Source organism: Eoetvoesiella sp. (genome assembly GCF_035555955.1).
In the GTDB taxonomy this organism is placed as follows: domain Bacteria; phylum Pseudomonadota; class Gammaproteobacteria; order Burkholderiales; family Burkholderiaceae_B; genus Eoetvoesia.
The window spans coordinates 1-57,186 of record NZ_DATMGA010000045.1 but is presented as its reverse complement, the minus strand read 5'-3'; the positions used below and the strand labels follow the sequence as shown (position 1 = coordinate 57,186).

50 protein-coding genes and 1 tRNA gene (1 of these 51 only partly in view) are annotated in these 57,186 nt (G+C 61.2%); 38 read left to right on the top strand and 13 right to left on the bottom strand.

The features are described from left to right. Window positions 1-485, top strand: partial view of a sensor histidine kinase gene (locus VNT00_RS11940; RefSeq protein WP_325587730.1) — the final stretch only. The gene continues 838 nt to the left of window position 1, outside the view; 485 of the gene's 1,323 nt are visible here — the last part of the coding sequence; the start codon falls outside the window, past its left edge; its stop codon occupies window positions 483-485. Window positions 486-683: 198 nt separating this feature from the next. Next, complete coding sequence (locus VNT00_RS11935; protein ID WP_325587728.1) at window positions 684-1,355, top strand: methyltransferase family protein; 672 nt, start codon at window positions 684-686, stop codon at window positions 1,353-1,355. Window positions 1,356-1,438: 83 nt separating this feature from the next. Here the strand turns inward: VNT00_RS11935 and mutM are convergent, their stop codons facing one another. Beyond that, a complete protein-coding gene (gene mutM / locus VNT00_RS11930) occupies window positions 1,439-2,266 on the bottom strand; it encodes a bifunctional DNA-formamidopyrimidine glycosylase/DNA-(apurinic or apyrimidinic site) lyase (protein WP_325587726.1) in 828 nt (275 codons plus the stop codon). Between the two features lie 89 nt (window positions 2,267-2,355). On the opposite strand from mutM, the gene VNT00_RS11925 reads away from it, so the two are divergent. From VNT00_RS11925 to VNT00_RS11845, 17 genes are all read left to right on the top strand, one after another. After that, on the top strand, window positions 2,356-4,134 hold the full coding sequence (locus VNT00_RS11925; RefSeq protein WP_325587724.1) for a tetratricopeptide repeat protein: 1,779 nt from the start codon (window positions 2,356-2,358) through the stop codon (window positions 4,132-4,134). Further along, entirely contained in the window at window positions 4,131-4,715 is a 585-nt protein-coding gene (locus VNT00_RS11920; protein ID WP_325587722.1) for an outer membrane lipoprotein LolB, read from the top strand. The genes VNT00_RS11925 and VNT00_RS11920 overlap by 4 nt, the downstream gene beginning before the upstream one ends. 7 nt (window positions 4,716-4,722) lie before the next feature. Then, window positions 4,723-5,712, top strand: a complete 990-nt coding sequence (ispE, locus tag VNT00_RS11915; protein WP_325587720.1) for a 4-(cytidine 5'-diphospho)-2-C-methyl-D-erythritol kinase — start codon at window positions 4,723-4,725, stop codon at window positions 5,710-5,712. A gap of 1 nt (window position 5,713) precedes the next feature. Continuing rightward, a tRNA-Gln gene (locus VNT00_RS11910) sits at window positions 5,714-5,790 on the top strand. A gap of 114 nt (window positions 5,791-5,904) precedes the next feature. Then, window positions 5,905-6,855 (top strand): ribose-phosphate pyrophosphokinase, encoded by a 951-nt coding sequence (locus VNT00_RS11905; RefSeq protein ID WP_325587719.1) that lies wholly within the window; start codon window positions 5,905-5,907, stop codon window positions 6,853-6,855. A gap of 109 nt (window positions 6,856-6,964) precedes the next feature. Next, window positions 6,965-7,585, top strand: coding sequence for a 50S ribosomal protein L25/general stress protein Ctc (locus tag VNT00_RS11900; RefSeq protein ID WP_325587717.1), 621 nt, complete (start codon window positions 6,965-6,967; stop codon window positions 7,583-7,585). A gap of 164 nt (window positions 7,586-7,749) precedes the next feature. Beyond that, complete coding sequence (pth, locus tag VNT00_RS11895) at window positions 7,750-8,346, top strand: aminoacyl-tRNA hydrolase (RefSeq protein WP_325587715.1); 597 nt, start codon at window positions 7,750-7,752, stop codon at window positions 8,344-8,346. After that, window positions 8,339-9,118: a CPBP family intramembrane glutamic endopeptidase gene (locus VNT00_RS11890; protein WP_325587713.1), complete on the top strand. Its 780-nt coding sequence runs from the start codon at window positions 8,339-8,341 to the stop codon at window positions 9,116-9,118. Before pth ends, VNT00_RS11890 begins: the two co-directional genes overlap by 8 nt. 67 nt (window positions 9,119-9,185) lie before the next feature. Then, window positions 9,186-10,277 carry a redox-regulated ATPase YchF gene (gene ychF, locus VNT00_RS11885; protein ID WP_325587711.1) on the top strand — a complete coding sequence of 364 codons (1,092 nt, stop codon included), beginning with the start codon at window positions 9,186-9,188 and terminating at the stop codon, window positions 10,275-10,277. 170 nt (window positions 10,278-10,447) lie between these two features. Beyond that, window positions 10,448-11,494, top strand: a complete 1,047-nt coding sequence (locus VNT00_RS11880) for a Fic family protein (RefSeq protein WP_325587709.1) — start codon at window positions 10,448-10,450, stop codon at window positions 11,492-11,494. A gap of 10 nt (window positions 11,495-11,504) precedes the next feature. After that, window positions 11,505-14,792 carry a helicase-related protein gene (locus VNT00_RS11875; RefSeq protein WP_325587707.1) on the top strand — a complete coding sequence of 1,096 codons (3,288 nt, stop codon included), beginning with the start codon at window positions 11,505-11,507 and terminating at the stop codon, window positions 14,790-14,792. Next, a complete protein-coding gene (locus VNT00_RS11870; protein ID WP_325587705.1) occupies window positions 14,789-15,478 on the top strand; it encodes a DUF4391 domain-containing protein in 690 nt (229 codons plus the stop codon). The genes VNT00_RS11875 and VNT00_RS11870 overlap by 4 nt, the downstream gene beginning before the upstream one ends. Window positions 15,479-15,519: 41 nt before the next feature. Further along, window positions 15,520-17,721, top strand: coding sequence for an AAA family ATPase (locus VNT00_RS11865; protein WP_325587703.1), 2,202 nt, complete (start codon window positions 15,520-15,522; stop codon window positions 17,719-17,721). 32 nt (window positions 17,722-17,753) lie between these two features. Continuing rightward, window positions 17,754-19,631: a site-specific DNA-methyltransferase gene (locus tag VNT00_RS11860; protein ID WP_325587701.1), complete on the top strand. Its 1,878-nt coding sequence runs from the start codon at window positions 17,754-17,756 to the stop codon at window positions 19,629-19,631. A 10-nt stretch (window positions 19,632-19,641) separates the two neighbouring features. Continuing rightward, a complete protein-coding gene (locus tag VNT00_RS11855; protein WP_325587699.1) occupies window positions 19,642-20,697 on the top strand; it encodes a PDDEXK nuclease domain-containing protein in 1,056 nt (351 codons plus the stop codon). Beyond that, window positions 20,694-24,317: a type III restriction-modification system endonuclease gene (locus VNT00_RS11850; protein WP_325587697.1), complete on the top strand. Its 3,624-nt coding sequence runs from the start codon at window positions 20,694-20,696 to the stop codon at window positions 24,315-24,317. The genes VNT00_RS11855 and VNT00_RS11850 overlap by 4 nt, the downstream gene beginning before the upstream one ends. A gap of 10 nt (window positions 24,318-24,327) precedes the next feature. Further along, window positions 24,328-26,259 carry a hypothetical protein gene (locus VNT00_RS11845; protein ID WP_325587695.1) on the top strand — a complete coding sequence of 644 codons (1,932 nt, stop codon included), beginning with the start codon at window positions 24,328-24,330 and terminating at the stop codon, window positions 26,257-26,259. Window positions 26,260-26,569: 310 nt separating this feature from the next. Here VNT00_RS11845 and VNT00_RS11840 read toward each other — a convergent pair whose 3' ends face one another. Continuing rightward, complete coding sequence (locus tag VNT00_RS11840) at window positions 26,570-27,205, bottom strand: DUF2239 family protein (protein WP_325587693.1); 636 nt, start codon at window positions 27,203-27,205, stop codon at window positions 26,570-26,572. 425 nt (window positions 27,206-27,630) lie between these two features. Here VNT00_RS11840 and VNT00_RS11835 point away from each other — a divergent pair, with 425 nt between their 5' ends. Together VNT00_RS11835 and VNT00_RS11830 are read left to right on the top strand one after the other, a co-directional pair. Then, a complete protein-coding gene (locus tag VNT00_RS11835; RefSeq protein WP_325587691.1) occupies window positions 27,631-28,947 on the top strand; it encodes an aromatic ring-hydroxylating dioxygenase subunit alpha in 1,317 nt (438 codons plus the stop codon). Between the two features lie 172 nt (window positions 28,948-29,119). Then, complete coding sequence (locus VNT00_RS11830) at window positions 29,120-30,058, top strand: complex I NDUFA9 subunit family protein (RefSeq protein ID WP_325587689.1); 939 nt, start codon at window positions 29,120-29,122, stop codon at window positions 30,056-30,058. A gap of 35 nt (window positions 30,059-30,093) precedes the next feature. On the opposite strand, the gene VNT00_RS11825 is transcribed toward VNT00_RS11830, so the two are convergent. Beyond that, a complete protein-coding gene (locus VNT00_RS11825) occupies window positions 30,094-31,071 on the bottom strand; it encodes a LysR family transcriptional regulator (protein WP_325587687.1) in 978 nt (325 codons plus the stop codon). 109 nt (window positions 31,072-31,180) lie between these two features. On the opposite strand from VNT00_RS11825, the gene VNT00_RS11820 reads away from it, so the two are divergent. From VNT00_RS11820 to VNT00_RS11790, 7 genes are all read left to right on the top strand, one after another. Next, a complete protein-coding gene (locus VNT00_RS11820) occupies window positions 31,181-32,773 on the top strand; it encodes a bifunctional 3-(3-hydroxy-phenyl)propionate/3-hydroxycinnamic acid hydroxylase (RefSeq protein ID WP_325587685.1) in 1,593 nt (530 codons plus the stop codon). 15 nt (window positions 32,774-32,788) lie between these two features. Next, window positions 32,789-33,955, top strand: coding sequence for a VOC family protein (locus tag VNT00_RS11815; protein ID WP_325587683.1), 1,167 nt, complete (start codon window positions 32,789-32,791; stop codon window positions 33,953-33,955). 12 nt (window positions 33,956-33,967) lie between these two features. Further along, a complete protein-coding gene (locus VNT00_RS11810) occupies window positions 33,968-34,756 on the top strand; it encodes an alpha/beta fold hydrolase (RefSeq protein WP_325587681.1) in 789 nt (262 codons plus the stop codon). Next, window positions 34,749-35,168, top strand: a complete 420-nt coding sequence (locus VNT00_RS11805; RefSeq protein ID WP_325587679.1) for a GlcG/HbpS family heme-binding protein — start codon at window positions 34,749-34,751, stop codon at window positions 35,166-35,168. The genes VNT00_RS11810 and VNT00_RS11805 overlap by 8 nt, the downstream gene beginning before the upstream one ends. Beyond that, entirely contained in the window at window positions 35,165-36,016 is an 852-nt protein-coding gene (locus VNT00_RS11800; protein ID WP_325587677.1) for a fumarylacetoacetate hydrolase family protein, read from the top strand. The genes VNT00_RS11805 and VNT00_RS11800 overlap by 4 nt, the downstream gene beginning before the upstream one ends. 140 nt (window positions 36,017-36,156) lie before the next feature. Further along, window positions 36,157-37,455, top strand: coding sequence for an MFS transporter (locus tag VNT00_RS11795; protein WP_325587675.1), 1,299 nt, complete (start codon window positions 36,157-36,159; stop codon window positions 37,453-37,455). Window positions 37,456-37,457: 2 nt separating this feature from the next. Continuing rightward, window positions 37,458-38,057, top strand: a complete 600-nt coding sequence (locus VNT00_RS11790) for a nuclear transport factor 2 family protein (protein ID WP_325587673.1) — start codon at window positions 37,458-37,460, stop codon at window positions 38,055-38,057. Between the two features lie 153 nt (window positions 38,058-38,210). Here VNT00_RS11790 and VNT00_RS11785 read toward each other — a convergent pair whose 3' ends face one another. From VNT00_RS11785 to VNT00_RS11775, 3 genes are read right to left on the bottom strand one after another with little or no spacing between them, the layout of a single operon-like run. Then, window positions 38,211-39,647: an NAD(P)(+) transhydrogenase (Re/Si-specific) subunit beta gene (locus tag VNT00_RS11785; RefSeq protein ID WP_325587671.1), complete on the bottom strand. Its 1,437-nt coding sequence runs from the start codon at window positions 39,645-39,647 to the stop codon at window positions 38,211-38,213. After that, window positions 39,644-39,961, bottom strand: coding sequence for an NAD(P) transhydrogenase subunit alpha part 2 (locus VNT00_RS11780; RefSeq protein WP_325587669.1), 318 nt, complete (start codon window positions 39,959-39,961; stop codon window positions 39,644-39,646). The genes VNT00_RS11785 and VNT00_RS11780 overlap by 4 nt, the downstream gene beginning before the upstream one ends. Continuing rightward, window positions 39,961-41,079, bottom strand: a complete 1,119-nt coding sequence (locus VNT00_RS11775) for a Re/Si-specific NAD(P)(+) transhydrogenase subunit alpha (protein ID WP_325587667.1) — start codon at window positions 41,077-41,079, stop codon at window positions 39,961-39,963. The genes VNT00_RS11780 and VNT00_RS11775 overlap by 1 nt, the downstream gene beginning before the upstream one ends. 321 nt (window positions 41,080-41,400) lie before the next feature. Between VNT00_RS11775 and VNT00_RS11770 the strand changes: the two genes are divergently transcribed. Next, window positions 41,401-41,820 (top strand): YidB family protein, encoded by a 420-nt coding sequence (locus tag VNT00_RS11770; RefSeq protein ID WP_414650926.1) that lies wholly within the window; start codon window positions 41,401-41,403, stop codon window positions 41,818-41,820. Window positions 41,821-41,882: 62 nt separating this feature from the next. Here VNT00_RS11770 and VNT00_RS11765 read toward each other — a convergent pair whose 3' ends face one another. After that, on the bottom strand, window positions 41,883-43,160 hold the full coding sequence (locus tag VNT00_RS11765; RefSeq protein WP_325587665.1) for a bifunctional O-acetylhomoserine aminocarboxypropyltransferase/cysteine synthase: 1,278 nt from the start codon (window positions 43,158-43,160) through the stop codon (window positions 41,883-41,885). A gap of 239 nt (window positions 43,161-43,399) precedes the next feature. Between VNT00_RS11765 and VNT00_RS11760 the strand changes: the two genes are divergently transcribed. Both VNT00_RS11760 and VNT00_RS11755 read left to right on the top strand, forming a co-directional pair. After that, window positions 43,400-46,135: an AsmA family protein gene (locus VNT00_RS11760; RefSeq protein WP_325587663.1), complete on the top strand. Its 2,736-nt coding sequence runs from the start codon at window positions 43,400-43,402 to the stop codon at window positions 46,133-46,135. Further along, on the top strand, window positions 46,132-46,518 hold the full coding sequence (locus VNT00_RS11755) for an MOSC N-terminal beta barrel domain-containing protein (RefSeq protein WP_325587661.1): 387 nt from the start codon (window positions 46,132-46,134) through the stop codon (window positions 46,516-46,518). Before VNT00_RS11760 ends, VNT00_RS11755 begins: the two co-directional genes overlap by 4 nt. 100 nt (window positions 46,519-46,618) lie before the next feature. On the opposite strand, the gene VNT00_RS11750 is transcribed toward VNT00_RS11755, so the two are convergent. From VNT00_RS11750 to rsmD, 3 genes are all read right to left on the bottom strand, one after another. After that, window positions 46,619-46,879: a YfhL family 4Fe-4S dicluster ferredoxin gene (locus VNT00_RS11750; RefSeq protein WP_325587659.1), complete on the bottom strand. Its 261-nt coding sequence runs from the start codon at window positions 46,877-46,879 to the stop codon at window positions 46,619-46,621. A 123-nt stretch (window positions 46,880-47,002) separates the two neighbouring features. Further along, window positions 47,003-47,512, bottom strand: a complete 510-nt coding sequence (gene coaD, locus VNT00_RS11745; protein WP_325587657.1) for a pantetheine-phosphate adenylyltransferase — start codon at window positions 47,510-47,512, stop codon at window positions 47,003-47,005. An 89-nt stretch (window positions 47,513-47,601) separates the two neighbouring features. Further along, window positions 47,602-48,183 carry a 16S rRNA (guanine(966)-N(2))-methyltransferase RsmD gene (gene rsmD / locus VNT00_RS11740; RefSeq protein WP_325587655.1) on the bottom strand — a complete coding sequence of 194 codons (582 nt, stop codon included), beginning with the start codon at window positions 48,181-48,183 and terminating at the stop codon, window positions 47,602-47,604. Window positions 48,184-48,243: 60 nt separating this feature from the next. Here rsmD and ftsY point away from each other — a divergent pair, with 60 nt between their 5' ends. After that, entirely contained in the window at window positions 48,244-49,620 is a 1,377-nt protein-coding gene (gene ftsY, locus VNT00_RS11735; RefSeq protein WP_325587653.1) for a signal recognition particle-docking protein FtsY, read from the top strand. Window positions 49,621-49,714: 94 nt separating this feature from the next. Here the strand turns inward: ftsY and VNT00_RS11730 are convergent, their stop codons facing one another. Further along, on the bottom strand, window positions 49,715-51,271 hold the full coding sequence (locus tag VNT00_RS11730) for a CYTH and CHAD domain-containing protein (protein WP_325587652.1): 1,557 nt from the start codon (window positions 51,269-51,271) through the stop codon (window positions 49,715-49,717). A gap of 232 nt (window positions 51,272-51,503) precedes the next feature. Between VNT00_RS11730 and ribBA the strand changes: the two genes are divergently transcribed. From ribBA to VNT00_RS11700, 6 genes are read left to right on the top strand one after another with little or no spacing between them, the layout of a single operon-like run. Beyond that, on the top strand, window positions 51,504-52,667 hold the full coding sequence (gene ribBA / locus VNT00_RS11725; protein ID WP_325587650.1) for a bifunctional 3,4-dihydroxy-2-butanone-4-phosphate synthase/GTP cyclohydrolase II: 1,164 nt from the start codon (window positions 51,504-51,506) through the stop codon (window positions 52,665-52,667). A gap of 13 nt (window positions 52,668-52,680) precedes the next feature. Continuing rightward, a complete protein-coding gene (gene ribH, locus VNT00_RS11720; RefSeq protein ID WP_325587649.1) occupies window positions 52,681-53,220 on the top strand; it encodes a 6,7-dimethyl-8-ribityllumazine synthase in 540 nt (179 codons plus the stop codon). Next, window positions 53,207-53,698, top strand: a complete 492-nt coding sequence (gene nusB / locus VNT00_RS11715) for a transcription antitermination factor NusB (RefSeq protein WP_325587648.1) — start codon at window positions 53,207-53,209, stop codon at window positions 53,696-53,698. The genes ribH and nusB overlap by 14 nt, the downstream gene beginning before the upstream one ends. 9 nt (window positions 53,699-53,707) lie before the next feature. Next, complete coding sequence (gene thiL / locus VNT00_RS11710; protein WP_325587647.1) at window positions 53,708-54,667, top strand: thiamine-phosphate kinase; 960 nt, start codon at window positions 53,708-53,710, stop codon at window positions 54,665-54,667. Between the two features lie 48 nt (window positions 54,668-54,715). After that, on the top strand, window positions 54,716-55,243 hold the full coding sequence (locus VNT00_RS11705) for a phosphatidylglycerophosphatase A family protein (RefSeq protein WP_325587645.1): 528 nt from the start codon (window positions 54,716-54,718) through the stop codon (window positions 55,241-55,243). Then, on the top strand, window positions 55,240-55,743 hold the full coding sequence (locus tag VNT00_RS11700; RefSeq protein WP_325587643.1) for a CinA family protein: 504 nt from the start codon (window positions 55,240-55,242) through the stop codon (window positions 55,741-55,743). The genes VNT00_RS11705 and VNT00_RS11700 overlap by 4 nt, the downstream gene beginning before the upstream one ends. Here the strand turns inward: VNT00_RS11700 and pyrF are convergent. Beyond that, window positions 55,727-56,542 carry an orotidine-5'-phosphate decarboxylase gene (gene pyrF, locus VNT00_RS11695; protein WP_325587641.1) on the bottom strand — a complete coding sequence of 272 codons (816 nt, stop codon included), beginning with the start codon at window positions 56,540-56,542 and terminating at the stop codon, window positions 55,727-55,729. The two genes, VNT00_RS11700 and pyrF, sit on opposite strands and share 17 nt — an antisense overlap. Window positions 56,543-56,626: 84 nt before the next feature. After that, window positions 56,627-57,016 carry a diacylglycerol kinase gene (locus VNT00_RS11690; RefSeq protein WP_325587795.1) on the bottom strand — a complete coding sequence of 130 codons (390 nt, stop codon included), beginning with the start codon at window positions 57,014-57,016 and terminating at the stop codon, window positions 56,627-56,629. Window positions 57,017-57,186 lie beyond the last annotated feature (170 nt).

The window sequence follows — 57,186 nt, the reverse complement described above, 5'->3', positions numbered from 1 at the left end:
GCCATCCCGTCAGCTTGTCCTTGCGGCAAAGCCTGGACGAGGCCTGGATGGCTTTGCAGCCCGAAGCCGAGAAAACCGGCCTGGTGCTGCGTAATGAAATTCCAGAGGCGATGCGCCTGATGCTGGATCCGTATGCCGTGTTGATCGTCATGCGCAATCTTGTGCGCAACGCCATCGAGCATGCCGCGCCCGCGACGCTTACCGTTGGTGTCGGACAGGAAGGCTGCCTGCGGTTCGCCGACGATGGGCGGGGCATTCCGGCGCGGATCCTGCCTTTGGTTTTCGAGCGTTACTACAGCCACCGGCGCGGTGATGCCAGCGGTCCGGGCATCACGGGGGGCGGCCCGCAGGATGCGCGGCGCGGCCTGGGGCTGGCGATCGCCAAGCGGGTGTGCGACTTGCATCACTGGCGCTTGAGCGTCGAATCCGTCCATCAGGGGCCGTCCGCGGGCACGACATTCACCCTGTGTTTCGCCCCGGATTAAAAGCCGGTTTTTTCCGGCAAACCCGTCTTTGGTGAGCGCGAAGGCCTTGCCGGGCGGGCACCTGAATGGCGATCCGGCGGTTCATTCAGTTTTCATTCAGAAATAATCAACGCTTTTTTCATGCCGTGCTTCGTATTCTGGCAGGCGGCTGAGTTGCGCATGTGCGTGCGCCGGCCTGTTTTGCGAAGGAACGATTGCATGTTTTTTACCGCCCATCACCGCCCGTCCGCGCTTTCCGAACGAAGCATCGATGAAATCTGGAGGCGGCTGTCCATTGTCCAGGTGCGGCGGCGCTACACGCTGGTTGCGCTGGGAGTTCTTGCCGTACTCATTTCGCCTTTTCTGGCTTCGACCTGGGCAAGCGGGTCGCCCGTGCATCGCGGCATTGAATGGCTGGGCCTGACCCTGATTTTTGCGGCTTTCCTGGGCCGCAGCTGGTGCATTCTGTACTTGGGCGGCCATAAGGGGGCAACGCTGGTTCATCAGGGGCCGTACTCGGTCAGCCGCAATCCGCTTTATCTGTTTTCCGTGACAGCCGTCGCCGGTATCGGCATGCAGACCGGCAGCGTGGTCTTCGGCTTGCTTTTGGCCGTGTGCGTGTATGGTGTTTTCAATTACGTCATCGGCCAGGAAGAAATTCTGCTCCGCAGGGTTTTCGGCTCGGAGTTCGACCTGTATTGCGCGCGGGTGCCGCGCTTCTGGCCCAGGCTTGCGCGGTGGCAGTCCGATAAAGACCTGCTGATCGACGTTGGCGGGTTATGGAATACGGTGCGCGATGCGCTGCCTTATTTCCTGGCTGTGCCCGTTTTCGAGTTCATCGAGTATGCCCAGGGCTGCGGGTGGCTGCCCGTGCTGCTGCACTTGCCCTGATACCCTCATATTCGCGGCGCGAGCCGCCGCGTCTCCGGCAGGGCCGTAGCCGGCGGCTCCTTTTCGTGCATCAGGCCATCGGCTTATTTACGCTGGCATTTGGGGCAGAAGTACGTGGCGCGCTGGCCTTGCACGATTTTGCGTATGGGTGTCCCGCATTGGCGGCAGGCTTGTTTTTCGCGGTCGTAGACGGCCGCGTGAATCTCGAAATAGGCGCCGGCCTGCCCGCCGGCGTTCACGTAGTCCCGCAGGGTGCTGCCGCCCGATTCCAGGGCGTCGGCCAGGGTCGCCCGGACCGCGTCGCACAGCAGGGCGCAACGTTTCAGCGATAGCTTGCCGGAGGCGGTTTCGGGGTGGATGCGGGCGCGGAACAAGGCCTCGGATGCATAGATATTGCCCACGCCCACGACGATCTGGCCGGCCAGCAAGGCCTGCTTGATGGCCAGGCTCTTGCCTTGCAGATGCCGGTGCAGCCATTCGGGGGTGAATAGGGGATCGAAGGGTTCCAGTCCCAGCTTCGCAAGCAGCGGATGCTGCAGGATGGGGCCGTTGGCCGCCGGGTGCCACAGCACGGCGCCGAAGCGGCGCGGGTCGTGCAGCAGGAATCGCGCATGCTCGAACACCCATTCGACGTGGTCGTGCTTGCGCCGTTCTTCATCCAGCGCCACGCGGCGCAGCGAACCCGACATGCCAAGATGGACAATCATCGTGCCGGATGCAAAATTGATCAGCAGGTATTTGCCCCGGCGCTCGCAGCTTTGCACTTCCCGGCCCTGAACCAGGTCGGAAAGGCCGGGAGGGACGGGCCAGCGCATGCGCGGCTCGTGCACAATGAGGCGTTGGAGCACATGTCCGGGCATAATCGTCGCTATTCCGCGACGAGTGGTTTCAACTTCTGGCAGTTCTGGCATGTCGGGGTGCTAACATCCTAATAAAACTAAAACGTTATGTTATTTTGCCATGTCGGGCCATTCGGCCTCGGCGGCAATGGTTCTGATGAATGAAACCTTCAAACTCTGTTTTTTTGGCTGTCTTTTCCAGCTTGTTCCTGCAGATTCCCGCCGCGGCCCTTGCCGCCCCGGAGCCAGGGTCGGGCCAGCACGTCGAGCAGATCCGGTTGCGGGCCGGCGAGCCGCCCGTCGTCAAGCTGACAGGTGATCTCCTCTACCGCATATTGGCTTCCGAAATCGCCGCCCAGCGCGGTGACTACGACACGGCCAGCCAGGGGTACCTGGATCTGGCCAAGGACACATCGGACCCCCGCCTGGCGAAAAAAGCGTTTCAGCTATCCATTGTCGACCGCAATATGCGCCGCGCCCAGGAGGCTGCGCAAGAATGGGCGTTTCTTGCACCCGGCGACCAGGAGGCGGTAGCCAGTTCCCTGGCGCTGGCGGCCTCGAACGGCCAGACCGCCGGCATGGCCTTGGCATTGCGCGAACGCATCGCCAAGGCCAGCGATAAAAGCACGGCCATCGGCCAGGCCCTGGTCATCGTCAGCAAACTGAACGACAAAAAGGTGGCGCTGGAAATCCTGGATCAGGCGCTGGATGGTCCGGCGCGCGCCACGCCCGTCGCTCATTTGGCGCTGTCCGATGCGGCCTGGGCGGCGGGCGACGTAGCTCGGGCCCTGGGCGAGGCGCGCCAGGCGCTGACCATGGATCCCAACTCCGAGCCGGCGGCGCAGCGCCTGCTCGAATACGGCCTGAAGGACGACCCGGGCCAGGCCATACAGTCCGCTTACGACTTCATCGACAAACACCCCCAGGCGCGCCGGCTGCAACTGCTGCTGGCCAGCCGGCTGGTCGACCGCAAGGATTTCGAGGGCGCGCTGGCGCTGGTGCATCGCATGCGCCAGGCCGCGCCCGAGGATTTCGACCTGCTCTACACCGAGGCCGAGGTCAATTTCCAGGCCGGCCGCTACGAGCAGGCCAAGTCTTTGCTGAACGAGTACATCAATGTCCAGACGCAGCGCCGCCAGTCCATCGACGATCGGGCCAGCAACGCCATGTCGGACGCCTCGGACGCCCGCCTTCTGCTGGTCAAGATCGCCGAAAAGCAAAACAGGCTGGACGAGGCGATCAAGCAACTGGAGCTCATCGACGACCCCGCGCTGGTGTTTCAGGCCCGCATGCACCAGGCCGTGCTGCAGGGCCGCCTGGGCAATATTCCGCAGGCGCGCAAGACCATAGATGCGGCCAAGGCGCAAAGCCGCCATGAGCGGGCGGTAAAGGCCCTGACCATGAGCTCCATCTATCGTGATGCAGGGCGCTCCGACCAGGCTGTCGAGGTGCTGGTCAAGGCCGACAAAAGCCTGCCCGACAGCGCCGAAATCAAGTTCGACCTGGGCATGTTGTACGAAAGGCAGGGCAAGCTGGACGAGTTCGAGAAGCTGATGCGGCGCGTGATCGAGCTGGAGCCGAACGACGCCGACGCCTACAACGCCTTGGGCTATACCCTGGCCGACCAGAACACGCGCCTGGACGAGGCCCAGGAACTGCTGGAGCGGGCTCTGGACTTGCAGCCCGACAGTCCCTTTATTCTGGACAGCGTGGGCTGGTATTTTTACCGGGTCAACGACCTGCAGGCGGCGCTGGGATATTTGCAGCGTTCGTACAACATCATGCCCATTGCCGAAGTGGCCGCCCATTTGGGCGAAGTGCTCTGGAAGCTGAAGCGGCATGACGAGGCCCGCAAGGTCTGGGCGGCCGGCATGGCCAAGGACCCCGACAACGAAACCCTGCTGAAGACGCTCGAGCGCTTCAAGGTGAAGCTGCCATGATGGCAGCCTGGGCGAGGCGCTGGCGGGCGGGAATGCTGGCCGGTTTTTGCGGGCTGCTGCTGGCGGCCTGCGCCACTCCGAACAAAATCGTCGGCGAGGGCGGCAGCCGGGCTTTCGACCGTACGGGCCGTTTTGCCGTAACCGTGGCCTATCGCGATGGCCATCAAGATGCGGTGCAGGGCGGCTTTGCCTGGCACGATGCGGGCGACCAATTGGTGCTCGACCTGGCCAACCCCCTGGGCAGCACGCTGGCGCGGGTCAAGGTTTCGCCGCGCATGGCAGTCATGACACGCAGCAATGGCGACACCGAAAGCGCTGTCGACGCCGACGGCCTGGTTGCCAAGGTGCTGGGCAGCCCGATCCCGGTCGCGGGTTTGCGCGACTGGCTGCGCGGGCGAACCGGCGCGGCGCCGGTCGGCGAGTTGCGCAAGAACGACGCGGGACAGCCCATCGAGTTCACGCAGGCAGGCTGGCAGGTGGCCCTTTCGCGCTACGACAGCCTGGGCCCCCGCCTGCTCCGCTTGAGCCGCGGTGAAGCGGATCGCGACATCAGCGTGCGCCTGGTCGTCGACGGCGACTAGGGCGGGCATGGTACTGTACGACGTCCCGGCGCCGGCCAAGATCAATCTGTTCCTGCACGTCGTGGGCCGCCGGCCCGATGGCTACCATCTTCTGCAGTCGGTGTTCCGCTTCATCGGCCTGTACGACACGCTGCATTTCGATTTGCGCGCCGATGGCCGCATCATGTGCGACAGCGCCGTCGAAGGCCTGGATCCCGCCCAGGACCTGGTTGCGCGGGCGGCCCGGGCCTTGCAGCAGGCCACCGGCACCAGGCAGGGCGCCCAAATTCATTACGTAAAGCAGATTCCAACGGGCGCCGGTCTGGGGGGCGGGTCCAGCGACGCCGCCAGCACGCTCATCGCCCTCAACCGTTTGTGGAAGACGGGCCTGGACCGGCAGGCGCTGATGCGGCTGGCCCTGCCGCTGGGGGCGGACGTGCCGGTGTTTGTGTTCGGCCAGCCGGCCTTCGCTGAAGGCATAGGCGAAATACTGAGCCCGGTCGGCGTGCCCGAGCGCGCTTACGTCGTGGTGCGGCCGCATCAGAAGGTGCCGACCGCAGGAGTGTTTTCGGCCCCCGATTTGACAAGAAATTCTCCATGCATCAAAATATCGGTCTTTGCTGATTGGCAAAAAATTGAAGCGAAAAAAAACGGTAGCCTTAGCCGCGGCAGCTTGAGTCGGCTTAGTCAACCCGGTGGCTGGTTTGAAGGCCAGGTTCCTTTTTTTGGACGCAACGATTTGGAGCCGGTTGTTTTTGGCAAGTATCCCGCGGTTCGCCGCGCAGCCGAATGGCTGCTCGAGCAGGGAATACAGCCAAGAATGACAGGATCGGGCGCTTGTCTTTTTGCCGAATTTGTAAGCATGGAGCAAGCGGCTGGATGTCAGCAGGAAATTATCGGTAAAATACGCTGCATTAGTAATAAAAGCAGTAGTACCGGTGGCGATGCAGTCATCGATAACGCGTGGGCTTGCCCGGGTCTTGTCGATCATCCGCTAAGGCACTGGTTGCAAGATTAATTGGGGAATCGCCAAGCTGGTTAAGGCACTGGATTTTGATTCCAGCATGCGAAGGTTCGAATCCTTCTTCCCCAGCCAACTTTCTAAGCCTATCCCAGGCTTTGCAGTTAAACGAGCTGTTGAGTCGGCCCCGAACGGGTGTGCTGGTCAACAGCTTTGTCGTTTAACGACTCGGAACATATACCTTCCATCATGACCAACGACAGATTCATGATTTTTACCGGCACCGCCAATCCTCGCCTGGCGGTCGATGTTGTCAATCACCTGGATATGTCGTTGGGCAAAATGACCGTGGGCCGTTTCTCCGATGGCGAGGTCATGGTCGAAATCAACGAGAACGTTCGCGGCAAAGACGTTTTCGTGCTGCAGCCCACTTGCGCGCCGACCAACGACAACCTCATGGAAGTCATGGTCATGGTCGATGCCTTGCGCCGCGCTTCGGCGGGCCGCATCACCGCCGCCATGCCTTATTTCGGCTATGCCCGCCAGGACCGCCGCCCGCGCTCGGCGCGCGTGGCCATTTCGGCTAAGGTCGTGGCCAACATGCTGCAGGTCGCCGGCGTCGACCGCGTCATGACCATGGACCTGCATGCCGACCAAATCCAGGGCTTTTTCGACATTCCCGTCGACAACGTCTACGCAAGTCCGGTGCTGCTGGGCGATATCTGGCGCCGCAACTACCAGAACGTCGTGGTGGTGTCGCCCGACATCGGCGGCGTGGTGCGCGCCCGGGCGCTGGCCAAGCAGCTCGAGGCCGACCTGGCCATCATCGACAAGCGCCGTCCGCGGGCCAACGTGTCCGAAGTCATGAACATCATCGGCGAAATCGACGGCCGCACCTGCATCATCATGGACGATATGGTCGATACGGCCGGCACGTTGTGCAAGGCGGCCCAGGCCCTGAAAGAACGCGGCGCCCTGGGCGTTTACGCCTACTGTACCCATGCCGTCCTGTCGGGCGGCGCGGTGCAGCGCATCTCCGAATCCGACCTCGACGAGCTGGTTGTCACCGACACCATTCCCTTGTCCGACGAGTCGCGCGGCTGCGGCAAGATCCGCCAGTTGTCGTGCGCGTCGCTGCTGGGCGAAACCATGCTGCGCATTTCCAACGCCGAATCGGTCAGTTCGTTGTTCGTCGATTAAAATCCGTTTTCCGTTGCCTGCTGGTCGCGGCAGGCAGCGATACAGCGCGGCGCATGAGCGCCGCGGTTTACCACAGGGCTTTCATGCCCATTGTTTTTGGAGCTTTTCCATGAAATTCAATGCCACTTTGCGTAGCGTTCAGGGTACGAGTGCGAGCCGCCGCCTGCGCCGCGCTGGTCGTGTCCCCGCCATCGTCTACGGCGGCAAGGCACAGCCGCTGAACATCGAACTCGATCACAACGAAATCTACCACGCCCTGCGCAAGGAAGAATTCCACGCGTCCATCCTGGGCATGGAGCTCGAAGGCAAGACCGAACAGGTCCTGTTGCGTTCGGTTCAATGGCACCCCTACAAGCAGCAAGTCCTGCACGTCGATTTCCAGCGTGTCGATGCAACGCATGCCATCACCACCAAGGTGCCGCTGCATTTCATCAACGGCGAAAACTCGCCCGCGGTGAAGGTTGGCAAGTCCATCATCAGCCACCTGCTGACCGAGCTCGAAATCTCCTGCCTGCCGGCGGATCTGCCTGCCTCCATCACGGTCGACCTGGGCACGCTTGAAGCGGGCGCCACGTTCCACCTGGATCAGGTTTCCCTGCCCAAGGGCGTGACCTTCGCAGCCCACGGCGGCGACGGCAACCCCGCATTGGCTACTGCTCCCGTCAAGGCCGGCGGTGCTGGCGACGACGAAGCGGCCCCTGAAGCGCCTGCCGCTCCCGAAGCCGAATAATCATCGTGTTTCGTGGCTGTGCCCGCGCTGTCCTGACCGACGGCGGGGCAGGGCAAGAACCCCTGCTGGCGGCTGCCATCAGGGGTTTTGTTTTACCATGTCCACCATCCGGTCCGGCATGCCGCCGGCATCGATCCGGACACCGTCATATTTTATAGCGACCTATGAAGCCTCCTATCCGCCTGATCATCGGGCTGGGCAACCCCGGCCCCGAGTACGAAACCACGCGCCATAATGCGGGCTTCTGGCTGGCAGACCATCTGGCCGACGATTTCAAGGCCGGCTTCAGTCTGGAAAAAGGTTTTTCCGCCTGGGTGGCCAAGGGGCGCTTCGAAGGCGAACCCGTGGTGCTGGCCAAGCCCACCACGTTCATGAACCGTTCGGGCCAGGCGGCCGGCGCGCTCATGCGCTTCTACAAGCTGGCGCCCGAAGAGGTACTGGTGCTGCACGACGAGCTGGATCTGCTGCCGGGGCAGGTCAAGATGAAGCAGGGCGGCGGGCACGCCGGGCACAATGGCCTGCGCGATATCCAGTCGGCTTTTTCCAGCCCGAACTTCTGGCGCCTGCGCATCGGCATCGGCCATCCCCGGTCGCTGGGGCTGGCGCAGCAGGTGGTGGGGTTCGTGCTCAACCCGCCCAAGCGCGAAGAGCTCCAGGCCATTGAAGGGGTGATCGACCGCTGTCGGGCCGTGGTTCCGCTGATGCTGAAAGGCGATTTCACCAAAGCGATGCATCAGTTGCACGAAGGAAACAGTGCTTAAGGCCGATCCCGCCGGCGGCCGGTTTCGCGACGAGTTCCGGCTGTTCGCGCGCTTTCTGGCGCGGCCGCGCCTGGCGCCCAGAGCGCCGGGCCGCTGCGCGGCGTGCAATAGCTGGCAGGCCGACTGGCTGCCTGTCGTGTCCTGGCGCCAGATGCTGCAATGGGCCGCGTTTCTTTGGTTCGTGAACATGGTGTTCCTGGGACCCATCGCCTTCATGGCGGCAGGCGCGGGAGGAGCCCAGCACCGGCTGGACCTCGGCAATATTCCGTGGCTGCAGGCGGTACTGTGGGCGCCCGTCGTGGAAGAGCTGGTCTTTCGCTACGGCTTGCGCCGGCCCGGCCGGGCGTTGTGGCTGCTTCCCGTGGCCGTGGTGGCCATGCTCGCGGGGTCAAGATGGAGCACGATGGTGCTGGTCGCGGCCATTGTGCTGCTGTGCTGGCGCATAGAGAGCCGCCCATTCTCGCTGGACAGGGCTGTTCGCCAATTGTCCTGGCGCCAACGCCGCGCCTACCAGGCCTGGTTTCCGTGGGTGTTCCATGTGTCGTGCCTGCTTTTCGCGGCAATACATCTGCATAATTTTTCGCTGCACGACACCCCCTACTGGTTGATGCCTTTGCTGGTGCTGCCGCAGTGGCTGACCGGGCTGGCGCTGGGCTGGATGCGCGTGCGCCGGGGAATCGGCGCTTCCATGCTGCTGCATGGCTTGTTCAACAGCGGCCCGTTGCTGATCGTGTGGATCGTGCTGCACACGGTGCCGCAGCTGGCGGCTTGAATGATGCCTGCCCCGGCACGGTAAAATGGCTGCAAATTACAGCTTCAATTAAGAAAACAGGATATTCATGGCTCTGCAATGCGGCATCGTTGGCCTGCCCAACGTAGGAAAATCTACTCTATTCAATGCGTTGACCAAGGCGGGCATTGCGGCGGAAAACTACCCCTTCTGCACGATCGAGCCCAATGTGGGCGTGGTCGAAGTGCCCGACCAGCGCCTGGCCGCCCTGGCCGAAATCGCCAAGCCCGAGCGCATCCTGCCGGCCGTGGTCGAGTTCGTCGACATCGCCGGCCTGGTGGCGGGCGCCTCCAAGGGCGAGGGGCTGGGCAACCAGTTCCTGGCCAATATCCGCGAAACCGATGCCATCGTGCATGTGGTGCGCTGCTTCGAGGACGACAACGTCATTCACGTTGCGGGCCGCATCGACCCCATCTCGGATATCGAAGTCATCAACACCGAGCTGGCGCTGGCCGACCTGGCCTCGGCCGATAAGGCCCTGCAGCGCAACCAGAAGACGGCGCGCGCGGGCGACAAGGAGGCCATCAAGCTCGTGGCCGTGCTGGAAAAAATCATTCCCGTCCTGAACGAGGCCCGCCCCATCCGTTCGCTGGGCCTGGACGACGACGAGCTCGCCCTCATCAAGCAGTTCTGCTTCATCACCGCCAAGCGCTGCATGTACGTGGCCAACGTGAAGGAAGACGGCTTCAGCAACAACCCGCATCTGGAAGCCGTGCAGAACTATGCGCAGGCCGAGAACTCGCCCGTCGTGGCGGTATGCGCCGCGGTCGAGGCTGAAATCGCCGAGCTGGACGACGAAGACAAAAGCGTGTTCCTGGCCGACATGGGCATGGACGAGCCCGGCCTGAACCGCGTGATCCGCGCCGCCTACACGCTGCTGGGCCTGCAAACCTACTTCACGGCCGGCGTCAAAGAAGTCCGCGCCTGGACCATCCACATCGGCGACACGGCCCCCAAGGCCGCCGGCGTCATCCACACCGACTTCGAGCGCGGCTTCATCCGCGCGCAGACCATAGGCTTCGACGACTTCATCGCCTGCAAGGGCGAGCAGGGCGCCAAGGAAGCCGGCAAGATGCGGGCTGAGGGCAAGGAGTATGTGGTGAAGGACGGGGACGTGTTGAATTTTTTATTCAACGTGTGATGGATGGGTGGATATCGGAGCGGGGCGCGTTGGATTGAGCAGGCCTTGCGCAGGCCGACCTACGCTCAGAAAATGGGGTGATGAAATAGTAGTAATGAGGTACTTTTCGAGACAATACCCCATTTAAAGGCTATGATTACCCCATTTACACAGGCCGAGCTTACATTTCAATGCATTCGCTCACACCCGAGTACCTCGCAGCGCTTCGCTTCGATGGCACCCAAGCAGCCTCGTTGCGGTTATTGGGCGAGTACCAGGGCAAGCAACAGCTTTATACTACGCAGTCGCCGGAAGCTCTCAAAGGACTGCGTCAGATTGCCGTGGTTGAGTCCACTGAGTCTTCTAACCGGCTAGAAGGCGTTGTCGTCGCTCCCTCGCGGTTGAAGTCACTGGTGATCCGCAACGTGGCGCCCAAGAGCCGCTCTGAACAGGAAATTGCCGGTTATCGCGATGCCCTGGCGCTGATTCACGAATCGGCTGAGAACATGGCTTTCAACGAAGGTGTGGTGCAGCAATTGCATGCCTTGCTTTACCACTACATGCCGCAGGGTGGCGGGCGCTGGAAGGCCGCCAATAATGACATCATCGAACGCTATTCAGACGGCGCTTCACGGCTGCGTTTCCAGCCGGTTGCTGCGCATCTGACGCCGATGGCCATGGCCGATCTGAGCCGCTATTACGCCACCTCACTGGATCAGCATTTGGCCGATCCGCTGGTGCTGGTGCCGCTGGCGATGCTCGACTTTCTGTGTATTCATCCTTTTCCGGATGGCAACGGGCGTATGTCCCGCTTGTTGACCTTATTGATGCTTTATCGCTTCGACTATGCCGTAGGCCGTTACATCAGCCTGGAGCGCATCTTTGAGAGCACTAAGGAAGGCTATTACGAGACGTTGGAAGCCAGTTCGCAGGGATGGCATCAGGGGCAACATGACGTCAAACCCTGGCTGGACTACTTCTGGGGTGCCTTGCTCCGGGCTTACCGGGAGTTCGAGAAGCGTGTTGGCACCATCGAGCGGGGGCGTGGCAGCAAGGGCGACCGCGTGCGGGCGGACGTCCTGGGGCGCACTTTACCATTTTCGATTTCGGAGGTTGAGGCGGCTTGCCCGGGAGTGAGTCGGGACATGGTACGGCAGGTGTTGCGGGCACTTAAGTCAGAAGGGTTGATTGAGTCTACTGGCAAAGGGCGTGGGGCGAAATGGATCAAGCGAGCGTAAGGGGAGCACGATGGAACTGATCGACAACATCAGCCGCTTGCTAGGCGACGATCTTAAGCAGACTCTCAGGACCGGCGCGCGCCTGAAGATTGCAGCCTCGTGCTTTTCAATGTATGCCTACGAGGCCTTGAAGTCCGAACTGGAAAAGATCGATGAACTGGACTTCATCTTCACCTCTCCCACCTTTGTGGCCGACGAAGTCACAGACAAGATCCGCAAGGAACGCCGCGAGTTCCACATCCCCAAGCTGGAGCGGGAGCGTAACCTGTACGGTAGCGAGTTCGAAATCCAATTGCGCAACCAACTCACCCAAAGGGCGGTTGCCCGGGAATGCGCCGACTGGCTACGACGTAAGGCCAAATTCAGAAGCAATCGCAGCAAAGCTCCCATGCAGCAGTTCGCCTGCGTGCAGTCGGGCAGTACCGACACTGCCTATATGCCGCTACACGGCTTTACCGCCGTCGATCTGGGCTACCAACAGGGCAATGCCGTGTCCAACTTGGTCAACAAGATGGACGAACCCAGTTTTACGGCCACCTACCTGAGCCTGTTCGATCAAATCTGGAACGACCCGGAAAAACTGGAAGACGTCACGGCCCAAATCTGCGACCACATCGCCTCGGTTTATCAGGAAAACGCGCCCGAGAGCATCTATTTCCTGGTGCTCTACAACATCTTCAATGAGTTCTTGGGCGACATCGACGAAGACGTCCTGCCCAACGACCGCACCGGCTATCAGGACACGCTGATCTGGAACAAGCTCTTCAACTACCAGAAGGACGCGGCCACCGGCATCATCAACAAGCTGGAGACCTACAGCGGCTGCATCCTTGCCGACAGCGTCGGCCTTGGCAAGACCTTCACCGCGCTGGCCGTGGTCAAGTATTACGAGCTGCGCAACAAGTCCGTCCTGGTGTTGTGCCCCAAGAAGCTGGCCGACAACTGGCTCAACTACAACCGCAACCTCAAGACCAACCCTTTCGCCAAGGATCGCTTCGGCTACGACGTTCTGGCCCACACTGACCTGAGCCGTACCAGCGGCGAATCGTTCGGCACGCCGCTCAACCGCATCAACTGGGGCAACTATGACCTCGTCGTCATCGACGAATCGCACAATTTCCGCAACAACGACGCCTACAAGGACAAGGAAACCCGCTACCAGAAGCTGATGAACAAGGTCATTCGTGAAGGCGTGAAGACCAAGGTATTGATGCTCTCTGCCACGCCGGTCAACAACCGCTTCACGGATCTGAGGAACCAGCTCGCGCTCGCCTATGAAGGCGACTCGGAAAATCTCAACAAGAAGCTGCGCACCAGCAAATCGGTGGAAGAGGTCTTCCGCAACGCGCAGAAAGCATTCAATGCCTGGTCGAAGCTGCCGCCGGAGCAACGCACGCCACGCGCCATTCTGGATGCGCTGGACTTCGACTTCTTCGAGCTGCTCGACAGCGTCACCATCGCGCGCTCGCGCAGGCATATCCAGACCTTCTACGACACCAAGGACATTGGCCATTTTCCTGAGCGCCGCAAGCCCTTGTCGTTCCATTGCGCGCTGACGACGCGCGATGACGTGATGGGTTTCAACGAGATTTTCGAGCAACTGACCCAGCTCCTGCTGGCGGTGTACGCACCCGCCAAATACATCCTCGCCAGCAAGCGCCAGCAATACATTGAGCGTTTCAATGAACAGTCTGGTGACGAGAAGGGCAACCTGAGCCTGGAAGGCCGGGAAAGCGGCCTGCAACGCTTGATGACGGTCAACCTGCTCAAGCGGCTGGAAAGCTCCGTCCAGTCCTTCAGGCTGACGCTGCAATCGCTGCAAGCCAACCACCAGAACACGCTGGCGCAGATCGCGGCCTTCAAACAGACCGGCAGCGCGGCCAGCGTGGATGACATGACCGGCGTGCTGGAAGACCTTGATGCCGAAGAAGACGACCTGCTCGATGAACTCGAACAAGGCAGCGACACCGGTGGCAAGCTCAAGATCAGCCTGTCCGATATGGACTTGCCCTCGTGGGAACACGACCTGAAAGCCGATCTCGCCCACATCGAAGTGCTGCTGACCTCGATGGCGAGGATCACGCCCGAGGACGATGCCAAGCTCCAGCATCTCAAGGGGCATGTGCTGGGCAAGATCACCAACCCCATTAACCCCGGCAACAAGAAGATCCTGATCTTCACCGCCTTCGCCGATACCGCCGACTATCTGCACGCCAATCTGGCACCCGCATTGCAGGCCCTGCAACTGCATACCGGCAAGGTGACAGGAAGCGATCGCCCCAAGTCCACCTTGCCCAAAGCGTATGACTTCCAGGAACTGCTGACGCTTTTCTCTCCTCGTTCGAAAGAGAAGGCCGTCGTTCTGCCGAATGAGCCAGCCGAAATCGACGTGCTCATCGGCACGGACTGCATCTCCGAAGGTCAGAACCTTCAGGACTGCGACTACCTCATCAACTACGACATCCACTGGAACCCGGTACGCATCATCCAGCGCTTCGGGCGCGTGGATCGCATTGGCTCACCCAACACCAGCATCCAGTTGGTGAACTACTGGCCGGACATCTCGCTGGACGAATACATCAACCTCAAGGAACGTGTCGAAAACCGGATGATGATCGTGGATGTCACCGCCACCGGCGACGACAACGTCATCTCCGCGCAGGCCAACGACGTGTCCTACCGCAAGGAGCAACTGCGCCGCCTGCAAGAAGAAGTCATTGAGCTGGAAGACCTGAAAACCGGCGTCTCCATCACCGATCTTGGCCTCAACGATTTCCGCATGGACTTGCTGAACTACGTAAAGGCCCACGGCGATCTGGACAAGTCGCCCAATGGACTGCACGCCGTCGTTCCCGCCAACCACGATCTCGGCCTCGCCCCCGGCGTCATCTTCACGCTGCGCAACCGCAACGCAGGCGTGAACCCGCCCGCCCACCTGCCACAGCACAACCGACTGCATCCTTATTACCTCGTGTACATTGACCGCGATGGCGAAGTCGTTCACGACCACACGGAGGTCAAGCGTCTGCTCGACCTGGTGCGCTCGTGCTGCAAAGGGCAAGCGGCACCGATTGCCGAAGTCTGCCAACGCTTCAACAAAGCCACCGCTGACGGCCGCAAGATGCAGCCGTATTCCGATCTGTTGAACAAGGCCATCCGTTCGATGATCGAGGTGAAGGAAGAAGAGGACCTCGACAGCCTGTTCACTGGTGGAAAGACCACGGCGCTCACGCACATCATCAACGGGTTGGACGATTTCGAGTTGATCGCCTTTCTGGTGATACAGGAGGCCGAATGAGCCAGCCAGACTTCGCGCACCAACATCCGGCCTTTATCGCCTACCCGGCGCAGGCCGCTTTTGGCCGCACGCTGCCCAAGAGCAAGGTATACGAGCACAGTAGCGCGACCACCCGCCTCAAGGACCTGTTCGTCAAGCAAGTCGAGCAGATCGTCTGGGCGTTCAAGCTCGCGCCGGAAACGATTCACCTGCCTGCTCGACCCCGCGTACCAGAAATTCAGGTTTTCAGTCTTCAGCTCAAGACGCCGGAACTGCATCGTGACGTGTTGCGTTGTATTGACGGGGCCATTCCGTTCCCCATCGTGTTCGAGCTGGCCTTCGAGGGCAGGACTCAGGTCATCGCCGCCTACAAACGCCTGAACGAGTCCGATGCGAACCGCTGGGTGATATCGGACTACTTTGCGACCGACTGGCTGCCGGTCGGCAGCCCGCGGACAACCATGCCCGTAGCGCTGCACCTGGGCGGCTTGTACGAGCAGTTGCTGCACCGCCTGATCCCTCTATCCGTGCGCCCGCAGGAAACGCTGACCGAACTGGTGGCGCGCGTGGAGCAGGTGCAGGCCAAGCAGCGTGAACTGGATAAAACAGCAGCGCGACTGGCGAAGGAAAAGCAGTTCAACCGCAAGGTGGAGATCAATGCGGCCTTGCGTGCTTTGAAGAACGAGACTGAAGTATTTAACCGCTGAAAAAATTTGAGCTATGTGATTTGAAATATCTTGGGACGACGATGCTAAAGAAGATTTCGATTTCCAACTACAAGAGCTTTCATCCGACCAAAGCGGTCGAAATCGAGCTCGATACGAGCACCCAGAAGCCCGTGCTCTTCTACGGTCTGAATGGCGCCGGCAAGTCGTCCATTGGCGAAGTAATTCATGGCTGGGGCGAGAAAAATCCAGCTTTCGCTCATTGCTCTGTTGAGATTTCGGGTCAGGGATCGTATCGCCCGGTGGTTTATAACAGTGACTTCGTTGATCGCGTGATTGGTGGCGTAGCTGGAATGCCAGGCATCTTCACCTTGGGTGAACTCGATACACAGTCGCAAAAGAAAATTGAAGAAATAACGCCAGAGATTGCCGCTGCTGAAGCACGACGTGAAGAGTTAAAGGGGCTAACTGCATCGGCGACGAACTCATTGACTGCTGCGAAAAATACGGCCCTAGCCGAGGTTTGGAAAGCTCATGCCGCTCATAGCGGCGGAGAACTTCAGCCGTTGATACAGGGCTATGGAAATAATCGACAGAATTTCTTTGACGCGCTGAAGGCTATTCAGGTTGCCGAAGACGAAGAGCTGGATACGATTGAAAATTTAAAGAAACGATTGGCAGAAGTATCAGGGGCCGAACCCCAGAAGTCCAAGCTAAGTTTGCGCGAACCGGGATTCCAGGAGATAGAGCTTGACGCGATCTGGCAGGAGCGCATCGTTGTATCTGGACAAAGCAGGTTGGCTCCACTCATCGAGAAGTGGGGGAACAGCGACTGGGTTAACAAAGGACGGGAGTTTGCGCATGACCCGGAGTGCCCTTTTTGCCAGCAGGCAATGCCGCATGATTTGCTCGCCGAACTTTCCAAACTTTTGGATGGCGACAGGCAAGCAAAAATTGATCATATCCAAAGCCTCGCCCAGCGATATGAGGCGGCGATTTCTGCATTAGAGGCTTCGGTCGATCAAGCACTGCAAGACCCGTTTGCCAAGGAAGATGCTGGGCTAGCAGGCGCATGGTCTGCGCTCAAGTTGGTCTTGCAGACCAATCTGATCGCAATGAAAGCGAAAATTGAAAAACCGAGCGAGCCTGCCAACATTGCCGAATCCTGCCTGAGTGACTTGCTGGATAAGCTCGCCGTAATCAACCAGCGAATCTCGGGATTCAATCAGCGCATCTCTGATCGTGATGCGGAAAAACGCCGTATCAAGGCCGAATTCTGGAAGGTCCTTCGCCGAGACAGAGCCGCAGCCTTTTCTACATACGACGCCATGACCGCGCCGCTTCTCGACCAGAAGGCTGGATATGACAAAGAGGACAGTGGGCTGGCGACAAAGTTAGGATCGCTCAACGTAACGCTGGCCGAGCTTCGCCGAAAGCAGACTGGCGTGGATGCGGCGATGGTTGCTATCAATCAGCGGCTTTCCAACATGGGGATTTCCGCTTTTTCAATCGCCAGAAAGTCAGAGCAAGAAAGCCTGTATTGTCTAAATCGGCAGGGGAAAAATAGTGGCGAATTGAAGTCATTGAGCGAGGGGGAGAAGACCCTGATTTCCTTTCTCTACTACATGGAACTGCTGAAGGGATCAGTGAAAGAAGGCGAGACGTTCCAACTGGACAAGACCATTGTTGTTATAGATGATCCAATTTCCAGTCTTTCGGTCAACTACGTCTTTGACATCGCAGCTGTAATTTGCAAGGAATTGATCGCACCAGCTGGCGGCCAAAAGGTTCGCCAAGTCATTGTGCTGACCCATAACCTATTCTTCTTGCACGAGCTGATGAAGCAGCTTAGTGCGACCGATAAGAACGGAAAGTGCCAGCTATTCAGAGTGACCAAGAATTCGCACACCCAAGTCAGTTCGATGAAGGCGAGTGAGCTGATGAACGATTATGACGCCCTTTGGTTCATCCTCCGTGAGGCGAGAGATCAGCAATTGCCAGCCCATGTTGTGCCGAACACCATGCGCTGCATCCTTGAGCACTTCTTCTCGTTCAACAACAAGGACGAAGAATTCAAAGCGGCTTTAGGAAAGCTGGAGCAGCAAGACAACCGATTCGTGGCGTTGGCTCGATTCCTAGATAGAGGGTCGCATAAGGACGGTATCAACTTCAGCGTCATGGACTACGCAGACTATGATCTCGCGTATTACTTGGAAAAATTTAAAGCCGTGTTCGACGAGGCGGGTTTCCAGCAGCATTACGAGGCCCGTATGGTGGTCGCGTGAAACAGTATTAAGAATTGTACATAGAGAATACGATGGAAAAATTGAAAATGCACTCGCCCAACCTGACCGAAGACAACATCGCGCGCATCCGCGATCTGTTCCCCGGCTGCGTGACCGAGGCGCGATGCGAGGACGGCAGTGTGAAGCTGGCGGTGGATTTCGACCAGTTGCGGCAGGAGCTTTCGGCTTCGTTGGTGGAAGGGCCGCAGGAGCGATATCACCTCAACTGGCCGGGCAAGCGTGAGGCGCTGCTAACGGCCAATGCGCCGATTGCCAAGACGTTGCGGCCTTGCCGTGAAGAGAGCGTGGACTTCGATACCACGAAGAACCTGTTCATCGAAGGCGACAACCTGGATGCATTGAAGCTGTTGCAGGAGACGTACCTGGGCAAGGTGAAGCTGATTTATATCGACCCGCCGTACAACACGGGCCGAGACTTCATCTACGACGATGACTTCAGCGAGGATTCCGAAAGCTATTTGATCGAATCCAACCAGGTCGATGAGCAAGGTGGTCGCTTGGTCGCCAATACGGAGGCCAATGGTCGCTTCCATTCGGACTGGTTGAGCATGATCTATGTGCGCCTACGGCTTGCAAGGAACTTGCTCAAAGACGATGGGGTCGTCTTCATCTCAATTGACGACAATGAAGTCGATAACCTGCGCAAGGCATGCAGCGAGGTATTCGGCGAGAAGAACTTTGTTGCACAGATTATTTGGCAAAAAGTATTTTCTCCGAAGAATAGTGCCCGCTGGTTCTCCGAGGATCATGACTATATTTTAGTATATGCGAAGCAAGGCGAATCGTGGTTGCCTCAACTGCTGCCGCAAACTGAGGAAATGATTGCTCGCTACAAGAACCCAGACAACGATCCGCGTGGCCCTTGGACGTCCAGTGATCTAGCAGCGAGGAATCGCTATGACGCAGGGCTCTACCCGGTGACTTGTCCATCAGGGCGCGTTATTCAAGGCCCACCTCGGGGTAGGTATTGGTCAATTAGCCAATCAACATTTGACAATCTCAACCGCGACAATCGTATTTGGTGGGGGGCTGACGGTGACAACATGCCAAGACTCAAGCGTTTCCTTTCCGAAGTGCAGCAGGGGCGGGTGCCACAAACACTCTGGCCCTACGAAGAAGTAGGGCATACCCAGGACGCCAAGAAAACTCTTCTCAAGTACGTGCAATTCGAGTACACGGAAAACGTGCTGAACTCCGTTAAACCGGTAGAGCTGTTACAACGCATACTGCAACTAGCTGGCAAGCCGAACGACGGCGACATCGTGCTGGATTTCTTCAGCGGCAGCGCCACTACGGCCCATGCCGTATTGAAGCAGAACGCCGAGGATGGCGGCAACCGACGCTTCATTGGTGTGCAGATTGCCGAACCGCTTCCAAAGCCTGAGCCCGGCATGGCCTCGATCTTTGAAATGGGGCAGCGACGGATACGCAATGTGGCCAAAGAACTGGGTGAAAGCGATACGTCCCGGCAACTTGACCTTGGCTTTCGCGTCCTCAAGATCGACACATCCAACATGGCCGATGTGTATTACTCCCCAGACGCGCTGGACAAAGCCAACCTCGACCTGTTCGTGGACAACATCAAGCCCGACCGCACGGCGGAAGACCTGCTGTTCCAGGTGATGCTGGACTGGGGCGTTGACCTCGCCCTGCCCATCGAGAAGAAGTCCATCCAGGGCAAGGATGTGTTCTTCGTGGACGGCAATGCGCTCGCCGCCTGCTTTGACGCGCACGGCGGCGTGGATGAAGCCTTCGTCAAAGAACTGGCCACGCACAAGCCGCTGCGCGTGGTGTTCCGCGATGCGGGGTTCAAGGACAGCGCCGTCAAGATCAACGTGGAGCAGATCTTCAAGCTCTTGTCGCCATCCACCGAAGTGAAGAGCATTTGAGGGGGCGCACATGAGCAAAGAAGAATTGACTGCCAGCCCCATCGGATATGCCGACTGGCTGGCTGAACTCAAGCAGCGCATCCATGCCGCGCAGCAACGCGCCACCCTTGCGGTCAATCGCGAGCTGGTGTTGCTGTACTGGCAGATCGGTCAGGACATTCTGGCGCGTCAGGCTCGCCAGGGGTGGGGCAGCAAGGTGGTGGACAGGCTGGCCCGCGATCTGCGCAATGCCTTCCCGGACATGAAAGGCTTCTCCCCGCGCAACCTCAAGTACATGCGGGCCTTTGCCGAGGCCTGGCCCGATGGCGAATTTGTGCAAGCGGTGCTTGCACAATTGCCTTGGTATCACCAGTTGGCCCTGCTGGACAAGCTTCAGACTACCGAGGAGCGGCAATGGTACGCCACGCAGGCGCTGGAGAACGGCTGGTCGCGCAACGTGCTGGTGATCCAGATCGAATCCGGCTTGCGCCAGCGTACAGGCGCGGCCATCACCAACTTCAGCCAGCACCTGCCCCGGCCGCAGTCGGATCTGGCCCGCGAGTCACTGAAAGACCCGTACCGCCTGGACTTTCTCGGTCTGGGCAAGGAGGCGCAGGAACGTGCCATCGAGGATGCGCTGGTCAAGCACGTCACCCAGTTTCTGATGGAACTGGGTGCGGGCTTTGCCTTCGTCGGACGGCAGGTGCATGTGGAAGTGGGCGACAAGGATTTCTACATCGACCTGTTGTTCTATCACCTGAAGTTGCGCTGCTATGTGGTGGTGGAGTTGAAGGCCGGGGAGTTCCAGCCCGAGTACGCGGGCAAGCTCAATTTCTACCTCAGCGCGGTGGACAGCCAGCTCAGGCACCCCAGCGACAACCCCAGCCTAGGCCTGTTGCTGTGCAAAAACCGTGACAAGGTGGTGGCTGAGTACGCCTTGCGCGACATGAACAAGCCCATCGGCGTTGCAGAGTATCAACTGGTGCAGGCCTTGCCCAAGGAACTGCAAACAGACTTGCCTCGTATCGAGGACATCGAGAGTGAATTGCGGGAGGCGGATGATGCGCCTGGGGAGGCGCAGGCATGAAGTTGAAATTCAAGACCCAGGCCTACCAGACCGCCGCCGTGCAGGCGGTGGTGGATTGCTTCAAGGGGCAGGTGCCGCATCACGGCGGCATTCGCTATCGCCTTGATCCCGGTACCCGTAAGGCGGCGCCGGCCCACCCACAAGGGGCATTGGCGCTGGAGGCCGCGCCGGATGCAGCGGCAGAGCAGGAGGCGGCTTTCCGCAATGCCGACCTCACCCTGTCGGAATCGACCCTGCTGGATAACATCCACGCCGTGCAGCGGGGGCAGAACCTGCCGCTGTCGGATGCCTTGGTCAAGACCAAGGTTGCCAAGATCAATCTCGACATCGAGATGGAAACCGGCACGGGCAAGACCTACTGCTACATCAAGACGATCTTCGAGCTGAACAAGCTGTACGGCTGGAGCAAGTTCATCATCGTCGTGCCCAGCATCGCCATCCGCGAGGGCGTGGCCAAGTCGCTGGATATCACCGCCGAGCACTTCCTGGAGACGTACCACAAGAAGGCGCGCTTCTTCATCTACAACTCCAAGCAACTGCACCACCTGGAGAGCTTCTCCTCGGACGCGGGCATCAACGTGATGGTGATCAACGTGCAGGCTTTCGCCTCACGAGGGGCAGACGCTCGCCGCATATACGGAACGCCAAGGGTGAATGCCAAAGGCGAGACTGAAATGGTCGGCTTGGATGATTTCCAATCACGTAAACCAATCGACATCATTAGCGCCAACCGCCCCATCCTGATTCTGGATGAACCGCAGAAGATGGAAGGTGCAGCCACGCTGAAATCGCTGGAAGAGTTTAAGGCGTTGGCGGTGCTGCGCTACTCGGCCACCCACAAGACCACCCACAACAAGATTCACCGGCTGGATGCGCTGGACGCCTACAACCAGAAGCTGGTGAAGAAGATCGCCGTGCGAGGCATCGCGGTGAAGGGGCTGGCGGGCACGGCGGGCTATCTATACCTGCAATCCATCGAGATTTCGAGCAAGAAGCCACCCGAGGCGCGCGTCGAGTTTGAGCAGAAGTTGGCGGGCGGTAATATCAAGCGTGTCGTTCGCAAGTTGAGCAAGGGCGACAATCTGTTTTCCGAGAAGTTTTCAAATGGCCTGGATCAATACCGCGACTACGTGGTGGCGGACATCAACGCCAACACCGACACTCTGAGCTTTACCAATGGCGTGGAGCTGACGGTCGGCGACGCCACCGGCGACGTGACCGAGGCGGCGCTGCGCCGTATCCAGATTCGGGAGGCCATCAAGGCGCATTTCGACAAGGAGCAGGTGCTGTTCCAGCAGGACGTGAAGGTGCTGACCCTGTTCTTCATCGACGAGGTGGCCAAGTACCGCGACTACGCGCAGGCGGACGAAAAAGGCGAATACGCCCGCATCTTTGAAGAGGAGTACACGCAGTACCTGAACGAGATGCTCGACCTGGACGAGACGGCCTACGTCAAGTACCTGAAAGGCATCGCGGCGGACAAGACCCACAGCGGCTACTTCTCCATCGACAAGAAGAGCAAGCGGCAGGTGGATTCGGCGGTTGCCGCGCGCGGCGAGAACGCGGGGCTGTCCGATGACGTGGACGCCTACGACCTGATCCTGAAGGATAAAGAGCGCCTGCTGTCGCTCGCTGAGCCGGTGCGTTTCATCTTCTCACACTCGGCGTTGCGCGAAGGCTGGGACACCCCGAATGTGTTCGTCATCTGCGCGCTCAAGCACAGCGACAACACCATCTCCCGCCGCCAGGAGGTGGGGCGTGGCTTGCGGCTGTCGGTCAATCAGAATGGTGACCGGATGGATCACCCGGCCACGGTGCACGATGTGAACGTGCTGACGGTAGTGGCCAGCGAGAGCTACAAAGATTTCGTGACCGCGCTGCAGAAGGACATCAGCGAGTCGCTGTCGGAACGTCCGCGCGTGGCGGACAAGGCATTCTTTACTGGCAAGATGGTGACCACGGCCACCGGCTCAGTGACTGTCACAGAAGATCAGGCGACCGACATCGAGTTCTACCTGATTCAGAACGGCTACGTCGACAAAAAGCGCAACATCACCGAGAAATACCATCAGGCCAGGAAGGATGGCACCCTGGCTGCGCTGCCGGATGAACTCGCTCCCTTGGGCGACCAAGTGTTCACGCTTGTGGATAGCGTCTTCAGCGAAAGCCAGTTGCCCGACATCGGCGACGACCGCCGCCCGAAGAAGAATCCGCTCAACGCCAACTTCGACAAGCAGGAGTTCAAGGCGCTGTGGAACCGCATCAACCGCAAGGCGGCCTACAGCGTCGACTTCGATTCGGACGAACTGGTGCAAAAGGCGATCAAGGAGCTGGACGCGGCTCTGCGCGTAACCCCGCTGCAATACACCATCCAGGCCGGCGAACAGATCGACGAGGTGACTGGCGAGGCGCTAAAGCGTGGAGATGGTTTCAAGGTTTCCGAAACAAAGACCGAATACAACAAGCAGTCGATTCATTCAGCGGTCAAGTACGACCTGATCGGCAAGCTGGCCGAAGGTACTCAATTGACTCGCCGCACGGCGGCGGAAATCCTCAAGGGTATTAACGTCGCGGTTTTTGCGCAGTTCAAGACCAACCCAGAAAGTTTCATCGCCGAAGCCACACGGCTCATCAACGAACAGAAGGCGACGGTCATCATCGAGCATCTGGCCTACGACCCGGTCGAGGACAAGTTCGATCTGGACATCTTCACCGCCGGGCAGACCAAGCAGGACTTCAGTAAGGCCGGGAACAAGCTGCAACGGCACATCTACGACTACGTGCTGACCGACTCGAACATCGAGCGTGAGTTCGTGAAAGAACTGGATACGGCCAATGAAGTGGTGGTCTATGCCAAGCTGCCGCGCGGCTTCCTGATTCCCACGCCCGTGGGTGACTACAACCCGGACTGGGCGATCAGCTTCAAGGAAGGCACGGTCAAGCACATCTACTTCGTTGCCGAAACCAAGGGTTCCATGTCCACGATGGAACTGCGCGAAATCGAAAAAACCAAGATCAAGTGCGCCCGCAAGTTTTTTGACGAGATGAATCGCCGCTACGCCCCAGAGAACGTCAAATACGACGTGGTGGATAGCTTTGGCAAGCTAATGGATATCGTGATGGACGAGGAACAGTCGTCTCAGCATGTGATGCCTACCCGATTGGTGGAAGTTCCTCGTAGGACAAAACCCTACATTAACTATCTGCTGGATGCCGTCCCTTGCTGCGAAGCTGAGGATTGGCTGGCGGGTCTGGTCTGCGATCTGGTGATTCAAAACGGTTCTCTGTCCGAGCAGGATTTGCGCATGATCCTGCTGACACAAGTGGAGGCCAATGAGTACAGCGAGGCACTAGAACAATGGCGCACGCAAGAGCGGCTGGAACGGCTGCCATTGGTCATGAGTTGGGTTAGACGTCTGTTAGCCATCCCTACCGGCCAAGCACTGGAAATACCAAGCGGCGCTGATCTCAGCAACATCCTTGGCGATGAACGTACCCGGCTGCTGGCAGGCCGTCTGCTGCAAGCCAGCAGCTACCAGCAGCAGGCCCTTGACGCACTGGCCGTAGAAAGGGAAATAAGCATCGACGCCCCGGGCCTGGGAGCGCATAAACGCGCATAAGGTGGAAGTCATGGTGACGATAGCAGCCAAAGAAGCCGGACGTACTCAACCCAGGGTGTGGGTGGAAACCCTGTGGCTCCTCGAATCGCTGGAATCGGCAACACCGTTGCGGGAAATCTCCTTGCAACGCGGCCTAAACTTGATCCTGTCGGAACCCATGGAAGGCAGCCCCGGCCACGGCGTCGGCAAGACGGCCTGTTGCCAGTTGCTGCGCTTCGTACTCGAAGATCCTCAGTGGGCGGCAGGAACTCCATTGCGCGACGAACTGTGCCACGCCGTGCCGAATGGCGCGGTGGCCGCACTTGTGCATGTGGACGGCGAAGCCTGGACGGTATTGAAACCCTGGCAACACCAGAAGCGGTACCGCGCGGCCAGAGGCGCGACCTGGCAGCAACTTGCTACCAATGAAGTCAACAACGAGCACGATGCCTATGTCCGTGCACTGGATGAAAAGCTAGCCAATATCCTGCCCGTTCGGAATCTGCCCGGCTCGAATCAGGCCATCCAATGGCAACACCTGCTGGCTTGGTGCTCCCGCGACCAGGGCAGCCGCTACCAGAGCTACTACCACTGGCGTATCGAGGGCACCGGCTTCTCCCTGCCCGCACAATCCCCGGCGTTGCTGGTGAAAATTGTGCTCGGCCTATTGACGGACGCCTCTCTCCATAACGAGTTGAAAAGCAAGGAAACCAGTCTCGGCCAATTACGCACAAAGATAGCCAGTTTGGAGCGCCGACCAGCGGACCTGCTAGCCCATGTAAAACACCAGTTGGCAACGGTATTGGGTGTAGAGGAATCTTCGCCGTTTCGCGCGGCTTCCTTGTTCGATGAAACTTCACTGCATGGGCTGGCCCAGCAACGGATCGAACAATGTACCGAGGAACTCCAGCAAAATCGCCAACGATGTGACTATCTGGAACAGGAGAGGCTGGCCGTTCTTGAGCAACAGGCGCCACTCAGGCTGCAGCAAAAAGCGCTGCAAAACCGCATCGCCCAGCTACAAGCGGCCATCAACGGCAACAATACGGAAGTTGAACGCCTGAAGAAAGAGCCAGAAGCGCTACAGGAAAAACTGCTCCTGCTCTGTGTGCCAGGCAACCGGCTGATGCGCGACTGCGATTATGTCCGCGATCGGATAGACGTCGTACAGCTCAGCTCTATCCGCGACACCAGGGAACGTCAGTGGAAGAACGAAGAATACCAATCAGAACTGAGACAACAGGAACAATTTTTGGGCGAGTTAGAACAGAGGCTGTCTCCTTTTAATGCCAGGATCGTGTCTCTGACAAGCTCATTGGATGAGAATAAAAGCCAGGAAATAACCATTCTCGGCAGAAAGAAGCATCTGGAAACAGCGATTGCAGAATACGACGACTATGAAGGCATCATTGCCAATCCGTCTGATTGGCAGGAATTGGCTGCCCTGAAAAACGACGAGGTGACACTGGGCAATGAGATCGCGCAGACTACGCTGGCCATTCATCGTCAGCAATCTCAATACGCCGAACGCAAGCAAGCCTTGAGAGACGCGGCAGATTCGATTGCAAGGAGCATCCCCGGATTTACCTGGGGAAATTTCGACTGTGACAAAACGCCGCCGTTCCATATGGGGCCGATGCATTCGACCACCTATGGCGTTCTGGAAACTCTCGCCGGAGACCTGGTTTGCCTACTGGACAGCAGCCATTCTGAAAGCAGCCATCCCGGATTTCTGTTACACGATTCGCCACGGGAAGCCGAAATGAGTGAAGTGCTACTCTGGTCGCTGCTGAAGATCGCCAAGGATAATGCCAGTACAGCCTGCCAGTATGTGGTCACCACGTCCACAGAAGCGCCCCCGGCCTTCGAGGGCTTTGTAAGAGTGCGGCTGCATAGCCGGGCGGAGGACGGTTTCCTGTTCAAGAAACGCATTGGGATGGAAGTCCGACCGCTGGATATGTAAACCGGCGTGATGGCCACATCGGTCTGCCATCAGTGGAGCGCCTATTGCCGGCGGGTGGTCAACGCCAGCATCGAAGGTGATTCCGCCCGGCTGTACTAAACGCAGCGTTCAGTGCCGCGCCCTACCTTCCGCAATACACGTCGATAATCTGTGGCCGCCCGTGCCCCAGTTCCAGACTGATACTATACCTCGTGTAGATGTCGATCTCGCGCTGTTTCTCTGACAAGGCATGGCGTGGTGGCCCGCCTGTCGCAGATGCCGCTCATCCCGTCAGCGCTTCATACCCAAACGACGCCAAACGACGAGTCCCTTACTGCTCGTCAAATCTGCCGGCGGCAAGCTCCGGCGGTGAAGCAAGCCGCATGGCGTGATCGCGCACATCGCGGGGCCATGCGGCGATGAGGTTCCGAACCCTGGGCAGTTCATTGGCGAAAAGCGCTCGCGTCGCCTCTTCGAAGCCGGGCAGATCGCCCGCGATGGCCTGCATGAAGTGAAAGGCCCGCTCTTGCGCCAGGCGAATTCGGTCTTTCTCGCTGTTGGCTCGCCGTGCTTCCTCGACCAGCTTTCTCAAGGCTACAGAGGCTCCGCCGGGTTGTCTGGCAAGCCACTCCCAGTGGCGGGGAAGCAGCGTCACTTCGCGTGGAACCACGCCTAGCTTCGGGCGCCCACGGCCTCTGGGGCCGGTGGGCTCTGATGCGTCGCGCTGGCCGGAGAGCTCCGCCTCGGCGAGTGCTGCGGCAGTCAGTCGGGCAACAATCGCCTCATCCGAGCCCCGGGTATCAATATCGACTGAACGGCCAGTCGCATCTTCGAAGATCAGAACGGGGCCGGCCGTGCCGCTCTCACGCGCTCGCTTGACTGCCAAGGCATTTGCTTGCAGGGATCCTGTGGCGATGAGTCGATGACCATCGAAACTTGTGTAGGACTTGGGGAGTGGTTCATTCATGGACAGACGCGCTCATCGGTGGATGTTTATGGGATGTGTGGAGTACTTAGCTGAATATTACCCGGATAAAAATTAATAGTCAATAATACCCGGGCCTAAATTAGGCGAGCCAGTTTGTAGGGGGCTGGGCGTGTCTGATGCATGGGCAGAGGCACGCCGCATTCGCTTGGGGCGTGGGGTCTCACAGCATTTTTATCCATATTTTTGATAACTCAAAATAATAAATAATCTATGATTGCTTTCTGTTTGTTTGAATAAGTATTTATTTTTAAAATAATTTTTTATAAAATTAACCATTAAAAAGACGTATCGGGAAACTACTTATTTGACTTATCAATTCATAGATTTATCATGGCGGCATATCATGGAAGAAAGCTCGTCCGCGGCTGGAGTTCCGTGGCCGAATTGCATGCAGGAGATAAATCATGTTGAGCGAAGAGAAAAACAGGCTGTTGACGCAGGTGGGGCCGGGCACGCCCATGGGGGATTACCTGCGCCGGTATTGGCATCCCATTGCCGGGGTCAGCGAGTTCGAAGACCGCGACACCAAGCCGGTGCGCATCATGGGCGAAGACCTGGTGCTGTACCGCGACCTTGGCGGCAACTACGGGCTGGTCGACCGCCATTGCCCGCACCGCCGGGCCGACATGTCGTACGGCTATGTGGAAAAAGAAGGCATACGCTGCAGCTACCATGGCTGGCAGTACGATGTCGCCGGCCAGTGCACGCACCAGCCGTTCGAAGAAATGATGGATCCTCAGGCCCGCATGCGCAAGCAAACCCGCATCAAGGCCTATCCCGTAAAGGCCAAGGCCGGCATGCTGTGGGCCTACATGGGCCCGGCGCCGGCGCCGGAACTGCCCGACTGGGACCTGTTCAATTTCGAGAACGGGTTCGCCCAGGCGATTTTCGCCGAGCTGCCCTGCAACTGGTTCCAATGTCAGGAAAACTCCATCGACCCGGTGCATTTCGAATGGACGCACAATAACTGGATGACGCGGATGTCGGGCTCCCTGGGGCCTTACGTGCCGACCCACACCAGGCTGGATTTCCAGGAATTCGATTACGGCTTCATCTATCGGCGCCTGCGCGGCACCGAGGACGAAAGCAACGTCATGTGGACGGTCGGGCGCGTCACGCTATGGCCCAACGGGTTCTACCTGGGCCACCATTTCGAATGGCGAGTGCCCATCGATGACGAAAACACCTTGAGTGTGCTTTGGGTGTTCAGCAAGGTTCCCAAGGAGCAGGAGCCTTATGTGCAGAAAAGCATTCCCTCCTGGCATGGCCCGGTCAAGGATCCCGAAACCGGCCGATGGATCACCAGCCACGTGGCCAACCAGGATTTCGTCGCCTGGGCGGGGCAGGGCGTCATCACCGACCGCACGCAAGAGCGCCTGGGGCAAAGCGACAAAGGCATCGTCATGATGCGCCAGCGCTTCTTCCGCGAGCTCGAGGAAATGCGCACGACTCCCGACTTCGTTCCCAAAGGGCTGATCCTCGACCCCGAGCAGAACCGCGACGTCAAGCTGCCATCGGCCTGCTGGGAAGAACTCAAGCACGGCCTGCCCCGCGAGCAGTTGGCGACGCATCCTCTGCTTGGTTCATATCTGGGGGAGTTTTTCGGCCAGGCTGGCCAGCCGGAGTCCGTGCGGCTGGCCTTTGAGCAGGCCATCGGACAGAAAATAGAGCGATCCACGACCTTCAAGGTGCACGGCAGCAGGCAAGAAGAGCACGCCTGAGTCAAAAGGGTGCGCCTGCGTCCAACGCAAGGTGCACTAGCGGCGCCCGGCCCACGCGCTCATCCGGCGAACGGCTGGTCGCCGTTCGGCCGGCCCGTTTACCGCAGCGCAGCTTGCATCAAACTTCGACTCGTCCGAAAATTGAGACGTCTGAAGAGCGTTGGAGGACTGCATGCGAGTCCTGGTTATTGGCGGTACGGGTTTTATCGGGCGGCATGTGGTGGCTCGTCTCAGCAAGGCGGATCATGCGGTCATTGTGCCCACGCGCCGCTATCAGCACGGCCGCGACTTGCTGGTCTATCCGGGGCTGAATCTCATTGGCGCCGATATTCATAACGACCAGGCGCTCGAGGCGCTGCTTGGCGAAGTCGACGCGGTCATCAATCTTGCGGGAATCCTGCACAGCCGCCCCGGGCGGCCCTACGGGTCCGATTTCAAACTCGTCCACGTCGATCTGCCCCGGCGCATTGCGGCGGCCTGCCGCAGGCTGGGCGTGAAGCGCCTGCTGCATGTCAGTGCACTGGGGGCCAGCGCAGAGGGCCCCAGCGGCTATCTGCGCTCCAAGGCGGATGGCGAGGCGGCCGTCCTGGCCGAGTTCGCCGCCTATCCCGATGGAGCCTGCACCGTGTTCCGGCCGTCGGTGGTGTTTGGCCCCGAAGACAATTTCATGAATATGTTTGCACGCCTGGCGCGCTGGATGCCGCTCATTCCGCTGGCGCGCTCGCAGGCGCGCTTGCAGCCCGTGTACGTGGGCGATGTGGCCAGCGCCATCGTGGGGGCTCTTGGCAATTCGCGCACGTATGGGCGAACGTATTCGCTGGCGGGCTTTGCCGATTACTCGCTGGGCGAGCTGGTGGAGCTGGCCGCCCGTTGGTCGGGCCATCCGCGGCGCGTGCTGCCCATCCCCACGTTCCTGGGGCGTTTGCAGGCTTTCGTGTTCGAATGCCTGCCGGGCGAACCGCTATTGTCGCGCGACAATCTGGATTCGCTTGCGATAGACAACGTTTGCGACGTGCCCATGGCGCCCGAGCTGGGCAGCGTCCCCTTGCCGCTGGAATCCGTGGCCCCCGCCTACCTGGCCCGCCAGGGCAAGGCGCTGGTGCATCTATAACCGCTTGTCAGCGCCTGTATTCGGTGCGGCGGCTGTCACTTGCCCCGGAAATACTTGTCGGTCTGCATATTGAATCGCGTGGCGGCTTCCAGAATGGCCTGCCTGAACCATTGGTGCGTCGGCAAGTTGCCGCTGCGCTGGTGCCAGCTCAGATAGACGACCACGTCGGGAACCGAGAAAGGCAAGGGCTGGGTTGCCAGCAATCCGTGCGAATAAGGAGGGGTGGTAAAGCGGGCGGGCAATACCGTGATCAGATCGGTATCGCGCAATATGGTCGTCACGATGGAAAACTGGTTGATGGACAGGCTGACATTGCGTTTTAGCCCGCGATTGTCCAGGGCGGTGTCGATGATGCCGGGCATTTCGTCGTCTCCCGGTGCATTGATGGCGATTTGAGGCGCTTCGCAAAAAGCGGCCAGCGACAGCTTGCTCTTCAGCAAAGGGTGATCGCACCGCGCGGCGGCCACAAGGGCATCCGACCACAGCGGCATGGACTGCACGATGGAAGCTCGCGGCGGATGGATGCTGATGACGAAATCAATTTCTCCACGCATGAGCCGGGCGCCTGTAACCGTAGGGTCATCGGGAACGAAGAACATGGTGGCCAGCGGCGCCTGGCTGTGAACGCACTGGTGCAGATGCGGAGTCAGGAGCGCTGCCGTGATGTCGGTCATGGCGATGCGAAACCGCATTCTCGTGCTGGCGGCATCGAAGTGCCGAGGCTGCACGGCGTCCTGCAGTTCTTCCAAAGACTGATGAATGCGGGGCCATAGCGATATGGCCTTGGGCGTAGGCTGCACGCCTTTCGCCGCCTTCACGAACAACTGATCCTGAAATTGCCGGCGCAGCCGGTTCAGCGCATTGCTGACGGCGGACTGGGTCATGTCCAGCCGCTCGGCGGCGCGGGTGACGTGGCGCTCGGTCATGACCATGTCGAACACATTCAGCAGGTTCAGATCCAGCCTGGTTCGGGCTGGGGGAGGAGGCGGCTTGGAGCCCTTGGAGGTGTTCATGCTGGGTTCATATCATCACTATCAGTGATTACGATTATACGATTTTCAGTATTTATCAATAACGTACGGGGGCATACAGTAGCACGCATGTTTCAGGAGGAGTTATTTCATGAGTGCTGTTTACGACGTTGCCATCGTGGGTTATGGGCCTGCCGGCGAAGTCCTGGCGTCTACCCTGGGCGCGGCGGGAGTCAATGTGGTTGTGGTGGAGCGCTGGCCTGCGCCTTACCCCTTGCCGCGGCTGACCACATTGGATGGAGAGGTGTGCCGCATCGTTCAGGCAACCAGCCAAAACATCGATGCCGCATTCGAGGCCACGTTGGTGCAGACATCGTGCAACTTCGTGGATGCCGAGGGCGAGCCGGTGTTGGTCGTGCCGTTTCCGGGGACGCTGGGTGGGTGGCCGTCGCGGGTTTCCATGTTCCAGCCGGATTTCGAGAAGGCCATTGCCGACAAGGTCGATGCCATGCCCAATGTCGAGCTGTTGCGCGGCTGGGAAGCGAACGAGCTATGGCAGGACGATGAACGTGTGCATTTGTCCATCGTGCCGCATGGCCGCAGCGGCAGCGGCGACGAAGCCAGGCCGCGCACCATCCAGGCCCGATACCTGGTCGCGACGGACGGTGCCCGCAGCTTTGTACGCAGCGCATTGGGAATCGGCGTCAAAGACTACAACCTGCACGAACGCTGGCTCAATTTCGACGCGACGCATCTGCGCCCCATCCCCGAGCATTTGATGGCATTGCGGATATTCATGGACCCCGAGCGCCCGCACATGTACATGCCCATCGGCAAGCGAGGGCTGCGCATGGAGTTTCGCGTCATGGAGGGCGAAACGGATGAACAGATGAGCGATCCCGCCGTAGCCTGGGAGTTCATGGAGCGCAAGTACGGACTGGGCCCCCAGGATGTCAGGCTGATGCGCCAGGTGGTGTATCACTATCGTTCCCGTATCGCCACCGAGTGGCGGGCAGGCCGGATTTTTCTGGCCGGCGATGCGGCGCACACCATGCCGCCGTACATGGGGCAGGGCGCCTGCGCGGCCATGCGCGATGCGCGGAACCTGGGCTGGAAGCTGAACGAGGTTCTTGCGGGACGCAGCGCCGAGGCCTTGCTGGATGAGTATCGTGTTGAGCGCGAACCGCATGTTACCGGCATGGTTCTGGGCTCCGACAAGTTGTCGCGCTCCGTGAATATTACGGATGCCGAGGCGGCCAGGCAAAGAGACCGCGCCATGCGCAGCGTGGGCGAGCAGTCCGCCGACCTTCCCCCGCTCGTCGCCGGCGTGCTGCATCACAAGGACGATGGCGGCATTGCCGAGCTGGCAGGAACCTTTTCCCCGCAGGGTCGCTTGCGGCGCCGGGGCGTCGAGGCGCGCGGCGACGACATTCTGGGCGGCGGCTTCCAGCTTTGGTGCCGCCGGGATCCCGCCGAGGCCCTGGGCCAGGCCGAGCTGGATTGGCTGGATGAACTGGGATGTTCGTTTGCCGTGCTGGAACAGGCGGATTCCGCGCATGCCGTCGAGGATGTCGAGGGGGTTTATGGCGAGTACCTTGACCGTCATGCGGTGGATGCCGTGCTGGTGCGGCCCGACTTTTACGTGTTCGGCGCCGTGCGTGCCAACGGCTTGAAGGCGCTGGTACGCGAGCTGGCCGAGCGCCTGCGCAGCAAGTCCAGCCTGATCGGCGCATCGGCGCGTTAATCAAGGAGCATTGCCATGAGTTTCAATGTTGGCGGCTTGCGCCGCGAGCAGCCTTTCCGTATACGGCGCATAGGCCATTTTGGCTACCACACCCCGGATCTTTCCGGAACCATAGATTTCCTGACCAGCAAGCTGGGCCTGGTGCTCAGCGATGTCGACGACTTCACCTCCCGCATGCCGGAGCTGCCCAAGGAGCATGCCCTGGGCTATTTCCTGCGCTGCGGTACGGATCACCACACCATCGTGGTGGGCAGCCAGATGCTGGTCGACACCCGCGAGCCCGATCGCAAAGGCGCTGTCGTCGGACAGGTTTCGTGGCAGGTGGGCAGCTTGCAGGAAGTCGTGGATGGTGTGGATTTTCTTGACCGGAGCACCCGGATCCGGCGTGTGGGCCGCGATGCGCCAGGCTCCAACTGGCACGCCTACGCTTACGACCCAGACGGCTATATCCATGAGGTGTTCTACGGCATGGAGCAGATAGGCTGGGACGGCCGCAGCAAACCCGCGACGATGTACGGCCGCGCCTTCCATACCTGCCCCGAGCTGCCGCAGATTTCCGAGCATCAGGAAGTGGACGATGCGTTGGCGCGCGATGGCGCGGGCGGTGGCTATCGCCCCGGCAACGACGTCGAGGCGGCCTTCGAGGTCGATGGCATCTTGATGGCGCGCCCCTTCAAGCTGACCCGTCTCGCCCGCATTGCCTTGTTCGTCGCCGATCCGGAAAGCTCTCTTGCTTTCTACCGCGACGTGCTTGGCCTGACTGTCACGCAGCGCGTCAAGATCAAAGGGCATGAAGGGATTTTCCTGCGCGCGGACAACGAGCACCACACCCTGGCGATTTATCCATCGGCCCTGCGGGATGAACTGAACTGCGCGGCGGCGATCGGGTTTTCCGTCGCGACCTATCGTCAATTGCAAGACGCCCGGGGCTTCCTGGAGGAGCAGGGTGTCGCCATCCTGGATTTGCCCGCCGAATTGTCGCCCGGAGTGCGTTATGGATTCTGGGTGCAGGGGCCGGATCGAATAGCAATCCAGATTTTTTACGGCATGGATTGCGTTGACCGCAACGGCGATGCGCCAAGTCCCGCCACGCTGCCCCTGCCTTTCGATAGCTGGCCGGAAACCATCGAGCATGGTGGCCCGGCATGGTTTGAACCGCCCTTCATGGGGCCCTTGGCTTAAAGGAATATAGAGATGCCTTATATCGATGTGCCCGGCGCGCGCTTGCGCTATGACGTCAGCGGGGAAGGGCCCCTGCTTGTGTTCGTGCATGGCGCCGGGGCGAACGCGACGGTGTTTTTCCAACAGGTGGAACACTTCAGTAAAAAGTATCGCGTCATTTGCCTGGACATGCGCGGTTTCGGGGGTTCCAGGGCGGATCCCTCCACCTTTCATCCTCGTCAGTTCAGCGAAGATCTGGCGCGAGTGCTGGATATCGAAGCCGACGGGCCGGTGGCGGCGGTGTGCCAGTCCATGGGGGCGTGGTCGGGGCTGCCTTTGGCCGTGCGCGAGCCCGAGCGCTTTGCCGCCCTGGTGTTGTCGGGGTCTCCGACCCCTGCGTATGGACCGCATCACAAGACGCTGGAGGTGGTTTCCGAGAGATTCCGCCGCGTCGCGGCCGGCGAGACCGTGCCGCCCCAGGACTTGGGGTTCAGTGAAAGCTTCGTCAACGAGCGCCCCGAGATGATCGCGTTGTACCAGATGCTGGCGCGCATGAATCAAAAGCTTGATCTTTCCACCATCACCGATCCCGAACTGCGCCTCATGCCCGATGACTTCAAGGGCTACAAGGTCCCCACCTTGGTCATGAGCGGTGTGCAGAACAAGTTGCTGGGCAGTGAAACCCACCTGATTGCCGCCAGCTGCATTCCGGGGGCGCAAACCTACACCTTTACAGAGTCCGGGCATTCCACGTACTTCGAAGAGCCCGCGCATTACAACCGCGTCATCGACGACTTCCTGGGGGCCAACCACTATGCATAGCAAACTTTCGCTTAGCCTGGAAGACGCTCGGTGGTTGTGCGCCGCGGCGCAGGCTGCGGCCGCCGACCTCGGGCTTCCGGTGTCCATTGCGGTGGTCGATTCGACCACGTACATGCAGGCCATGGCGCGCATGGACGGAGCGCCGCTGATGAGCGCCCAGGGCGCCTTCGACAAGGCGCGCAGCGCAGCCGAGGGCGGCCATCCCACGACTTTTTTCGAGAAGCCGCTTAACGAGGGCCGGTTCTCGATGGTGACCATGCCGCATACGCCCGTGGAGGGCGGGGTGCCGGTATTCGTACTGGAGCAGTGCGTCGGCGCCGTGGGCGTTGCCGGTGGGCCGCCCCATCTGGACGCGAAGATCGCCGAAATGGCGATTGCGGCCTTTGTGGCAAAAACAGGAGAAACACGATGAAGTTATTGAGTTACCGGGTGGGCGGCGGCACGTCCAGTTGGGGGGCCGTGGTTGACGGCGGTATCGTCGATCTGGCAAAGCGCAGCGGCCATGCTGCGTTGCTTGACGCCCTGGAGGCCAATGCCTTGCCGGCATTGCCCGAATTGGTGGCGAATGCCGCGCCCGAGCATGGCCTGGACGATGTCGAGCTTTTGCCTGTCGTGCCGAACCCCCCCAAGATTTTCTGCATCGGCACCAATTATCACGACCACCGTATTGAAACAGAGCGTGAAGTCCCGGAAAAACCCGTGGTGTTTGCACGTTTCGCAAACTCCCAGGTTGGCCATGGGCAGCCGCTGCGACGCCCCGCCGAGTCCGGGCAGTTCGACTTTGAAGGTGAAATTGCCGTGATCATCGGGCGGCGCGGGCGCCGGGTTTCCGAAGCCGATGCCTGGTCTTATATCGCGGGCTATGCGCCGTATTGCGATGGAACCGTTCGGGACTGGCAGCGCCACACACATCAATGGACGCCCGGCAAGAACTTTCCCGCCACCGGTGGCTTCGGCCCGTGGATGGTGACGCGCGACGCAATCGCCGATGGGGCGGACCTGAGCCTGGTCACGCGCCTGAACGGCGTGGAGGTTCAGCGTTCCAGCGCCGATCTGATGATCTTCTCGATTCCCGCGCTTATTTCGTATTGCTCCAGGTTTACCGAGCTGGAACCCGGCGACGTGATCGTCACGGGCACGCCAGGAGGCGTGGGCGGCAAGCGCAAGCCCCCGCTGTGGATGAAGCCGGGCGACGTACTGGAGGTCGAAGTTGGCCAGGTGGGAACGTTGCGCAATCCAATCGCTGAAGAGCAAGCCTGACGTGCAGGAATGCCAGGCCCTTTGGGCCTGGCGCATTGAAACCAAAAAGAGGGCGGGAACATCCTCGTCCACGACAGCCGGCATCAGGCCGATAGAGCCGGGGCTGGCGGCATGTGCAGCGAATAAATGGAGATGAAGTGATGGGGACGCAAAAATTATGGCGCTATGAAAACGGCTTGCTCGTCATGCTGTTCCTGGCCAACGGGTTGATGTTCTTCGATCGTCTTGCGATCAATTTTCTTATGCCGTTCTTGCGGGGCGAGTTTTCGCTCAGCATGGTGCAGATAGGTTTGCTGAACGCGGCATTGGGTGTAGCCTGGGCCATTTCGGGTTTTGCCTTCAGTCAGCTGACCGACCGGCGCGCCGTCAAGCGTCCGGTTCTGGTGTCGGCCGTCGTGGTTTTTTCGCTTTGCTCCATCAGTTCGGGGATGGCGGCGACTTTTGCCATGCTGCTGCTTGCGAGGGTGGTGATGGGGCTGGCCGAAGGCCCCGTGCTGCCGGTGACGCAGTCCTTGATGATGGTCGAGTCCACTCCGGCGCGGCGCGGCTTCAACATGGGATTCATTCAAGCGGTTTCGACCGGTGTGTTCGGTTCTATGCTGGCGCCGGTGCTGCTGGTTTTTCTGGCTCAGGAATATGGCTGGCGCTCCACCTTTTATCTTGCCGGCATTCCGGGCCTGGTGCTTGCGATTGTGTTGTGGCGCTGGGTGCGCGAGCCTTCGCTGGAGCGCATTGCTCGAGCCATGCCCGAGGCAAAGGTTGCCGCCGTTTCGGCGGCCGAGGGCGGGCGGCCATTGTTCAATCGTAATGTCCTGCTGTGTGTCGTCATCGCTTGTTTGTTTATTACGACATTCTTCAGCATTATGGTGTTTGGGCCTTTGTTCCTGGTCGAGCAGCGCAAGTTTACGCCGGGCGAGATGGGAATGTTCATGGGGGTGCTCGGCGTTTCCGCCGTGATCGGCGGAGCCCTGGTGCCTGCCTTGTCCGACCGTCTCGGCCGTCGCCCGGTGCTGGTGTTCGCCCTGTTGCTGACGGCACTCGCGCCGCTGGTCGTGGCGGTGTTCCAGGCCAGTCTGCCGGTATTGTGCGCGGCTATTTTCATCAGTTACCTGGGCATTGGCGCCTTCCCGGTGTTTTTGGCGACGATTCCGGGCGAGTCGGTCGCCGGGCCGTATGCCAGCCGGGCCATTGCTCTCGTGGTCGGCGCAGGCGAGGTGGTTGGCGGGTGCGTGTCGCCGGTGTTGCTGGGCTTTAGCGGCGACAAGCTGGGTGCGGGCACGCCGTTCACGATCGGTTGCGCAACCGCGCTGATAGCCGCCTTGGTGGCATTGTTCCTGCGCGAAACGGCTCCGAGCCGCGTCGGCGCCGGTCGGGATTCGGTTGTATTATTGGCGGAACGCGGCCCTGCCGCGCCCTTACTGGATAATGAAAGGAGTTGAGTGTGGATCAAGAATTGAAAGACCGCCTGGCGATTCGGGACCTGGTCGAGAACTGGGCGGTGTGGCGCGATGCCGGCGACTGGGAGCGGTTTGCCTCGGTCTGGCACGACGACGGCGTCATGATGGCGACCTGGTTCCAGGGGTCGGCGACCGACTTCATCCGCGTCACGCAGGAAGGGTGGAAGAAGGGCGTCAGCATTCTGCATTTTCTGGGCGGCTCGTCCATCGACCTGGCCGGCGATCGCGCCATCATTCAAACCAAGATGACGATTTCCCAGCGCGGCGATGTTCAGGGCGTCTTGTGCGACGTGGTTTGCACCGGCCGCTTCTACGATTTCCTGGAAAAGCGCAACGGCCGCTGGGGCATGGTGTTGCGCCAGCCCATCTACGAAAAAGACCGCGTCGATCCTCTCGACCCTTCGGCAAAGCTGGAAATCGATGCCAAGGCGCTGGCGACATTCCCGTACGGCTACCAGCATCTGGCCTATATTCAAACCCAGATCGGCTACAAGGTGAAAATGGATATGCCCCAGCTCACGGGCGCCGAGGTGGAAGCCTTGTACGCGCGCGGCAAGAAGTGGCTCGAGGGCGGCTCGCTATAGGCTGTTACGGCCCTTGCGCGGCGCGGGAATGCCTTCCCGGGCCGCAGCCCACGACATGCCACCGCGCCGCTGACGGCTTCGGCGCAGCAAAAAAATACCCCGCCGGATATTTCCAGGCGGGGTATTTTTTTGCCGTGGCCCGAGCGCGGCGGCTTATTCCACAGCCTTGACCATGTCTTCGATGACCTTCTTGGCGTCTCCGAACACCATCATGGTCTTGTCCATGTAGAACAGTTCGTTGTCCAGGCCCGCGTAGCCGGCCGCCATCGAGCGCTTGTTCACGATGACCGTGCGCGCCTTGTAGGCTTCCAGGATGGGCATGCCGGCGATGGGCGATTGCGGGTCGTTCTTGGCGGCGGGGTTGACCACGTCGTTGGCGCCCAGCACCAGCACCACGTCGGTTTGCGCGAACTCGCTGTTGATGTCCTCCATTTCGAAGACCTGGTCGTAGGGCACCTCGGCTTCGGCCAGCAGCACGTTCATGTGGCCAGGCATGCGGCCGGCCACCGGGTGGATGGCGTACTTTACGGTCACGCCTTTCTCGGTGAGCTTCTCGGCCAGTTCCTTGAGGGCATGCTGGGCGCGCGCCACGGCCAGGCCGTAGCCGGGCACGATGGTGACCGATTCGGCGTTGCCCATGAGGAAGGCCGCGTCGTCGGGACTGCCCGACTTGACGTTGCGCTGGGCCTGGGCGCCGCCTTGCGAGGCCGAGGCTTCGCTGCCGAAGCCGCCCAGAATCACGTTGAAGAACGAGCGGTTCATGGCCTTGCACATGATGTACGACAGGATGGCGCCTGACGAGCCCACCAGCGAGCCCGCGATGATGAGCATGGGGTTGTTCAGCGAAAAGCCGATGCCGGCCGCTGCCCATCCCGAATAGCTGTTCAGCATGGACACCACCACCGGCATGTCGGCGCCGCCGATGGGGATGATGATGAGCACGCCGAGGATGAAGGCGAGTACCGTCATGATGATGAAGGGCAGCCACTGCTGCGTGCCCATGAACCACAGGCCGCAGGCCACCATGACCACGGCCAGGGCCAGGTTAAGCATATGCTGCCCGCCGAACACCACCGGCGCGCCCTGGAACAGGCGGAACTTGTATTTGCCCGAGAGCTTGCCGAAGGCGATGACCGAGCCCGAGAAGGTGATGGCGCCGACGAAGGTGCCGATGAAGAGCTCGAGCCGGTTGCCCACGGGCAGGGGCTGTCCTTCCGCTGCCAGGTTGAAGGCGTGCGGTTCAGCCACGATGGCCACGGCGATGGCCACGGCCGCCAGGCCGATCATGCTGTGCATGAAGGCCACGAGCTCGGGCATCTTGGTCATTTCGACGCGCTTGGCCATGGTGGTGCCGATGGCGCCGCCGATGACCAGGCCCAGCACGATCCAGCCCAGGCCGGCCACGGCCATGCCTTCCTTGGCTACGCCGACGATCAGCGCCGCCGTGGTCAGCACGGCGATGGCCATGCCGACCATGCCGAAGGTGTTGCCGCGCCGCGAAGTGGTGGGGTGCGACAGGCCCTTCAGCGCCTGGATGAAGCAGACGGACGCAATGAGGTAGAGAAAGGTGACGAGGTTGATGGAGATCATGCTTTGCCTCCCTGAGCCGGCTTCTTCTCTTTTTTCTTGAACATCTCCAGCATGCGGCGCGTGACCAGGAATCCCCCGAAGACGTTGACGGCGGCCAGGGCCACGGCGAACACTCCCATGAAGCGGGCCAGCCCGCCTTCGGTCAGGCCGGCGGCCAGCATGGCGCCCACGATGATGATGGCCGAGATGGCGTTGGTAACGGCCATGAGCGGCGTATGCAGGGCGGGGGTTACGTTCCACACCACATGAAAGCCCACGTAGATGGCCAGGATGAAGATGATGAGGTTGAGCAAGGTTGGGTTGACCGCTTCCATCAGGCGCTCCTTAGCAGGTTGCCGTCGCTGCACATCAGGCAGGCCGCGACGATTTCGTCTTCGCGCTGGATGGCCAGTTGGCCTTCGGCGCCGATAATGAGTTTCAGAAAGTCGAGTATGTTGCGGGCGTACAGGGCCGATGCGTCGGTGGCCACCATGGCGGGCAGGTTGCTGTAGCCGATGAGGGTTACGCCATGCTTTTGCACGACCTGGTCCTTTTCGGAAAGCGGGCAGTTGCCGCCGCGCTCGACCGCCAGGTCCACAATGACCGAGCCCGGTTTCATGCCTTGCACGGTTTCTTCGGATATCAGCACGGGGGCCGGACGCCCGGGAATCAGCGCGGTGCTGACGATGATGTCGGCCTGCTTGCAGCGTTCGGAAACCAGGGCAGCCTGGCGCGCCATCCAGGCCGCGGGCATGGGGCGCGCGTAGCCGCCCGCGCCCTGGGCGATTTCGCGTTCCTCGTCGGTTTCGAAGGGCACGTCGATGAACTTGGCGCCCAAGGATTCGATTTGCTCTTTGGCCGCCGGGCGCACGTCGGAGGCCTCGACCACGGCGCCCAGGCGCTTGGCCGTGGCGATGGCCTGCAGGCCGGCCACGCCCGCGCCCAGCACCACCACCCGCGCCGCCTTGAGCGTGCCGGCCGCCGTCATCATCATGGGAAACAGGCGGCCGTACTGGTTGGCCGCCAGCAATACGGCCTTGTAGCCGCTTAGATTGGCTTGCGAAGACAGGACATCGAGGCTTTGCGCGCGCGTGATGCGCGGCGCGGCCTCGAGGGCGAAGGCGGTAAGGCCGGCCGAAGCCAGGGCCTGCAGCCCCTCCTGGTTGAAAGGGTCCAGCATGCCGACCAGGACCGAGCCGGATTTCATGCCGGCCAGCTCGGCGGCGTTGGGCGCCCGCACCTTGAGCACCAGCTCGGCGCCCAGCGCCTGCTGGGCAGAGCCCAGGGTTGCGCCGGCGGCGGCGTAGGCTTCGTCGGGATAATGCGCGGCGGCGCCGGCCCCTTGTTCGACAATAACCTGATGCTTGGCGCTACTGTATTTCTTGACGGTCTCGGGAGTGGCGGCGACGCGAGTCTCTCCCGGGAGGCTTTCCCGCGGAATACCTATTTGCATGTGCTTGTCTCCATAGTCTTCTGATGCGGTGTTATGTAGTGTTATGTGGTTTTACTGATCCAGGCCATTATTTCAGGGTTTTGATGTTTTGTATTATTGCCCATTAATGTAGTAGTTGCTACATTTTAATATAGCATTTACTACAAAAAGGGTTTTGCCGAGGCATTTTCCTGGAAATTTCCGGCAGGGCCGGCGCCGCGCGCGGCGGCCTGTCCAGGGGGGCGCCCGATTTGGAAAACTTTTGCAACCAAGCTTGACGCCGGATTCGCACTGAGGCTAATTTGGGGCCGTTTCGATAAATTATTTTCATGCGAGGCTGACATGGGACTCTTAGATTCTGTTATTACGACGATTCGTGGTGGGCAATCCAGCTCGGGCCCCGCTCAGGTTTCATTATTGCCCGCGGTCATCGAGTTTGTTAATAGCTATCCGGGCGGTTTGCCCGCTTTGCTGCAAAAATTCCAGCAAGGCGGCCTGGGCGGCGTCGTGGCCTCGTGGGTGGGCGCCGGCCAAAACGAACCTATTTCCCCGACGCAGCTCCAGTCGGTCCTGGGCGACGACGCCGTGGCTCAACTGGCGCAGTCGTCCGGGCAGGAGCCCGACTCCGTCCTGGGCAATCTAAGTTCCCTGCTGCCTACGCTGGTCGATCACGTGACTCCGGACGGCCGGCTCGACAACACTCAAGAGCTGGATGCCACGGCGCTTTTGGGATCGGTGTCGGGGCTGCTGAACAAGCTGTAGGGTTCCGCCGCCAGCCAGGGTTGGGCGCCGCCCTGGCTGGTTTGCGCAAGGCGGCGCAATCGCTACGCCTTGCTGGCATTCAGCGCCTGATCGATGTCGGCGGCGATGTCGTCGATGTGCTCGATGCCTATCGACAGCCTGATCATGTCTTCGCCAACCCCTGCCTTGGCCAGTTCCTCGGGGCTCAGTTGGCGGTGGGTGGTCGAAGCGGGATGGCAGGCCAGCGATTTGGCGTCGCCGATGTTCACGAGCCGCACGACGAGCTTCAGCGCGTCGATGAAGCGCGCACCGGCGGCGCTGCCGCCTTTGATGCCGAACGACAAAATGCTGGCCGGCTTGCCGCCCATGTATTTTTTTGCCAGGGCGTGCTCGGGATGGTCGGGCAGGCCGGCATACTGCACCCACGCAACCTGCGGATGGGCTTTCAGCAACTGGGCCACCTTCAGGGCGTTTTCGGTGTGGCGCTCCATGCGCAAAGGCAGGGTTTCAATGCCCTGGAGGATAAGAAACGCATTGAACGGAGACAAGGCCGCGCCGGTGTTGCGTAGCGGCACGACGCGGCATCGGCCGATGAAGGCCGCCGGGCCGAAGGCTTCGGTGTAGACCACGCCGTGGTACGAGGGGTCGGGCTCGTTCAGCATGGGAAAGCGCTTTTTGTGCTCGGCCCACGGGAATTTGCCCGAGTCGACGATGGCGCCGGCGATGGTAGTGCCGTGGCCGCCCATGTATTTGGTAAGCGCATGTACGATGATGTCGGCGCCGTGTTCGAAGGGGCGGCACAGAGCGGGCGATGCGACGGTGTTGTCGACGATAAGCGGCACGCCATGCCGATGGGCGGCGTCGGCGATGGCCTGGATGTCGACGATGTTGCCGGCCGGATTGCCGATGGATTCGCAAAACACCGCCTTGGTGTTTTCGTCGATGAGGGCTTCGAGCGCGGCCACGTCGTCGTGGGGCGCGAACTTGACCGTCAGGCCCTGGCGCGGGAACGTATGGGCAAAGAGGTTGTAGGTGCCGCCGTACAGCTTTGCGACCGAAACGATGTTGTCGCCGGCCTGCGCGATGGTTTGAATGGCGTAGGTGATGGCGGCCATGCCCGAGGCGACGGCAAGCGCTGCGACGCCGCCCTCCAGCGCCGCCACGCGTTCCTCGAGCACGGCGTTGGTGGGGTTCATGATGCGGGTATAGATATTGCCCGGCACCTTGAGGTCGAACAGGTCGGCGCCATGCTGGGTGCTGTCGAAGGCGTAGGAGGTGGTCTGGTATATGGGGGTCGCCACCGATTTGGTCGTGGGGTCGGCCTGATACCCCGCGTGTATGGCCAATGTCTCTAGTTTCATGATTATTTTATTGAAAGTGGGAAAGAAGAAGGCTGAGGTGCAGCATAACAAATCGCGCCGGGGATTCGTACCCTCACGATGGATTATTGCCGGATTTCCATATAACGATAAGATATAGTTCTGTTACACGCCCGTAAAAAAAACGGGGGACCGCAGGGGTGTTGCGGTTACAGTTGGGTTAGCATTTGGTGTGCGGCGGCGTTGTCCGTTGTTTTTTTTGGAGCTTGTTCGAGGCGGGCATGAAGATTTGGTTCAAAAGAGTATTGATCGGCCTGGTGGCGGCGCTTATCGTGGCGATCGTCGGCCTGGCTATTTTTCTGCTGACTTTTGACCCCAACCTGTATAAAAGCAAGCTTGCCGATCTTGTCTACACCAAATACCACCGTACGCTCAGCGTCAAGGGCGACATCCAGCTTTCGCTATTCCCCCGCATCGGCCTGTCATTGAAAGACGTCGCCCTGTCCGACCGCGACAGCAAGACCACCTTCGCCTCCGTCGACAGCGCGCGCTTTGCCGTGGCCATCTGGCCGCTGCTGTCCAACCGCTTCGTGGTCGATCATGTTTCGGTGTCGGGGCTCAAGGCCTGGGTGGTGCGCGACAAGAACGGCGTATTCAATTTCAACGACCTGATCCAGGGCGTGGCCGATGCCGCGCCCGTGCTGCCGTCCGCCGAGCCGGAAGCAGGCTCCGTCATATCGGTTCCGTCCGCGCCCACGCCGCAATCGGTGGCGCGCGCCGACTTGCAGATCGACATCGCGGGCCTGGACCTGAAAGGCGGCGAAATCCACTACCGGGATGAGCGCAGCGGCTATTCCACCCGCCTGGTCAAGCTGCAGGCCAACACCGGCCGCATGACCTTCGACCAGCCTTTCGACGTTTCCGTGCGGGGCAACCTTGTCACCGATGAATCGGCCGGCAATGCCGTCGTCGAGGGACAGGCCCTGATCAAGCTGGATTCCGCGCAGCGCGCGTACTCGGCGCAAAAACTGAACCTGCAGGTTACTGGCCAGGTGGGCGCGCTGAATGCCAAGGCGGCCACGCTCAAGGGAAACCTGGCCTATACAGCCGCCACGCGCTTGCTGAACGCCAGCAATCTTGAACTGCACGTGCAGGGCGACGTGGGGGGCGCGCAGCCCGTCAAGGGCCTGGACTTCAGCCTGGTGGTGCCGAAGGTGCTCATGAATCCCAGCCGGGCGGAACTCAATATCGAGAAGCTGGCCCTGCGCGCCAAGGGCGGCCTGCCCTCCGAAAGCTTCGAGCTTGCGCTCGACGCGCCCCGGCTTTCTGTGTCGCCGGAAGGGGCCAAGGGCGATACGGTGGCCGGGTCGGTCAAGCTCAGCGGCAAGGGAGTCATGGGCTTTTCGCTGAGCGCCAGCGGGCTTAGCGGCAATGCCGACAATCTGGCGCTCAAAGAGCTCAAGGTCGAAGGCGGCATCAAGCAGGACAACCGCATGGTGCGCGTCAATCTGTCATCGCCCGTGCAATGGGATCTGGTCAAGAAGCAGGGGACGTTGTCGGCCATCAAGGGCGACGTAAAAATCGAAGGGCAGGCGGTGCCCGCCGCCTCGTTCGAGTTTCCGCTGATCGGCAGCGCGCGGGCCGATCTCGTCAAGGACGAGTTCAGCGGCGAGATCAACGCGGTGCTCAACGGCAGTCCGCTGAACTTCAACGTGAAGGGCAGCCGGCTTGCCAATCCGGCAATACAGTTCAACTTGCAGGCCGAGGCCCTGGACATCGACAAGCTGTTCCCCGCCGTGCTGCCCGTAAAAGCCCAGGCCAAGCCGGAAGCCAAACCCGAGGCCGCGCCTGAGGCCGGTGCGGGTGCCAAGCCCGAAACCAAGGCCGCTCCTCCCGCCGCCAAGCCTGCCGGTTCCGAGTCCAAGGCTGCCCAGCCGCCCGCCAAGGCGGCCGGCGGCGCCGCGCCAAAGGCAGCGGCCAATGCCACGGCCGCCGCTGCGGCCAAACCCGGCGCGGGCGATGCCGCCAAGGCAGCCCCCAAGACGGCTGCCACGCCCGTGGCTGCGCAGCCGGCCAATGCCGCCGCGGCGGAGGCCGGCCCGGATATCGACTTGTCCGTGCTGGATACGCTGGATATTACGGGCGGCATCAAGGTCGGCACCATCAAGGGCCGCGGCCTGGAGGCGAAAAACCTCAATGTCTCCGTCAGGGCGCTGAAGGGCAAGCTCGATCTATCGAAAATTACCGCAGACCTGTACGACGGCAAGTTGTCGGGCCGCATTACCGCCGATTCGCACAATGCCCTGACCAGCCAGCTCGCGCTTGACGGCGTTTCCGTCGGGCCCTTGCTCAAGGGCCTGAGCGGCAGCGAGCGCGTAAGCGGAACCGGCGTATTGAAGCTGAACCTGGCTACCCAGGGAAACACGATCCAGGCACTCAAGACGGGCCTGGGCGGAACCGCGCAGGTGCAAATACGCAATGGCGCTATCCAGGGCATCGATATCGAGCATACGCTGGCGCAGGTTGGCGGCCTTTTGCATAATTTGCTGGCCGAAAGCGTGCCCAACCTTTCGAACGGCTTCGACCTTGGAAGCCAGACCGCGTTCTCGTCGCTGGACGCCAATATGGCCATCGACCACGGGCTGGGCCAGATCAAGAAGCTGGACGTCAATTCTCCGTCGCTGCGCATTGTGCAGGGCTCTCCCGCGCAGGTGGACTTCATCAACAACAAGCTCGATCTGGTCGCCAATGTGCGGGCAGTGGGCGGCGCGAAGTCCCAGCTTGCGGATTTGCGCGGCGTGACCGTGCCCGTGCGCATTTCGGGGCCATTCGGCGCCCTGGGCTACCAGGTCCAATGGAAGGACATCAGCGGGGCTCTTGCCAAGAAGGCCTTGCAGAACGGCTTGCTCGACCTGCTGTCCGGAAAGGCGGGGGCTGCCGGCGCGGCCATTCCCGAGCGCAAGGCCGACACGGTCAAGAGCCTGGGCAATGCGTTGAAAGGCTTGTTGGGCAAATGACGGCCGGCCGATACTGCCCCATCATGGCTTGCCGTCCGCTGGAAGATCCCGCGGCGGCGCCCTATCACCGGCGCTGGCTCGTCGTGGACGCCGAAGGCCGCTTGCTTACGCAAAGGCATCAGCCCCGGCTGGCCGAAGTGGCCGTTTCCATCAATTTCGGCTACCTGGCCATTCGGGCTCCGGGCATGCTGCGCATGGACATTCCGCTGGATGTGATCGAGGACGACGACAGCGTCCTGCGGCAGGCCACGATTGGCGCGCAGCAGGTCGATGTGGTGGACGAGGGCGATCTGGCGGCGGCGTGGATATCCAATTTTCTTGGAGTGCCCAGCCGCCTGGTCAAGGTGCATCCGGACGTCCCGGTCGTCATGTGGCCCGAGTGATCGGGGCGATTCCGGTTGCCGCGAAAAGCTTGCGGCTCGTGATCCCGAAGCCGGCGTGCGCGATGCCGACGGCTGGCGTTGACGCCTCTGCCGTTTACGTTCAGTGGTTTGCTTCGGCCTTGGTCAGGCTTTGGTATTTGGCCAGGAGCGTGGGCTGGTCTTCCTGGCAGTCGGGGTCGATTTCGATGCATTCCACCGGACACACCACCTGGCATTGCGGCTCGCCGTAGTGGCCCACGCATTCCGTGCAGCGGAAGGGGTCGATGATGTAGTAGTCGGGCCCCATGGAAATGGCTTCGTTGGGGCACTGCGGTTCACAGACATCGCAATTGATGCATTCATCGGTAATACGCAATGCCATGACCTGATTTCCTGAATAAAGGCGAACCCAATACAACCGCCGGTGCCGGAAGACGCGCGTGCTGCGCGGCTGAACCGCTGGCGGCCAGGCTTTAGTTTAATCCCGATTCGCCGTCTTGCCTAATCAGGACTGTTTTTGTTCTGTTTGCTCGCGCATGCCGGAGGCCTTGCTGTGCAGCCAGCGCTCCACCGAGGGGAACACGAATTTGCTGACGTCGCCGCCCAGGATGGCGATTTCGCGGACGATGGTGCCGGAAATGAACTGGTATTGGTCCGAGGGCGTCATGAACAGGGTTTCCACCTCGGGCAGGAGGTGGCGGTTCATGCCGGCCATCTGGAATTCATATTCGAAGTCGGAGACGGCGCGCAGGCCGCGCACGATGACCCGCGCGTTTTGCTCGCGCACGAAATCCTTGAGCAGGCCGGCAAAGCTGCGCACTTCCACATTGGGGTAGTGGCCAAGCACCTCTTGGGCGATTTCGACGCGCTCTTCCACGGTGAAGAAGGGTTTTTTCGCCCGGCTGTGCGCCACCCCCACCACGACGTGGTCAAACAGGCTGGCTGCGCGGCGCACCAAGTCCTCGTGGCCGCGGGTAAAGGGGTCGAACGTGCCAGGATAGACGACTGTAATCATGGAGATTCCGGAGGCTGAAGCGTTGATGATTGGGGCGGATTCCGCGTTGCGGACGCCATGTCTCGATGTTTAAATTAGCTTATTACGAATCAACGATTATTGTCTATTTTTTGCAATGCAGCAAATTGCAATAGATGGAAATGCACATTGCCGGCCTTGCCCTGGCGCAGGGTTTCGAATTCGGGGGGCGGGAATACCGGGGCTTCCGATTCCACGTACAGCAGTCCCTGCGGCGCCAGGGCGTCGGCAATTTGGCTCCAGAGCTTGTCCAGCCAGCCCTGGCCGAAGGGCGGGTCGAGCAAAATAAGGTCGAAGGGCGTGGCGTTGAGGCGGTCGATGACCATTTGCGCCTCGCCGGCGTGGATGCGCACGGAGTTGGCGCCCAGCTTGGTGCGCAGGGCGCGCAGGGCGGCGATGGCCTGGGGGTTGTTTTCCACCATCTGGACATGCGCTGCCCCGCGCGAGGCCGCCTCGAAACCCAGGGCCCCGGTTCCGGCAAACAGGTCCAGCACGCGCTTGTCGGCAAAATTGCCGCCCCATAGGTGCTGCAGCCAGTTGTACAGGGTTTCGCGCACGCGATCGGGTGTGGGGCGCAGGCCCAGCCCGTCGACCACGGGAATTGGAGTGCGCCGGTAATCACCGCCTACAATACGGATAACGTGTTTTTTCATGATGGTTCGGGAAGCAAGGCCTGGGCTGAATCAACCCAACTTTCAGGTAGTGTAAAACGTATGTTCAGTTTCTTTAAGAAAAAGAAAGCCTCGGGCGAGGACGCGGGATCCGCCGGGGCTGAGCAAGCCGCCGCCGGGGCGGGTGACGCCGAATCGCAGTCCGGGCAAAGCGCTGAAAGCGCTGCGCCGGCGGGGGGCTCCGCCGTATCGCCGGCGCCTGCGGATGCCGGCGCGGCTGGCCAACCGGCCGAGGCTGCCACGCGGGCCGGCGAATCCGCAGCGCAAGAGGCGCCTGCTGCAACCGATGAGCCAGCTACCTCCACGGCATCTGAAGCTTCGAGTGTGGGCTCTGTATCCACGGCCGCATCGCCCGGGGCAGCCGAGTCGCTCCCGTCGCCCGGGACGGCGGGCGCTGTGCCGGAATCCGCGGCTCAGCCTGCGCCCGGGGCAGCGCCTGCCGCGCCGGCAAGCCCGTCTCAAGCTCCAGCACCGGCTTCTGCACCAGCATCGGCTCCGCCGCCGGTCCGCGGTTCGTGGCTGTCCCGCCTGAAGCAGGGCTTGTCGCGCACCGGCCAGAGCATTGGCGGGCTGTTCATGGGCGTCAAGGTCGACGATGCCCTGTTCGACGAGCTGGAAACCGCGCTGATCATGGCCGACGCTGGCGTCGAGGCCACCGAAAAACTTCTTGCCGCCTTGCGCGCCAAGGTGCGCAAAGAGCGCCTGGAAGATGCCGCCCAGGTCAAGGCGGCATTGCGCGACATCCTCACGGAACATCTGGCTCCCCTGGAAAAGAAGTTTCCCGTCGGGTATGCCTCGCCCATCGTCGTGATGATCGCCGGCGTCAACGGCGCCGGCAAGACCACCTCCATCGGCAAGCTGGCCTACGCCTTCCAGGGCCAGGGAGAGAAAGTCCTCCTGGCGGCGGGCGATACCTTCCGGGCCGCCGCGCGCGAACAGCTCATCGTCTGGGGCGAACGCAACAATGTCTCGGTCATCGCGCAGGATGGCGGCGACCCCGCCGCCGTGGCTTTCGATGCCGTCAACGCGGGCCGCGCCCGGGGCGCCACCATCGTCATGGTGGATACCGCCGGGCGTCTGCCCACGCAGTTGCATCTCATGGAAGAACTCAAAAAAATCCGCCGCGTCATCGGCAAGGCAGACAGCCAGGCGCCGCATGAGGTCCTGCTGGTCGTCGACGGCAACACCGGGCAGAACGCCATTGCCCAGATCCGGGCTTTCGACGCCGCCATCCAGCTGACGGGCCTGGTGGTGACCAAGCTGGACGGCACGGCCAAGGGCGGCACGCTGGCGGCGGTGGCCGCCGGCAGCCAGGGCGTGCGGCCCATTCCTGTGTACTGGATAGGAGTGGGCGAAGGCATGGAAGACCTGCAGCCTTTTGTGGCGCGCGAGTTCGCCAGCGCCCTGGTGGGCGACTGAACGGAGCGGGCGGTTTCAGCCGCCCGTGTTCCCGGCGCGGTTTTCGGCCCGCCTCCGTGCGCCATGTCCCAGGAGCGGGACGCCGGATGGCGATTCAGGTCTTGAAGGGGCCGTGTTCGCCCAATTGCTTGAAGAACCTTTGGGCCTGTGATTTTTGCCGGCCCTGCATGGAGCGCAGCCAGCCTATGGCGAACCATATCCGGGGCTCGGCGTCGACCAGGGGCAGATAGTACTGTTCAGCGACGTAGTAGTCGTTCAGGTCGCCCAGCAGCTTCTGGATATGGGTCAGCACGCCGCGCAACGACTCCAGCTCCGCCCGGGGCAGCAGGCGCTCGGAAAAATCCAGGCAGTAGCGCAGGTTCTTGACCTGTTTGCGCAAATCGTGCTGAGTCTCGATGGGCAGGCTTTCAAAATGCGCGCTTCCCTTGACGATTTTCTTCAGCCAGCCGTTCAGCCTTTTGATCAGGGCCGGCTGCAGGGCGTCGCCGGGAGAGCCGGCCCTGGCGGCAGCGCCGGCGGCGCAAGTGGGCGCCGGACTAGCCGTCGCAGCCTCGCCAAGCAGAACCAGGCCGCCCAGCAGTTTCAGCAGGGCGCTTTGAAAAGCCGCGTCGCTTGCTGCGGACTGGGGCCGGACGCGGGGCTGGGCGTGCGCGGGCGGCTGCTTGAAGGCGGGCATCCCGGCCTGCTTCAGCCGGGGTTCGATTTCGAGCTTGATGACGTCGTGGTCGCGCGAACCGCCGAACAGGCCGAAGCTTTTGCGCAGTTCGGCGCGGCTGGGGGAGTCGGGTTCGGGCACCCATTGATGGAACAGCTTCCAGCAGGATCGCAGCCGGCGCATGCCGACGCGCAGTTGATGCACGTATTCGGCGCGAGCCTGTTTGTCCGCGGCTTCCGTATCGACGCCGGCGGCATAGGCGGTATTTTGGATGATTTGCGCCAGGCATTCGTTGGCGCATACCTGGTACGCCTGTGCGACGCCGGCCCTGCCTTCAAGAACCACGTGGCGGGCTTTGCGCGCGGTGCATAGCCGGTCGGCCAGTGCCTTGCGCGCCGTGCCTTCCGGCGCCTGGGCAACGATGCCCGCCAGCGCGTCCCCGCGCTCGGCCTTGCTGCGCATGTCGAGAATCAGCCCATGGCGCCGCAGCCATTGATCGCCGATTTCGAACAAGGCCTCGACATTGCCCGACAGCAGTTCGAATTCGATTTCGCTGATGGGCAATTCGAGCTCGCCTGCAATAATGGCGCCCTGGTCGTAGGCGATTTCGACGACGGCGTTGGGGAGCTCCAGCTGCAGGGCGAGGCGGGCGACCTTTGTTTCGTAGCGTAGCGCCAGCGGGTTTTCCAACCGGTCCAAAACCTGCTGGAATGGGGTGTCGCCGTACAGTTGGACGTCCAGCTCGGGCCGGGGCCGCAGGTGGTTGATTTCCAGGCGCGACAGGGCGTCGGCGCCTGGGGCCTTGACGGTCTGCACCCAGCGCCGACCCTCTTTGCGCAGGCGCAGGGCCACATTTGCCTTGGCCAGTTCGCGCTCGGCGGTGTCGTAATACCTGGCGTGCAGCGCAATGCGCCTGGCTTTGGCGGCGCGCAATTCTTTTTCGATGGCCGTACGGGCCTTGGCCGGCACATGAAGTTTAAGCTCGCGTTCAAGCATCGTTATGTCAGCCCGTAATGAGTCATGGCGCATCTTAGCGCAATCGTACCTCGGCTGCGTGCAATTCCGCTCAGGAATATTGCGGAATATTTTTCACAAATCCGCAATAAAACAAAAACTTAAGGAATCCCGGGGCGCTTTGGCGGCATGGCCGCGCGGTTCGAGTGACAATGTGGGGATATTCGCAGTGGCCACGCGGTAAAATGAGCCAACTTTTATAGAGACCCTAGTCATGAGCAACTCTTTGGCAGCCAGTGCTGCAAGCACGGAAACCTTCGATATTTCGCCTGTTCCCGAAATCGTCGCCGAATTGCGCGCGGGGCGCATGGTCATCCTGGTCGACGAGGAAGACCGCGAAAACGAAGGCGACCTGGTCATGGCGGCCGAATTCGTAACCCCCGACGCCATCAATTTCATGGTGACGCACGCGCGCGGCCTGGTGTGCCTTACGCTTACCGAAGAGCGCTGCCGCCAATTGCAGTTGCCGCTGATGGCCAGCCGCAACGGGGCGCGCTTCGGCACCAATTTCACCATGTCCATCGAAGCGGCCGAGGGCGTGGAAACCGGCATTTCGGCGGCCGACCGCGCGCGCACCATCCAGGTTGCCGTGGCGCGCGAGGCCAAGCCTAGCGATATCGTCCAGCCGGGCCATATTTTTCCGGTGCAGGCGGTGAAGGGCGGCGTCCTGGTGCGCGCTGGCCACACCGAAGCGGGCTGCGACTTCACCGCGCTGGCCGGGTTGACCCCCGCCGCCGTCATCTGCGAGATACTCAAGCCGGACGGCACCATGGCGCGCCTGCCCGACCTTAAAGTCTTCGCTCGCGAACACGGCCTGAAAATCGGCACGATTTCCGACCTCATCCAGTACCGCAGCGAACACGAATCCATGGTCGAGCGCGTTGCCGAGCGCACCATGCAGACTCCCTGGGGCGAATTCCGGGCCGTCGCCTACCGCGACCTGGCTTCGGGCGCGCCGCATCTGGCGCTGGCCCACGGCGCCATCACCCCCGACACCGAGACCCTGGTGCGCGTGCACGAGCCGGCCACCATGCTCGATGTCCTGTCGGCTGACGCCACCGCTCACAGCTGGACGGTTTCCAGTGCGCTCAAGGCCATTTCAGCCGCGCCCACGGGGCTGCTGGTCCTGCTCAACTGCCAGGGCACCGCCGACCTGCTGTTCGAGCAGTTCGCCGCCTGGAAGCAGCCCAGCGAACAGCCGCCTTCGGGCGGCGAAAGCCGTTTCGACCTGCGCACATACGGCATCGGGGCGCAGATCATGCGCGACCTGAACGTCGGCCGGGCGCGTTTGCTGGCGCGGCCGCGAAAAATGCCCAGCATGACGGGCTTTTCCTTGACCATAACGGGTTACGATAGTGAACCTTCGTCCAACGCCTAAATAGGAAACGACTATGAACCCCTATACCCTTGTACCCGACCTGAACGGTGAAGGCCTGCACATCGGGATCGTGCGTTCCCGCTTCAACGAAGAAATCGGCCTGGCCGAGCTCGATGCCTGCCTGGCCGAGCTGGCCGAGCTGGGCGTCGACGAACGCGACGTCATGGTGGTAACCGTTCCGGGCGCCCTGGAAATGGGCGTCACCCTGGCGCAAATGGCCGAAACCTTCGAGTTCGATGCGCTCATCGCGCTGGGCGCCGTCATTCGCGGCGAAACCTATCATTTCGAGCTGGTCAGCAACGAAAGCGCCGCGGCCATCAGTCGCGTGTCGCTGGAAACCGGCATTCCCGTGGCCAATGGCGTGCTTACCACCGACACCGACGAACAGGCCGAAGCACGCGCCGAAGGCAAGGGCCGCGACTGCGCCCGCGCCGCCGTCGAGATGGCCAACCTGGTCGCCGCGCTCGAACCCGAGTCCGACGAAGACGACGAAGACGATGACGACGATTACGAGGACGACGATTACGAGGACGACGATCTTGACGAAGAGTAAGACGCAGGGGGCGGCCGTATCGCGCCCCAATCCTCGCAGCGCGCGCCGGCGCGCGCGCGAATTCGCCTTGCAGGGTGTGTATGCCTGGCTGCTGCGGGGCGACGAAGGCCTGCAGGAGGCCGGAGCCATCGACGCCCATATCCGTGACGACGAAGAATTCCCCGAGGCCGACGCCAACTGGTTCAAGACCTTGCTGCACGGTGTCCTGAAAGAGGCGCCGGGCCTGCGCGAGCGCTTCGTGCCCTACATCGACCGGCCGCTGGCCGAGCTGTCTCCCATCGAGCACGGCATTTTGCTCATCGGCAGCTACGAGCTCATCCACCATCTGGAAGTGCCTTATAAAGTGGCCATCAACGAGGCGGTCGAACTAGCCAAGTCGTTCGGCGGCACCGACGGCTTCAAGTTCGTCAATGGCGTGCTCGACAAGCTGGCCGCCGACGTCCGCCCCGCCGAAGTGCAAGCCGGGGCGCGCCGCTAAGAGGGCTCGTTGGCACACGAATTCGATCTCATCGCCCGGCATTTCTCGCGCCCCGTGCCGGCGCGCTTCCTGGGGGTGGGCGACGATTGCGCGTTGTTGCCCGTGGATGCCGGCCGGCAAATGGCCGTCAGCACCGACCTGCTCATCGAAGGCCGGCATTTTTTTGCCGGCGTGGATCCCGGGGCGCTGGGACACAAGGCGCTGGCGGTCAACCTTTCCGATCTGGCGGCCATGGGGGCGCAGCCCCTGGCCTGCGTGCTGGGGCTGGCGCTGCCCGCCGTCGATCACGATTGGCTCGGGGCTTTTGCCGACGGTTTCTATGCCATGGCCGATCGGGCCTCATGCCCGCTGGTGGGGGGCGACACGACGCGCAGCGTCTCGGGCATTACGTTGAGCGTTACCGTCTTCGGCCAGGTGGATCCGGTCCGGGCGCTGCGGCGCAGCGCGGCGCAGGCTGGCGACGATATCTGGATAACCGGATCCCTCGGTTCGGCCGACATCGCCTTGAAGCTGCTGCAGCAGGCGCTGCCGTTCGACGCCTCCCTTCTGGCCGCCACGCGCGACGCCCTGGAGCGCCCCGAGCCGCCCCTGTTCTTCGCCCAGGACCTGGCCGGGGTGGCCCATGCGGCGCTGGACATCTCCGACGGCCTGCTGCAGGATCTGGGCCATATCCTGGCCGCCAGCCATTGCGGCGCCGAACTGGACTACGACAGCCTGCCTGTGCATCAGGCCTTGCGCGGCTTGCCGGCGGCCGTGCAAGAGGCGGCCGTGCTGGGAGGAGGCGACGTGTATGAGCTATGCTTTACCGCCGCCGCCGATCGGCGCGAAACCGTGCTTGCCCTGGCGCGCCGCGCGGGGGTTCGCGCCACGCGCATCGGCCGCATTACGCAAGGCGGCGATATGATAGTCAGGCGGGCGGATGGCGGCGTGGTGGCCGTGCCTTCCGGTGGCTTCGACCACTTCGGCTGATTGCCGGATTTCCGCCTGGCCAGGTTACTTTAATAAGGTTATTGACGCATGCCAGTTTCCGAGTCCGATTCCCGATCATCGCCGCCGCGCGCCGTTCCCACCTGGTCCTGGATGCTGCGCTCGCCCGCGCGCATCGTGGCGTTCGGCCTCGGCAGCGGTCTGTTGCGGCCGGCTTCCGGAACCTGGGGCACGCTGCTGGCCTGGCTGCTGTGGGGGCTTGCGCTGTCGCGCTTGTCCGATGCGGCGGTGGCCATCGTGCTTGTCCTGTCCTACGCATACGGCTGCTGGTGCTGCCAGCAGGTGGGCCGCGAAATGGGCGAGCCCGATTCCAGCCGGATGGTCTGGGACGAGTGCGTCGCTTTCTGGCTGGTCCTGTGGTTGTCCCCGAATTCCTTCTGGGCCCAGCTTGCGGCTTTTGCGCTGTTCCGGTTTTTCGACATTCTCAAGCCGCCTCCCATACGCTACTTCGATGCGCGCCTGAAGCACGGCTTCGGTGTCATGTTCGACGATATCCTGGCAGCCTGCTACAGTCTGCTGGCAATGGCCATCTTGGTTCGACTAGGAGTTCTGCAATGAGCGATGCAACCCTGATACTGGCACGCGATTTGGGCGAGGCCTTGCAAAAGCGCAACTGGATGCTGGGCTGCGCCGAGTCGTGCACCGGAGGTCTGCTGGCCGGCGCCGTTACCGATATTGCCGGTTCCAGCGAATGGTTCGACCGTGGTTTCGTCACCTACAGTAATGCCGCCAAAATGGAGCAGTTGCGGGTGGGACGCGATACGCTCGAGCGCTTCGGCGCCGTCAGCGAGGAAACCGCCATGGAAATGGCGGCCGGTGTGCTTGGCGCCAGCCAGGCCATGCATTTCGCCATTTCCACCACCGGCATTGCCGGGCCGGGCGGGGCGACTCCGGGCAAGCCGGTGGGCATGGTGTGCTTCGGTTTTGCGCAGCGTGCCCACGACGGCCTGGTGACGCGGGCCGCCACCCATATCTTCGAGGGGGACCGTCAGCAGGTCCGAGCCGCTTCGGTAGCCTTCGCCCTGAAAACGGCCCTGAACATCATCGAGCCGCGTTGATCGCGTCGCGGGTGGCCAGCGCCGCCTTGGCGGCGGCTTCGCGCCAGTCGTCGCCGCTGCCGGCGTACAGAATCGCACGTGACGAGTTGATCATCATGCCGGTGCCGCGGCTGTTGCTGCCGGCTTTCACGGTGGCGGGTATGTCGCCGCCCTGGGCGCCGATGCCGGGCACCAATAGCGGCATGTCTCCGACCCGCGCGCGCACCTTGGCCAATTCTTCCGGAAACGTGGCGCCCACCACCAGCGAGCACTGGCCGTTGGCGTTCCACCGGTCGGCCACCAGGCCGGCGACGCGCAGATAGAGCGGTTCGCCATCTTTGGTTTCCACGAACTGCAGGTCCGAGCCGCCTTTGTTCGACGTGCGGCACAGGACAATGACGCCTTTTTCCCGCCACGACAAATAGGGTTCGACGGAATCGAAACCCATATAGGGATTGACCGTTACCGCATCGGCCTGATAGCGCTCGAAGGCTTCCTGGGCGTATTGCTCGGCGGTCGAGCCGATGTCGCCGCGCTTGGCGTCCAGCACGATGGGCAGTTGCGGGTATTGTTCGCGCACATAGGCCAGGAGCGCTTCCAGTTGTGCTTCCGCGCTTTGGGAGGCGAAGTAGGCGATTTGCGGCTTGATGCCGCATGCGAACGGGGCGGTGGCGTCGACGATGGCGCGGCAGAATTCATAGATGGCGTCGGGCCGTCCCTGGATTTCCGCCGGAAAGCGTTGCGGGTCGGGATCCAGGCCCACCATCAGCATGGAGTTGGAATGCGCCCAGGCCTGGTCTAGTTTTTCAGTGAAGGTCATGGTGAGGAGTCTGTCGTGGTCGATATGTCGGGTTTCGCCATGCTGCATTTTATGGCAGGGACGGCGGGCGTGTGGCGGCTACGCTCAGGCTGCCGCATGGTGGACGATGACGGCCAGCCACACAATGCAGGCCAGGGCAATGGACAGCATGACGGCGGCGCTGCCCAGGTCCTTGGCGCGGCCGATCAAGGGGTGCTGCTCCAGGGTGATGGCGTCGGCCAGCGCCTCCAGTGCAGAGTTCAATACCTCGACGATCAGCACCAGAAAGACCGCGGCGATCAGCAGCGCCTGCTCGACCAGGGTATTGCCCAGCCAGAAGGCCAGGGGGATCAGCACGACGGCGGCAAGCAGTTCCTGGCGAAAGGCGGCTTCGTGCTTGAAGGCGGCGCCCAGGCCTTGCAGCGAATAGCGCAGCGCGCCGGCCAGGCGCCTTGGCCCACCTTTGCTTTTGTAGGGAGAGTGCGTGTCGTTCATAGGCTTGGAAAAAGGGCGGCCGCCGTGATTGTGCGGATAGCCAGCATTGTAATGGACTCGGGTGGGGCTGCCCGGCGACAGAGGATGCCCCCACGCTGCGCAGACTTGCGCCTGCTTGCTGCCCCCTAAGGGGGCGCTTTTTGCCTTGGGGCGGCCCGGCGGCAAAAAAT

Excerpts from the sequence above, each read along its gene's own strand:
- VNT00_RS11785 (WP_325587671.1), bottom strand. The coding sequence starts at position 39,647 with ATGATCTCCATCAACCTCGTCACCTTTCTCTACCTCATTGCGTCCGTC.
- VNT00_RS11765 (WP_325587665.1), bottom strand. The coding sequence starts at position 43,160 with ATGAAACTAGAGACATTGGCCATACACGCGGGGTATCAGGCCGACCCC.
- VNT00_RS11805 (WP_325587679.1), top strand. The coding sequence starts at position 34,749 with ATGCATAGCAAACTTTCGCTTAGCCTGGAAGACGCTCGGTGGTTGTGC.
- VNT00_RS11700 (WP_325587643.1), top strand. The coding sequence starts at position 55,240 with ATGAGCGATGCAACCCTGATACTGGCACGCGATTTGGGCGAGGCCTTG.
- VNT00_RS11820 (WP_325587685.1), top strand. The coding sequence starts at position 31,181 with ATGAGTGCTGTTTACGACGTTGCCATCGTGGGTTATGGGCCTGCCGGC.
- VNT00_RS11770 (WP_414650926.1), top strand. The coding sequence starts at position 41,401 with ATGGGACTCTTAGATTCTGTTATTACGACGATTCGTGGTGGGCAATCC.
- VNT00_RS11750 (WP_325587659.1), bottom strand. The coding sequence starts at position 46,879 with ATGGCATTGCGTATTACCGATGAATGCATCAATTGCGATGTCTGTGAA.
- VNT00_RS11905 (WP_325587719.1), top strand. The coding sequence starts at position 5,905 with ATGACCAACGACAGATTCATGATTTTTACCGGCACCGCCAATCCTCGC.
- VNT00_RS11825 (WP_325587687.1), bottom strand. The coding sequence starts at position 31,071 with ATGAACACCTCCAAGGGCTCCAAGCCGCCTCCTCCCCCAGCCCGAACC.
- VNT00_RS11840 (WP_325587693.1), bottom strand. The coding sequence starts at position 27,205 with ATGAATGAACCACTCCCCAAGTCCTACACAAGTTTCGATGGTCATCGA.
- ribBA (WP_325587650.1), top strand. The coding sequence starts at position 51,504 with ATGAGCAACTCTTTGGCAGCCAGTGCTGCAAGCACGGAAACCTTCGAT.
- VNT00_RS11830 (WP_325587689.1), top strand. The coding sequence starts at position 29,120 with ATGCGAGTCCTGGTTATTGGCGGTACGGGTTTTATCGGGCGGCATGTG.
- ychF (WP_325587711.1), top strand. The coding sequence starts at position 9,186 with ATGGCTCTGCAATGCGGCATCGTTGGCCTGCCCAACGTAGGAAAATCT.
- VNT00_RS11880 (WP_325587709.1), top strand. The coding sequence starts at position 10,448 with ATGCATTCGCTCACACCCGAGTACCTCGCAGCGCTTCGCTTCGATGGC.
- VNT00_RS11780 (WP_325587669.1), bottom strand. The coding sequence starts at position 39,961 with ATGGAAGCGGTCAACCCAACCTTGCTCAACCTCATCATCTTCATCCTG.
- mutM (WP_325587726.1), bottom strand. The coding sequence starts at position 2,266 with ATGCCAGAACTGCCAGAAGTTGAAACCACTCGTCGCGGAATAGCGACG.
- VNT00_RS11705 (WP_325587645.1), top strand. The coding sequence starts at position 54,716 with ATGCCAGTTTCCGAGTCCGATTCCCGATCATCGCCGCCGCGCGCCGTT.
- VNT00_RS11795 (WP_325587675.1), top strand. The coding sequence starts at position 36,157 with ATGGGGACGCAAAAATTATGGCGCTATGAAAACGGCTTGCTCGTCATG.
- VNT00_RS11865 (WP_325587703.1), top strand. The coding sequence starts at position 15,520 with ATGCTAAAGAAGATTTCGATTTCCAACTACAAGAGCTTTCATCCGACC.
- pyrF (WP_325587641.1), bottom strand. The coding sequence starts at position 56,542 with ATGACCTTCACTGAAAAACTAGACCAGGCCTGGGCGCATTCCAACTCC.
- VNT00_RS11850 (WP_325587697.1), top strand. The coding sequence starts at position 20,694 with ATGAAGTTGAAATTCAAGACCCAGGCCTACCAGACCGCCGCCGTGCAG.
- VNT00_RS11690 (WP_325587795.1), bottom strand. The coding sequence starts at position 57,016 with ATGAACGACACGCACTCTCCCTACAAAAGCAAAGGTGGGCCAAGGCGC.
- VNT00_RS11800 (WP_325587677.1), top strand. The coding sequence starts at position 35,165 with ATGAAGTTATTGAGTTACCGGGTGGGCGGCGGCACGTCCAGTTGGGGG.
- VNT00_RS11925 (WP_325587724.1), top strand. The coding sequence starts at position 2,356 with ATGAAACCTTCAAACTCTGTTTTTTTGGCTGTCTTTTCCAGCTTGTTC.
- VNT00_RS11860 (WP_325587701.1), top strand. The coding sequence starts at position 17,754 with ATGGAAAAATTGAAAATGCACTCGCCCAACCTGACCGAAGACAACATC.
- VNT00_RS11845 (WP_325587695.1), top strand. The coding sequence starts at position 24,328 with ATGGTGACGATAGCAGCCAAAGAAGCCGGACGTACTCAACCCAGGGTG.
- coaD (WP_325587657.1), bottom strand. The coding sequence starts at position 47,512 with ATGATTACAGTCGTCTATCCTGGCACGTTCGACCCCTTTACCCGCGGC.
- VNT00_RS11835 (WP_325587691.1), top strand. The coding sequence starts at position 27,631 with ATGTTGAGCGAAGAGAAAAACAGGCTGTTGACGCAGGTGGGGCCGGGC.
- VNT00_RS11870 (WP_325587705.1), top strand. The coding sequence starts at position 14,789 with ATGAGCCAGCCAGACTTCGCGCACCAACATCCGGCCTTTATCGCCTAC.
- VNT00_RS11755 (WP_325587661.1), top strand. The coding sequence starts at position 46,132 with ATGACGGCCGGCCGATACTGCCCCATCATGGCTTGCCGTCCGCTGGAA.
- VNT00_RS11855 (WP_325587699.1), top strand. The coding sequence starts at position 19,642 with ATGAGCAAAGAAGAATTGACTGCCAGCCCCATCGGATATGCCGACTGG.
- pth (WP_325587715.1), top strand. The coding sequence starts at position 7,750 with ATGAAGCCTCCTATCCGCCTGATCATCGGGCTGGGCAACCCCGGCCCC.
- VNT00_RS11900 (WP_325587717.1), top strand. The coding sequence starts at position 6,965 with ATGAAATTCAATGCCACTTTGCGTAGCGTTCAGGGTACGAGTGCGAGC.
- VNT00_RS11815 (WP_325587683.1), top strand. The coding sequence starts at position 32,789 with ATGAGTTTCAATGTTGGCGGCTTGCGCCGCGAGCAGCCTTTCCGTATA.
- ispE (WP_325587720.1), top strand. The coding sequence starts at position 4,723 with ATGGTACTGTACGACGTCCCGGCGCCGGCCAAGATCAATCTGTTCCTG.
- VNT00_RS11775 (WP_325587667.1), bottom strand. The coding sequence starts at position 41,079 with ATGCAAATAGGTATTCCGCGGGAAAGCCTCCCGGGAGAGACTCGCGTC.
- rsmD (WP_325587655.1), bottom strand. The coding sequence starts at position 48,183 with ATGAAAAAACACGTTATCCGTATTGTAGGCGGTGATTACCGGCGCACT.
- VNT00_RS11920 (WP_325587722.1), top strand. The coding sequence starts at position 4,131 with ATGATGGCAGCCTGGGCGAGGCGCTGGCGGGCGGGAATGCTGGCCGGT.
- VNT00_RS11760 (WP_325587663.1), top strand. The coding sequence starts at position 43,400 with ATGAAGATTTGGTTCAAAAGAGTATTGATCGGCCTGGTGGCGGCGCTT.
- VNT00_RS11810 (WP_325587681.1), top strand. The coding sequence starts at position 33,968 with ATGCCTTATATCGATGTGCCCGGCGCGCGCTTGCGCTATGACGTCAGC.
- ribH (WP_325587649.1), top strand. The coding sequence starts at position 52,681 with ATGAACCCCTATACCCTTGTACCCGACCTGAACGGTGAAGGCCTGCAC.
- VNT00_RS11730 (WP_325587652.1), bottom strand. The coding sequence starts at position 51,271 with ATGCTTGAACGCGAGCTTAAACTTCATGTGCCGGCCAAGGCCCGTACG.
- VNT00_RS11875 (WP_325587707.1), top strand. The coding sequence starts at position 11,505 with ATGGAACTGATCGACAACATCAGCCGCTTGCTAGGCGACGATCTTAAG.
- ftsY (WP_325587653.1), top strand. The coding sequence starts at position 48,244 with ATGTTCAGTTTCTTTAAGAAAAAGAAAGCCTCGGGCGAGGACGCGGGA.
- VNT00_RS11935 (WP_325587728.1), top strand. The coding sequence starts at position 684 with ATGTTTTTTACCGCCCATCACCGCCCGTCCGCGCTTTCCGAACGAAGC.